At 51.9% G+C, this 57,671-nt stretch carries 35 protein-coding genes and 1 pseudogene (2 of these 36 running past the window's edge); 5 read left to right on the top strand and 31 right to left on the bottom strand.

Features of this window, described 5'->3' with window-relative positions; genetic code table 11:
• Both Q0577_RS07795 and Q0577_RS07790 read right to left on the bottom strand, forming a co-directional pair.
• Nucleotides 1-5,576: the 5' portion of a non-ribosomal peptide synthetase gene (locus Q0577_RS07795; protein WP_298734483.1), read on the bottom strand. The gene continues 7,099 nt to the left of window position 1, outside the view; the window shows 5,576 of its 12,675 coding nt (coding positions 1-5,576); its start codon is at nt 5,574-5,576; its stop codon lies beyond the left edge, outside the window.
• Nucleotides 5,525-7,543 carry an AMP-binding protein gene (locus Q0577_RS07790; RefSeq protein WP_298734482.1) on the bottom strand — a complete coding sequence of 673 codons (2,019 nt, stop codon included), beginning with the start codon at nt 7,541-7,543 and terminating at the stop codon, nt 5,525-5,527. The genes Q0577_RS07795 and Q0577_RS07790 overlap by 52 nt, the downstream gene beginning before the upstream one ends.
• A 1,198-nt stretch (nt 7,544-8,741) precedes the next feature.
• Here Q0577_RS07790 and Q0577_RS07785 point away from each other — a divergent pair.
• Nucleotides 8,742-9,239, top strand: a complete 498-nt coding sequence (locus Q0577_RS07785) for a hypothetical protein (RefSeq protein ID WP_298734480.1) — start codon at nt 8,742-8,744, stop codon at nt 9,237-9,239.
• Between the two features lie 56 nt (nt 9,240-9,295).
• Here the strand turns inward: Q0577_RS07785 and Q0577_RS27205 are convergent.
• Nucleotides 9,296-10,040 (bottom strand): annotated as a pseudogene (locus tag Q0577_RS27205) (SDR family oxidoreductase).
• A 111-nt stretch (nt 10,041-10,151) separates the two neighbouring features.
• The gene (locus tag Q0577_RS07770; RefSeq protein WP_298734474.1) at nt 10,152-12,734 is read right to left on the bottom strand and encodes a hypothetical protein; all 2,583 of its coding nucleotides are present in this window, start codon (nt 12,732-12,734) and stop codon (nt 10,152-10,154) included.
• Between the two features lie 88 nt (nt 12,735-12,822).
• On the opposite strand from Q0577_RS07770, the gene Q0577_RS07765 reads away from it, so the two are divergent.
• Nucleotides 12,823-12,978 carry a hypothetical protein gene (locus Q0577_RS07765; protein ID WP_298734472.1) on the top strand — a complete coding sequence of 52 codons (156 nt, stop codon included), beginning with the start codon at nt 12,823-12,825 and terminating at the stop codon, nt 12,976-12,978.
• A gap of 206 nt (nt 12,979-13,184) precedes the next feature.
• Here Q0577_RS07765 and Q0577_RS07760 read toward each other — a convergent pair whose 3' ends face one another.
• Together Q0577_RS07760 and Q0577_RS07755 are read right to left on the bottom strand one after the other, a co-directional pair.
• Nucleotides 13,185-13,607: a GNAT family N-acetyltransferase gene (locus Q0577_RS07760; RefSeq protein WP_298734470.1), complete on the bottom strand. Its 423-nt coding sequence runs from the start codon at nt 13,605-13,607 to the stop codon at nt 13,185-13,187.
• A gap of 11 nt (nt 13,608-13,618) precedes the next feature.
• Nucleotides 13,619-14,059, bottom strand: a complete 441-nt coding sequence (locus Q0577_RS07755; protein ID WP_298734468.1) for a carboxymuconolactone decarboxylase family protein — start codon at nt 14,057-14,059, stop codon at nt 13,619-13,621.
• Between the two features lie 91 nt (nt 14,060-14,150).
• Here Q0577_RS07755 and Q0577_RS07750 point away from each other — a divergent pair, with 91 nt between their 5' ends.
• Nucleotides 14,151-15,617 (top strand): PLP-dependent aminotransferase family protein, encoded by a 1,467-nt coding sequence (locus Q0577_RS07750; RefSeq protein ID WP_298734464.1) that lies wholly within the window; start codon nt 14,151-14,153, stop codon nt 15,615-15,617.
• Between the two features lie 3 nt (nt 15,618-15,620).
• Here the strand turns inward: Q0577_RS07750 and Q0577_RS07745 are convergent, their stop codons facing one another.
• The 4 genes from Q0577_RS07745 to Q0577_RS07730 form a co-directional block, all read right to left on the bottom strand.
• Nucleotides 15,621-16,733, bottom strand: a complete 1,113-nt coding sequence (locus tag Q0577_RS07745) for a glycosyltransferase family 2 protein (RefSeq protein WP_298734462.1) — start codon at nt 16,731-16,733, stop codon at nt 15,621-15,623.
• Between the two features lie 43 nt (nt 16,734-16,776).
• Nucleotides 16,777-17,526, bottom strand: a complete 750-nt coding sequence (locus tag Q0577_RS07740; protein ID WP_298734459.1) for a glycosyltransferase family 2 protein — start codon at nt 17,524-17,526, stop codon at nt 16,777-16,779.
• A gap of 79 nt (nt 17,527-17,605) precedes the next feature.
• Complete coding sequence (locus Q0577_RS07735) at nt 17,606-18,403, bottom strand: glycosyltransferase family 2 protein (RefSeq protein ID WP_298734456.1); 798 nt, start codon at nt 18,401-18,403, stop codon at nt 17,606-17,608.
• An 87-nt stretch (nt 18,404-18,490) separates the two neighbouring features.
• Nucleotides 18,491-20,314 (bottom strand): ABC transporter ATP-binding protein, encoded by a 1,824-nt coding sequence (locus Q0577_RS07730; protein ID WP_298734454.1) that lies wholly within the window; start codon nt 20,312-20,314, stop codon nt 18,491-18,493.
• 424 nt (nt 20,315-20,738) lie between these two features.
• Here Q0577_RS07730 and Q0577_RS07725 point away from each other — a divergent pair, with 424 nt between their 5' ends.
• Both Q0577_RS07725 and Q0577_RS07720 read left to right on the top strand, forming a co-directional pair.
• Complete coding sequence (locus tag Q0577_RS07725; protein ID WP_298734452.1) at nt 20,739-21,794, top strand: DUF6340 family protein; 1,056 nt, start codon at nt 20,739-20,741, stop codon at nt 21,792-21,794.
• A 35-nt stretch (nt 21,795-21,829) separates the two neighbouring features.
• Nucleotides 21,830-22,432, top strand: a complete 603-nt coding sequence (locus tag Q0577_RS07720; RefSeq protein WP_298734450.1) for a biliverdin-producing heme oxygenase — start codon at nt 21,830-21,832, stop codon at nt 22,430-22,432.
• Here the strand turns inward: Q0577_RS07720 and Q0577_RS07715 are convergent.
• The 21 genes from Q0577_RS07715 to Q0577_RS07615 form a co-directional block, all read right to left on the bottom strand.
• Complete coding sequence (locus Q0577_RS07715) at nt 22,402-22,743, bottom strand: response regulator (RefSeq protein ID WP_298735482.1); 342 nt, start codon at nt 22,741-22,743, stop codon at nt 22,402-22,404. The two genes, Q0577_RS07720 and Q0577_RS07715, sit on opposite strands and share 31 nt — an antisense overlap.
• 100 nt (nt 22,744-22,843) lie before the next feature.
• A complete protein-coding gene (locus tag Q0577_RS07710) occupies nt 22,844-27,409 on the bottom strand; it encodes a chemotaxis protein CheB (RefSeq protein ID WP_298734448.1) in 4,566 nt (1,521 codons plus the stop codon).
• Between the two features lie 5 nt (nt 27,410-27,414).
• A complete protein-coding gene (locus tag Q0577_RS07705) occupies nt 27,415-28,944 on the bottom strand; it encodes a GAF domain-containing protein (RefSeq protein ID WP_298734446.1) in 1,530 nt (509 codons plus the stop codon).
• Between the two features lie 232 nt (nt 28,945-29,176).
• Nucleotides 29,177-29,509, bottom strand: a complete 333-nt coding sequence (locus Q0577_RS07700; protein WP_298734444.1) for a hypothetical protein — start codon at nt 29,507-29,509, stop codon at nt 29,177-29,179.
• Between the two features lie 2 nt (nt 29,510-29,511).
• Nucleotides 29,512-30,411 carry an AraC family transcriptional regulator gene (locus tag Q0577_RS07695; RefSeq protein ID WP_298734442.1) on the bottom strand — a complete coding sequence of 300 codons (900 nt, stop codon included), beginning with the start codon at nt 30,409-30,411 and terminating at the stop codon, nt 29,512-29,514.
• 87 nt (nt 30,412-30,498) lie between these two features.
• Nucleotides 30,499-32,778 carry a GAF domain-containing protein gene (locus Q0577_RS07690; protein ID WP_298734439.1) on the bottom strand — a complete coding sequence of 760 codons (2,280 nt, stop codon included), beginning with the start codon at nt 32,776-32,778 and terminating at the stop codon, nt 30,499-30,501.
• A 164-nt stretch (nt 32,779-32,942) separates the two neighbouring features.
• Complete coding sequence (locus Q0577_RS07685) at nt 32,943-33,704, bottom strand: class I SAM-dependent methyltransferase (protein ID WP_298734436.1); 762 nt, start codon at nt 33,702-33,704, stop codon at nt 32,943-32,945.
• A 24-nt stretch (nt 33,705-33,728) separates the two neighbouring features.
• On the bottom strand, nt 33,729-35,765 hold the full coding sequence (locus Q0577_RS07680; protein WP_298734433.1) for a DUF4157 domain-containing protein: 2,037 nt from the start codon (nt 35,763-35,765) through the stop codon (nt 33,729-33,731).
• Between the two features lie 18 nt (nt 35,766-35,783).
• Nucleotides 35,784-37,385 carry a DUF4157 domain-containing protein gene (locus Q0577_RS07675; RefSeq protein WP_298734430.1) on the bottom strand — a complete coding sequence of 534 codons (1,602 nt, stop codon included), beginning with the start codon at nt 37,383-37,385 and terminating at the stop codon, nt 35,784-35,786.
• Between the two features lie 10 nt (nt 37,386-37,395).
• Nucleotides 37,396-38,715 (bottom strand): hypothetical protein, encoded by a 1,320-nt coding sequence (locus Q0577_RS07670; protein WP_298734428.1) that lies wholly within the window; start codon nt 38,713-38,715, stop codon nt 37,396-37,398.
• Between the two features lie 10 nt (nt 38,716-38,725).
• Nucleotides 38,726-41,596: a DUF4157 domain-containing protein gene (locus tag Q0577_RS07665; protein ID WP_298734426.1), complete on the bottom strand. Its 2,871-nt coding sequence runs from the start codon at nt 41,594-41,596 to the stop codon at nt 38,726-38,728.
• A gap of 22 nt (nt 41,597-41,618) precedes the next feature.
• Entirely contained in the window at nt 41,619-42,383 is a 765-nt protein-coding gene (locus Q0577_RS07660) for a glycosyltransferase family 2 protein (protein WP_298734424.1), read from the bottom strand.
• A gap of 14 nt (nt 42,384-42,397) precedes the next feature.
• The gene (locus Q0577_RS07655) at nt 42,398-44,617 is read right to left on the bottom strand and encodes a glycosyltransferase (protein ID WP_298734422.1); all 2,220 of its coding nucleotides are present in this window, start codon (nt 44,615-44,617) and stop codon (nt 42,398-42,400) included.
• A gap of 232 nt (nt 44,618-44,849) precedes the next feature.
• Entirely contained in the window at nt 44,850-47,762 is a 2,913-nt protein-coding gene (locus tag Q0577_RS07650; protein ID WP_298734418.1) for a DUF6519 domain-containing protein, read from the bottom strand.
• Between the two features lie 30 nt (nt 47,763-47,792).
• Nucleotides 47,793-49,880, bottom strand: coding sequence for a hypothetical protein (locus tag Q0577_RS07645; protein ID WP_298734416.1), 2,088 nt, complete (start codon nt 49,878-49,880; stop codon nt 47,793-47,795).
• A complete protein-coding gene (locus Q0577_RS07640; protein WP_298734413.1) occupies nt 49,877-52,654 on the bottom strand; it encodes a putative baseplate assembly protein in 2,778 nt (925 codons plus the stop codon). The genes Q0577_RS07645 and Q0577_RS07640 overlap by 4 nt, the downstream gene beginning before the upstream one ends.
• Before the next feature lie 20 nt (nt 52,655-52,674).
• Nucleotides 52,675-55,182: a baseplate J/gp47 family protein gene (locus Q0577_RS07635; RefSeq protein ID WP_298734410.1), complete on the bottom strand. Its 2,508-nt coding sequence runs from the start codon at nt 55,180-55,182 to the stop codon at nt 52,675-52,677.
• A 129-nt stretch (nt 55,183-55,311) separates the two neighbouring features.
• The gene (locus tag Q0577_RS07630) at nt 55,312-55,662 is read right to left on the bottom strand and encodes a GPW/gp25 family protein (protein WP_298734407.1); all 351 of its coding nucleotides are present in this window, start codon (nt 55,660-55,662) and stop codon (nt 55,312-55,314) included.
• An 85-nt stretch (nt 55,663-55,747) separates the two neighbouring features.
• Nucleotides 55,748-56,068, bottom strand: coding sequence for a hypothetical protein (locus Q0577_RS07625; protein ID WP_298734406.1), 321 nt, complete (start codon nt 56,066-56,068; stop codon nt 55,748-55,750).
• Nucleotides 56,069-56,328: 260 nt separating this feature from the next.
• The gene (locus Q0577_RS07620) at nt 56,329-56,850 is read right to left on the bottom strand and encodes a phage baseplate assembly protein V (RefSeq protein WP_298734403.1); all 522 of its coding nucleotides are present in this window, start codon (nt 56,848-56,850) and stop codon (nt 56,329-56,331) included.
• A gap of 15 nt (nt 56,851-56,865) precedes the next feature.
• A protein-coding gene (locus tag Q0577_RS07615; RefSeq protein WP_298734400.1) for a hypothetical protein crosses the window boundary here: on the bottom strand, nt 56,866-57,671 show its 3' portion. The gene runs 322 nt beyond the window's last position; 806 of the gene's 1,128 nt are visible here — the last part of the coding sequence; the start codon falls outside the window, past its right edge — the gene reads right to left on this strand; the stop codon is at nt 56,866-56,868.

Here is a 57,671-nt window from a genome sequence, read left to right as displayed (position 1 = left end):
TTCTGCAGCAGTGAAGGCGGACAAGGTTCTCCTGCAGACACCACCCGTTTCAATGATGTTGCCTGGCTGTAATCAATGTGCTGCAAAAGCGTGGGTACGGTATGCAGGTGGGTGATACCATGGCCTGCTATGTAAGCGCTCAACGCGGCCGTATCGGTGATCAGCTCCTGGCGGGGCACATAGAGGCAGGCGCCATGTAACATGCTGAGCATGATCTGTTCTACCGCTGCATCAAAAGCAAAGTTGGATAGCTGCAGTATGCGCTCGTTCGCTGAAATGCCATAAGCTTTACCAATGGTGCTGATGTAATGATACAATGCAGCATGCGGTATCATTACTCCTTTGGGACGGCCGGTAGAGCCGGAGGTATAGATCACGTAACAGCAATCTTCCGGTGTGTTGCGTTCTGCGGGTGTTGGATGGATGTTGTCGCGCTGCGCCCTGAACCTCATCAGCGCTTCCTGGTCAAACACCAGGCGGCATCCGCTGTCGGCGATCATATAATCAATGCGCTCCTTAGGGTATGCCGGATCAACAGGTACAAAAGCAGCGCCGGATTTCAGTACGCCCCAGAGTGCAATGATCATCCATTCGCTCCGCTCCAGTTGTATGGCTACGAGGTCGCCTGCACGAAGCTGACAGCCAGCCAGCAGATAGCCTGCCAGCTGATCGGACGCCTGGTCCAGTTCATGGTAGCTGATCTGTGTTTGCTCAAATACCAAGGCAGTGGCATCAGGATGTTGCGCTACCGTTTGTTTAAAAGCAGCCACCAGGGTAGCAGGCGGCGGGGCGCTATGATGGTGATTAAAGTTCAGGATGGTTTGCTGTTCCGCCTTATCCAGGTAGGTTAAAGCCGAAATGGGCCTTGCGGGATCAGCTGTTACTGCAGCCAGCAGTTGTTCCAGGTGACGGGCCAGGCGGGATATCGTGCTGCTGTAATAGAGATCTGTGTTGTAAATGATATGCAGCTGCAGCTGAGATCCTGATTCAATAAAACTGAACTGCAGGTCAAACTTACTATCCTGCCGCAGGCCATCATATTCCCTCACCTCCAGGCCTGCAAAACCTTCCTGCACCAGGGAAGCAGTTGTTCCGTGCTGTAATGCCACCAGCACATCGAACAAAGCATTGCGGCTCAGATCACGTTGCAGGTCCAACGCTTCCACCAGTGCATCGAAGGGGTAAGCCTGATGCCGGTAGGCATCCAGGGTGGTTTGTCTTACATGTGATAACAGTTGCAGGTAGCTGTCCCTTCCGCTGAAGCGGGTTCTTAATGGCAGGGTGTTCACATAAAAACCGATCTGGTCTTCCAGGTCGCTGTGCTCCCTGCCTGCTACGGGACTGCCGATGATCATATCTTCCTGGCCCGTATAACGGTATAATAAGGCCTTTACAAGTGCCAGCAGACCGGTGAATAAGGTACTGTCTGCAGACCTGCATAAGGCGCTGAATGCTTTCGCAGCTGAAGGCGCTATCCGGCGGATCAACCTGGCGCCATGATAGGTCTTTATCGCCGGACGGGCTTTGTCTGCAGGCAGTTCCAATACAGGCAATGAACCCTCCAGCTGCTGCAGCCACCATGCTTTATGCGATGCTGATGCTGCAGTACCCAGCTGCCCCTGCTGCCAGGCGGCATAGTCTTTATACTGGATGCGTAAAGGCGGCAGCGGGTTGGGAAGGCCCTGCGTATAGGCGTGATACAGTTGCAACAGTTCCCTGATCAGCACTTCCATCGACCAGCCGTCACTGATAATGTGGTGCATCACATAGGTGAACAACCACCTGCCGGCGGCCAGCTGGTAAAGCGCAGCGCGTAGCAGGTAACCGCTGCCCAGGTCAAATGGCTGGAAAAGGCTGCCTTGTATCCTCTCTTTTATGGTGCGCTCATTCTCCCGGCTCAGATCATGATAGCTGATCTGAAAGCTGCCGGATGCTGCGGGTAATATGTATTGCCTGATGGTTCCATCCGGCGCTTCGCGGAAAGCAGTACGCAAACTTTCATGTCTTTCTATCAGCGTATCAAATGCGGCGGAGAGGGCATCCAGGTTCAGTATACCTTCCAGCTCAAACACCGCAGGCATGTTATAGGCAACGCTGCTTTCTTCCAGCTGGCTTAAGATCCATAAGCGCTGCTGGGACGATGAAAGGGCGTAAGATAGCTGTTCTTCAACAGCCGGTATGGCAGCAAAGGCGTCTGACTGAGTGGCGCTTAGCAGCCTCGCCTGGTCTTCCAGTACGGGATGATCAAACAGGTCTGTTAACGGAATGCTGACGCCGAGTTGCCTGTTTAGCTGGCTGGCTAAGCGGGTGGCTTTCAGGCTATGGCCGCCCAGTTCAAAGAAATTGTCCTTGCGGCCTATCTGCACCTTCCCGAGTATCTGTTGCCAGATCGCAGCCAGCTGTTGTTCTGCCTGGCTTCGGGGCGCTTCATAAGCGCTGCGGCGCAGCTCAGGTAATGGCAGGCGTTTCTTATCTGCCTTACCGCTGGAAGTCAGCGGCAGCTCATCCAGCTGCATGTAATAGCCGGGTATCATGTAATCCGGCAAACGGGTTTTGAGGTACACTTTCAGTGCGGGAACATCCAGCGGCGTGCTGCCGGTGAAATAGGCCACCAGGGCCTTCTCTCCCTGCAGTTCCCTGACCGCAGCCACACCGGAGCGGATGCCTGGAAATGCGCATAAGGCATTTTCCACTTCACCCAGCTCTATACGGTTGCCCCGGATCTTTACCTGGTTGTCTTTGCGTCCCAGGTATTGAATGGCGCCATCGGGTAACCACTTGGCAATGTCGCCCGTGCGGTACACGCGGTTACCCGGCGAAAAGGGATCGGGTATGAAACGGGCTGCCGTCAGCTCTTCCAGGTGGAGATAACCATTGGCCACCTGTACCCCGGAGATCAGCAATTCGCCGGGAATGCCCGGCGGTTGCAGCTGCAGGGAATCATTCACGATGTAGATCCTTGTATTGGCGATGGGGTAACCAATGCTGACGCCGTGCTGCAATACGTCTGCATCCGTAAGATCAATGGCGGTTACATCGATGGCTGCCTCCGTTGGGCCATACAGGTTATGAATACGGGTATTGACCAGTTTACGGCGGACATCCACTACCATCTGCGCAGGAAGTTCTTCGCCGCTGCAGATGATGTGCTGCAGGGAAGCGCATTTCGCTGCGTTAACATCCGGCAGGAAGGCGCCTAACATGGAAGGTACAAAATGCGCAATGGTAACCCCGTGTCTTGCAATTACCTCCTGCAGATAGGCAGGGTCTTTATGCTGACCGGGATCCGCCATCACCAGCACGCTGCCGGTGATAAAAGGCAGCAGCAGCTCCCACACGGAAACGTCAAATGTGTAGGGCGTTTTCTGCAGGAAAACATCGTTCCCGTCTACATGCAGATAGTCGCCCATCCAGCGCAGGCGGTTATAGAGCCCGGCGTGACTGTTCAGCACACCCTTGGGCGTGCCGGTAGATCCGGAGGTATAGATACAATAGGCCAGACCGTTCTGCGTAGGTTTGACTGACAGCCGCTCTGTTGAATAGCGGTGTTGTGCAGAGAAAAACTTTGACAGTTCATCCTCATTGATCAATACTTTCAATGCAGCATCTTTCACTATATAGGCCACCCGTTCTGCCGGGTAATCAGTACCGATAGGCACATAGGCTGCGCCTGCCTTTAAAACGGCGAGGATGGACAGCGGCATCCGCTCGCTTCTTTCCAGTTGTATACCTACCAGCTCGCCGGCAGTAATGCCGTAAGTAGTTACAAGGTAAGCCGCCAGCTGGTTGGACAACTGATCCACTTCACGGTAGGTATATAGCCGGGATCCATACCGGAGGGCCGGCCGTTCGGGTGTGCGTTGTACCTGTTCTTCAAACAGGTCAATAACCGTTTTACCGGGCGCATAGGGCACTGCTGTATCGTTGAAGCTTTCCAGCAGGCGGCGTTGCGCTTCCTGGTCAGCCAGCTCAATGGATTGTACAGGTATACCCGGATTGGCCAGTACCTGGGCAATAATGTGCTGGTAGGCTTTATATAACGAAATGATGCTTTCTTTAGTGAACAGGCGTGTGGAATATGCTATCTCCATATAGAACCTGTTATTGGGATCATTCCCGAGGTCGAAGGAGAGATCGAATTTTGAAGGGGCGCTGCTGTGTACTACTGCTGCAGATCCATACAGGTAAGTATCCAGCCGGTCTATTGCAAAACCGGCCTGCTGATCAAAGCCTACTCTCCCATCGCCAATAGCCGTATCCTGTAATACCAGCATTACATCGAACAATGGATTCCTGGCGCTGTCCCATTTTACAGCCAGTTGCTCTGCTATTCGCGCAAAGGGATAGTGCTGGTGCTCAAAGGCTGCAATGGTATCACCCGCAATACGTTGCAGCATAGCTGCGAAGCTGTCTGCCGCCTGCACCCTGGCCGTAAGCGGCAATGTATTTACAAAGAGCCCGATCTGCTGGTGCAGTGCACCATGTGTACGTCCGGCCGCAGGCGTACCAATTACGATGGTATCCTGACCGGATAGTTTGTACAGTAAGATGGAAAGGGTGCTGAGAAAAAAGTTAAACGGCGTTGTGCTATGCTGCCGGCAATATTGAACGATAGCGGGATACAATGAAGCGTCTGTATAGAACCGGGCAATGGCGCCTTCAAAAGACCTGGTACCGGGCCGCGGCAGATCAGCCGGCAGATCCAGCGGATCGGGTATGGTTGACAGGCGTTCCTTCCAGAATGCTTGTGCATGCTTACCTGCCTCTCCGCTGAGCTGTTGCAGCAACCAGGCCGCGTAGTCTTTATACTGAATCTCCGGCAAAGCAATTGCCGGCTGTGCGCCTTTACGTAGCAGGCTGTAAAAGTGCATCATTTCCTGCAAGAGGAGCCTTACCGACCAGCCATCACTGATAATGTGATGTATGGCCAATATGAGCGCATATTCCTGTGCTGCTAATTTCAGCAGCTGTACTTCCAGGAGCGGACCTTTTTCCAGGTCAAAGCGCCGGTAAGTAAGCCTTTTTACTTCCGCAGTAACGTGATCATGTATGGTTCCTTCTGCGCTGATATCACGGAAGGCTACTGTAAAATCAGTATTGTCTGTGATCACCTGCCTGAGCTTTCCATCCGCTTCCCTGAATACCGTGCGTAAACTTTCATGCCGCATGAGGGAGCACTGAAAGGCCCTCTTCAATATATCAGCAGACACCTCGCCTTTCAGATGCAGGCTGGTGATGATATTGTACGCGCCGCCGGTTTTATCCAGCTGATGTAATACCCAGATACTTTGCTGGGCATCTGTAGCGGGATAATCCTCCTGCCTGCCAAGGGGCCGAATGACATTTTCGGTGACGGGCGCCGTTGCATTCCGCAGCAGGGAGATCAGCGCTTCCTTACGGGATTTAACCATTTCCAGCAATTCCGGCGGCAGGCTGCCGGTTTCACCGGACAGCTTCAGCTGATCGCCGTCCAGCCGCAGCAATACATTGTGTGACTTCAATGCGGAAATGATCGCTATCGTGTTCATATCGTTATCTCTTTTCCGGAACTTTGCGCCGGCTCCATTTTCAACCATAAAAGGGCTTCAACAGTATTACATAGCGCCAGCAGCGTATTGTGCTGATAGATCTTCGCAGCATCCAGGCTGATTCCTAATTCCTGGTTGATGGTATTGATGATCTCCATGGCGCGGAGTGAATCAACACCCAGGGCCATCAGGTCTGTTTCATCTTTTAATGCGGCGGGAAGCGGGCTGCCGGTCTTCACTTCAATGAGGTCTGCCACATAAGCTTTGATAGCCGCAAAGCCCGGGCTTTCCATCAGCTGTGGCAGGAGCAACGCATTCCTTTCTCTTCCCTGCTGTAGCGCGGCCAACGCTGCTTTTGAAGCAATTATCTTAAAAGTATTTTCGAGGTAGTGTGTTCTGCATTTAATGCGCTGCAGCTTACCGCTGGTAGTGCGGGGAATACCCAGCGGGGTGGTAAGTATAATGTTGCGGGGATCTATCCCGAACTGCCCGCTGACGGCGCTGTTGATGGCGGCAATGATCGCTTCCGGGTCACCGATATGTACATGTGATCTTCTTAATTCTGCCACCACTACAATGGCATCGTCATCGTCAAGGGCAAATACGGCTACGCCGTTGGTTTCAATGGCCTCATGAGCACTGGCAATGGCTTGTTCAATATCATAAGGATAATAGTTCTTACCACGTACAATGAGCATTTCCTTTACTCTGCCATGAACAAAAAGCTCACCCTGGTACAGGAAGCCCAGGTCGCCCGTACGGAGGAAGTGTTCCTCTCCAAATACATAGAAGAGTGTATCGTTGTTCTTATTCCAGTATCCGCTGCTGACACTTGCACCGGAGATGCAGATCTCCCCTTCTTCCAGCTCAGCGCATTCCCGCTGATCCTGCAGGGAGACGATCTTTACCTTCATACCGTCTGCTGGTTTACCGGCGCTTACTACTGTTTTGGCGTTCTCATTCTCCTGCGTTGCCGGCAGCAATCTCCCCTGCTCAGCTGCCTGTTTGTCTATATACACCGTTAACGGCCGGAGACTGCTTTTGGCAGACACCAGTAAAGTAGCTTCCGCCAGTCCGTAGCAGGGCGTAAAAGCATTGGCATTGAAACCGGCAGGACTGAAGTGCCGGGAGAAACGTTCAATTGTGCTTGCGTGAACAGGTTCGGATCCATTGTAGGCTACCTTCCAGGACGACAGGTCCAGCGATGTGCATTCCGCTGCCGGGATCCTTTCCACGCAAAGATCAAAGGCGAAGTTGGGGCCTCCGCTATGCGTAACTTTATAGGCAGCAATACCCTCCAGCCAGGCTTTGGGTTGCTGCATGAAACGCAGCGGCGGCATTAACACACAGGTACAGCCTGTATAGATCGTATGCAGTACATTTCCGATCAATCCCATATCATGATGAAAAGGCAGCCAGGAGAAGATCACGGAGTTTTCATCACAACCAAAGGTCTGGCGTATCAGCTGCTGATTGTGCAAAAGATTATGGCCGGTAACCACTACGCCTTTGGGATTTCCTACAGAGCCTGAGGTATACTGGATGAACGCTATTTCCGTTTGCGCCGCCTGCAGGTTTGCATCATCTGCATGCTGCGCAATATCAATATCTGTGGCAATCAGCCGCAGTGCTGCAGGTAAAGCGGCCTGCAATTCATCTACTGTATCCGCGGTACAAAGAATAGTATCTGCATGCGCGTCTGTTATGATACCGTTAATTCTTGCGAGTTGTTTACTGCCTTTTGCGTAGGGAACAGGTACTGGTACAATACCAGCATACTCGCATGCCAGGAAGGCGATGATAAAGGAAAGCATGTCCTGATAAACCAGCAGCACCGCGCGGGTTTCCAGCTGCTTTGTTACCAGATGGATAGCGAGTTGCTTTACGCGGGTCTCCAGCTGACTATAGGTGATCTCATACGGCGGATCTCCCTGCTGCCCTAACACAATAAAGACATGCTTGTGCGGAAAGGCACGTGTATGCTTAATGAGATAACGGATGATATTTGTGTCCATGGTCATTATACCGGGTGCGCTTATGATAAGGCCGATTGATTTTTTTAACAATAAAATGCCCACCAGCAGCTGTTCAATGCTTTTTAGATTGAATGCTGCACATCATGTATATAGCAATCATTGAATTGCCTCAGCCTGTAACTATAAGCTATATGTTTTTCATATCGCTTTCTACAACGTCTTTGGGGTTAATAATTACGAACAGTTACAATGCTACGAACCGCTCCAGGCAAGGCGCCCGGAAGGAAAGCATATTTTGTCCGACATATAGGTTGCGCGCTGCTACCGCCAACGCCCGCAGAAGATGAGCCGCACACTATCCTTTCACCGGGTTACGAAAAAAGAAGCTCATCTCATGCAATTGAAGGTCAATAGCATGATGCACTATTTATGATTATTTGATCCTTAGCAAGCGGGGCGCCGATGTAGGGTAACTCATATTCCATCAGACTATGGTCAGTCTGTAACAAACGAGAATATGAATTACAGGGAATTTGACTCTTTAGTTTTCCAGCTCGCGGTTAACCGTTCGGGTTCTCGGCATATGGATCTTTGTAGAGAGATGAAAAAAACTAAAAGCTCTTGTGCTACTTTAGAATATTTCGATCTCCGCTCTTGTGATTAACAATCCAAATTGGGGCCCCATCCTTTCACTACTAACTATTGTGTCTTTATCTCACCAATTTTACTGCGGTCAAATATAGAAGCTTTGATCTAATCTGCAAAATAAAATTGACATCATTAACATAAAAATTAAAATAGCATACCAGGAATGATCACTCATGTTATGATGCGGACTCATGCGCTGATAGTGCATACCATACGCTTTAACCTAAGCCTTCCTGCGCTTTTACTGCGGAGTAAGCGTAAGTTACCTTAAGCATTTGCCCGGGAACTACTAAGGAATCACTAAAGACACATTAAGCCAAACCGTGGGATCTGCTAAGCCTACATGTGGATATGATGAGGTGAAGTTGCGATACGCACAAGGAGCAACAGCGATGGTTACTGCCATATAATAGCAGCTGCATGTCCCTTTTGTATGCTTTTGTATATAAATGATATAAAATGTCACAAAACGGTATAAAGTGATATAATGATACTTTACAGGTTATTTCAGGCGCTGTTTTTTGCGCAGTATGATGGGGGGGACTACCTTCGTTCTGACAACTCTCTTTTTCATTTTAAACAGTATTCTATGAGCAAGCAAAGAAGACCTGTTTATATCACAGGCACCGTGAACGGCATCTGTTATTACAAAATGAACGGCCGTTATTATGCAAGACGTAAAAGCTCGCTTAGCAGGAAGCGGGTAAAACGCGATCCCGCATTCAGGCTTACGCGAAAATATGCCGGGCTGCTGGGGCAGGCATCACGTATAGCCGTTGGAGTATATCGTCTGCTGCCAAGGCATCAAAAAAAGATTGCCTTGTACAGGGCAATGACCGGCAAGGCAATGGCGCTGCTGAAACAGGGCGCAGATGAAGCCAGTATACGTGAACACCTGCAGCGGGAAGCTAACCTATTGAAGACTGCAGACACGCGGCAGTCAGCTGTATGTATACGGGAAAGACCGGGCACTGTGCATGTAATTAAAAGCGTATGGCGCAGGAGCGGAAAGGGCATACAACATAGCGCCCCTGCTCCTGCCCCGCATACAGGCGCCGGATCACTATGCCATCATGAAATGGATTAAAAAAGGCTACACGCACGTGTAGCCTTTGCTGATGTAATCAGTATATTAAACTATAGCTAAAACTCCTGTGTCGTCGGCCTGAACACTATTTCATTAATATCTACTTCTTCGGGCTGACTGATAGCATAGGCCACCGCCCTGGCAAAAGACTCAGCGGGGATCGCCTTTTCGTATGCCTTGCTGTAAGCTGCGGCGATGTCGGGCTCTGAAATGGTATTGGTCAGTTCAGTGGCAACAGCGCCGGGGGAGATCACCGTGGTGCGGATGTTATCGGGCTTTACCTCTACACGCAGTCCTTCTGTTAATGCACGAACCGCAAATTTGGTGGCGGAATATACTGCGTTACCGTTAGGTACTTTAAGTCCGGCTACAGAAGCTACGTTGATGATATGCCCGGATCGCCGCTCCTTCATATAAGGTAATACTGCGGCGATGCCGTACAACACGCCTTTGAGGTTTACATCAATCATCGCATCCCATTCTTCAATTTTCAGGCGGCCGATGGGAGCGGCGGGCATCAGGCCGGCGTTATTGATGATGACGTCTACCTTTTCCGAAAGTTTGCACAGTGGTATCTGCCAGTTGTTTCAGCTGTTCGTGTTTTGTGACGTCTGTGGCAATTGCGAGTGCCTTAGCGCCTTTCTGTTGCAGTTCTTCCGCCAGCTGCTGAATGCGGTCTGCCCGGCGGGCGGCTAACACCAGGGTAGCGCCCTGTGCAGACAGCAAGCGGGCGGCGGCTTCGCCGAGGCCGCTGCTGGCGCCGGTGATAATGATAACCTTGCCTTCGATGTTATTGCTCATGGTTTCCGTTTATTTTGAAGATAAAATTACGGTGCAACCTGGTTTGGAGGATAGCGATTATCAAACAAAACATTGATGAATTTAAACAATGAGCGCTTCAAATCCGGCATTTTACTGACCCATTTGCAACTGGCTTTTATCCACCCTTTTGTCGATAATACTTCCCAGCAGCTCGTAGTTTTTACAAATAGTTTCATATTCTTCGCTGGTTGCAGGCAAGTTGTTCTTTTTGACTTTGGTTAGATAGTTTCCTATTTTATCCATAAGATCCCTGAGCAGCCTTTCTTGTAACATGGCCTTCAGTAATATTATCCCGTCTTCGTCTTCTTTCCCGGGTCTTTCTTTTACTTCTAAAGATGCTTTTACTTTTGCATGCCACCTATCTATGCCTTCCAGGCATCCTTCTCCCAGGTGATCTTTCAGTATACGTCTCGTATCACTGACGACTTGTTCATTTTCTTCTTCTTTTGAGCGGCTCAGGCCAACGCTAAAGACAACATTAAGTTTTTCCTGCTTGATGATCAGGCGAACATCTTCAATATACTTTAAAAGATTATCCGGGTCTCCTGCCTCCTCTGCCTCTTCTCCCTCCTCTGCCTCCTTCACGTGCTTACCTACACCCATTTCTTTCGGCAGCTTAGTTATATCAGACCAAATCTGTTGCAATATTGTTGTAATGTATGCGTTGACGGAGGGGATTGTTTCAAACATCTTTGGAGTAATGAACGGTTCGTCATCGTTTTTCCCCAGCCATTTTGTTACTTCGTTTTTAATGCTCGTGAGCCTGTCTATATGTTCTTCGGTATAAGTTGTTGATTTACGTATGTCCAATATTTCCCCTTTTATTTTACCGGCATTTACCCGCATTTTTGCTGAGTATGAATTTTCACCTTTGGCATTAAGTATCTGGCTGAGTTTATTTAACACTTGTAAGCACAGCAGATCAAAGTGGTTTACACTGTGCCTGTCATTATTAAAATACTTTTCATTGGAAGGAAATACTTTTTCAACCCTTTCGTCATTCTCCCTGGCAGACACTACTAACATCACCGGAAGATGGTCGCTGAAACTGAACCAACGTTTTGAAATATTATTATCCTCACTTTCCATACGGTGCGGCAAACCGGTAGCGGGATCAATCACTCCAGCCTGGGATGTTAGTGAGCTTGTGGTATCTACAACAAAATAGTCAGCACTTTGCAGGCCAGTCGTATTTCTATTGGTACCGGTCAAAGACCTCACATCCTGCAGTGATTTCCCCTCCAGTATTTTTGTATAGTTATACGGTTCATCAGATGAAGGATGCCTAAGGTTCCTTACCTCATTCATGGTGCCAGTCGAAACTACCCTGGTATTTCCTGACCTGCCCCTTGAAACGTTGGACCCCTCTACCGTGGAAGGCTTCTGTACCAGCGCCTCTTCTGCAATGTAGTAATCTCCACCAATAATCAGCTGTGCCCCGGATTCACGGGCTAAAGACTTTAGCTTCTGTAAAGGACCTTCCAATTGCTGCGTGTAAATTTCCCTTTTATCAAATTCTTTTCCTTTTGGACTGGTATGCACCATGCCATACCAGATTTCCCTTCCGGCAGGCTTCCCTTCTGCATTCTTTCTTTTCAGTTTGTGTACAACGACTGGCCGGAATTTTATATACTGCCTGTACCTAGCGTTCTTGGTCCAGTATATTTCGCCGCCTGTATGCAGTTCTCCATCGCTACTTACGGCCATGTAACCCATGTAATAATATTTATCTTCATTAAAGGCAATTGGGTAGTATTCAATTTGTGACTTGCGGGTGGAGAAGGCTTGTAATTTGGGTCCTTTTCTAAAGGTAGTCCCTTTAATTTTCTGCTTCAGATCGCCCTTGTCTTTTTCCTCCTCAGGATTTCCTTGCAGGTACCATTCCATAAAGTCCACCCCTTGTCCTACTTCGTTGTAACTCACAATAAGGTTGGGATGCACCTGTAGCATATGCTGCGTGTGCGCCATCACATAATACTTCTTTAAATTGCCTGCAATAGCCCGTAAAAGATTGTACTTTCTGACATAGAAGGAATCCGTCTTTTTCTTTCTCCTGTCGTCCTCTCCCAGCGCCTTAAACATAATATTGAGTCCCTTTACAGCATCCATTAGCAGGTATACCTCGGCGATTTGACTATAAGCCGGAAGTTTAACACTAGCGGAGGCTAAGACCTTCAGACAGTCGTATACTTCTTCTTGGGAATAGCCTATTAAATTTCCCTTCCATTCAGACATACTTTGAATCTGGTTGATCGTAGCCTGCGGGTTCAAAAGTTTGATACTTTCGGAAACTTTTCCATCATGCAGATTTTCTACTTTTCCAAACTGATGGACGTTCCACGCCATAAACTTTAATGGCTCATCAGGCAGTGATTCTTCTGTCCCTTCATCCATATCATTTGCAGAAGCGGGATGACCTGCCCTTTCCTTTTCTTTTCCCTTATCCCGAACACTTACAGGAGCAGGCTCTTCCTCTTCCTCTTCTTCTTCATCCTCTCCTTCCTCATCTTCCCTATCCGAACTACTTGTATAAGTCGCATGTTCCTGCATTTCATTTTCTCCTTCACCCTCTCCCTCATCCATCACTGTCGTTGTAGTGGTCAGGTCTTCCTCTTCATCCTCATCCTCCGACTCCTCCCGCTCATTATCATTCGATTGCGGGATGTTCACCATTCGTTTGGGTCTCTTATTTGGACGGCCAGGATCATCTTCCTGGTCCGGATTCTTCCGGCCTCGATTGTTTTGGACCTGGCGGGTTCTTTTGCGACACAGCTGCACCACATCCCCCGCCGGCTGCAACTGGAAAGGCACTATCTCTTCTGCCGGCGCAACTTCTCCGCTTACTACCATGGGTTCTTCCGGCTCTTCCAACGGATGCCGGACAGCCGCATGCGATATCCCGGAAGAGGAAGGCTGATGTGCTACCGCACGGGAAGGAACATTCACTGACGACTCTTTGCTGTGTTCGTTTGCCATGGCGTTGAGGGACCCGGATTTGCATTTCTCCTAATTTACAACTAATTGTAAACTTTCGGAACACCCCCGCAAACAGAAAAGGCCGCTCCCAAATGGAAGCAGCCCTTACAGTTCAGAATGGCGGAAAATGGAGAATACTAAAAGTTATTACAGCATCTTTCTGAAATGATGCGCTGACAATACATATCCTTTATTCAGGTACAAACGGTGTGCAGGATGCAGCTGGAAACCACTGTCCAGCACCACAGAGCTCTTTCCTGTTTCTTTTGCAAGCTGGTGAATATAATCCAGCAAAGCGCCTGCATATCCTTTACTGCGAAACTCCGGCAGCGTGCAGAGATCATCCACGTAAATGAACTTACCTGCAAACAGGTTGTACATATTACGGTAACCTGCAAAGGCAGCTACTTTATTATTTCCGGAGAGGTACAGCATATGATAGCCTTCCTGCTGCATTTCTTTTACCTGCTGCAGGTAATCATCTTTTACAAGGTGGGGGCGCAAAGTGCTCACTACTTCCCAGCAATCAATGATCTCCTTTTCACTTTGCGCATATTTGATCTGGTACATAACAGGGTTGTTTATAGTTCAGGTTCCATGCGCAGGGAAACCCCGATACGGGTCCATGCATTGATGGTAATGGCAATCATAATGATCTGTGCAGTCATTTCTTCACCGAAGAGCGACAGTGCTTTCTGGTACAACGTTTCACTCAGGCCATGCTGGTGTATCAGCGTGATCTCCTCTGCTATTTCCAGAATAGTACGTTCTGCTTCATTGAATGCATTGGGCGCTTCTCTCCATACGCCTACGAGGTACATCTTCTTTGGGTCTGCACCCAGTTTCAGCGCATCGTGGGTATGCTCGTTCACGCAATAGGCGCAGCCGTTGATCTGGGCCACCCTCACTTTGATCAGCTCGCGGTGCAGTTTATCTACGGCGGTTGTCTCCACGTATTTATCTAATGCGTCCAATGCTTTGTAGGCGGCGGGCTGTACTTTACCCATTTTGAATCTTGACATGGTGCTATGCATTTGATTTAATTTACAGTGTAAAATTATCACGCACTTGGGCTACCTTTATAGTCCAGTTGTAACAAAACCAGTAGTCCAGATGCTTCCTTTTCAAACCCTACTCACGATCAACAAACAAAGCGGCGCACCGGTGTACCAGCAGATCTCCAACGGACTGATAAACCTCATCCGCGAAGGGGTGATCAAACCTGGCGCTGCACTGCCGGGCAGCCGCGAAATGGCCCTGCTGCTGAAAGTGCACCGCAAGACCATTGTTGCCGCCTACCAGGAGTTGTTCATGCAAGACTGGATAGAAACCATTCCTCGCAAAGGGGTGATCGTATCTCAGCGCCTGCCTGAAATAAAGCCGCGCAGCTTTAAAGCAGCCGCCAGGATCCCCGCTTATGCAGGTAACACCGGCTTTACATTCAATAAAACGCGGGTAATGCTCAGCTCTGCTGCCCGGGCGGCCGATCACCGGCTGATCATCAATGATGGTTTTCCCGATCACCGCCTGGCGCCGATAGACCTGCTGATGCGCGAGTACCGCAGCCTGTACAACAGCCCGGGTATTAAACGCTATGCGGCCTATGGCAGCGCATTGGGACCGCTAAGCCTGCGCACAGCCATGGTGCAGTTCCTGTCTGAGAGCCGGGGGCTCAACATCACACCGGGTAATGTATTGCTGACACACGGCGCACAGATGGCCATCTACATTGCAGCCGGGATGATTCTCCAACCGGGGGATACCGTGCTGGTGGGCGAGCCGAATTATTTCCTGGCGGATGTGATCTTCCAGCAGTTTGGCGCTAAACTGGTACGTATACCGCTGGATGAGAACGGGATAGACGTGGATGCCATTGCAAAGATCTGCAAGCGGCAAAAACCCAGGCTGCTGTACATCATCCCCCATCACCACCATCCTACTACTGTTACGCTCAGCGCAGACCGCCGCATGAAACTGCTGGAGCTGATACGCGAGTATAAACTGCCCGTGATAGAAGATGATTATGACTATGATTTCCATTACAGCAGCAGCCCTATCCTGCCGCTCGCCAGCGCAGATCATGGTGGCAACGTGATCTACATCGGCTCCTTTACCAAAACGATGGCAACGTTTGTCCGGGTGGGTTATATGATCGCGCCGGAAAACTTTATCAGCGAAGCCGCGCTGCAGCGAAGAACAATCGACATCCGGGGGGATAACCTGCTGGAAGAAGCGCTGGCGCTATTGCTTAAGAACGGTGATATGCAGCGGCACCTGAAGAAGTCCGTGAAAGTATACCACGAGCGAAGAGACCTGCTCTGCCAGCTGCTGGAACGCGAGCTGAAAGATGCCGTCACCTTCCGCAAACCTTCCGGCGGCATGGCGGTATGGACGCAGTTCCATGAAAAATACCCGCTGCCTGCTATTGCTGCAAAGGTGTCTGCACAGGGGCTGTTCATGACAGATGGCAGCAATTACAGTTATGGCACCAAAAACCATAACGCGCTGCGCTTTGGCTTTGCATCACTGAATGAAAAGGAAATGCGGGAAGTAGTGGCAATTATTAAACAGGCCTTGTAAACATCAACATGCCCGCAGTACCAGGAATACCAGCAATGGATAGAGGATCCATTTAACGATCTTATAGGTATTGGTACGGTAGAAGTATACTTTATTGATGATCCCATTATCATGGAAACGTTCGCCAATGCCTTTGATCCGGAAGCGTAACAGCTTACCCCACAGCACCCCCGCCTCCTGCGCCAGCCTGAGTGCAATTACATAAAGGAACACGGTGAAATTCGCGGTACGCGCGCGTTTGATGGTCTGGATGCTGCTGGCGATCAGCTCTACGATCACGGCGCCTGCCATGAACAATAATACCGGCATTACCCAGGCAGGTTTTACAAACAGCAGTACCAGCGCCGTCAGCAGCGACAGCAGCAGGGTTTCAGGTGTATTGGGAAAATCGTAATAGGCATACCGGGGATTCAGTTGCGGCAGCCAGCTGTTGCCCTTACCATAGCGGAACGGACGTTTCAGGTCGGTCTGCCCGTTCTTCCACCAGGGATGCACTACCACGGCCTGCGGCAGGGTTTTGAAATCTTTGTACCCGTTGTGCTCACGTATCTTCAGGAAGAAGTCCACATCTTCACCACCGCCTGATTTGGGATATACGGTAGAGAAACGCACATCGCCAATAGCGCTGCGCTTCACCATGATATTGGCCGTTGCCCCCCAGGCAAAAGCGGGTTTATGCTCCGCGATGGAAAATATGTCCAGCGAGCCGCTTGCCTTCAGTGCCGCTGTAAAATCAGTATCCGGTTCAGGCAGCCGCACCATGCCGATGAAGCCGATCTCCTCCGGATGTGCCATCGCTGCATTGGCATAAGTGATCAGCAGGTCTTCACTCACGGCAATATCATCATCCAGCAGCAGCACCCACGCTCCCTTTCCCATATTGATGCCTGCATTGCGTGTAAGACTGGCGCCCATGTTCTGCGGGTTCACCGCCAGGAACACCTGCTCATTATCCACCAGCGATTGAATGGCCGCTGCCGGAACAATAGCCGGGTTATCGGCTACCAGGTAAAATCTGATGTGGGCATTGTCTGGTTTTCGCAGGCGAAGGATAGGCAGAATGTACTTCTCGTCCAGCCGGAAAGAAGGAATAACAACGTCAATACTTACTTTCATGCATTCAATTGGAGCGATAAAGATAGATACATTTTATTAACCGTTAATACTCCCAGAAATCTTTTTCGCCCTGCAGCTTCTTCTTGAAACGCTTGTACAGCATGCGCATATACATGAACCAGCCCATACTTTCGCGGATCAGCTGCAGCTTATCCTGTTTAAAGGGAATATCATTGGTAACGGAGGAGAAGCCCGTCATATCGTACCGTACAATGGTAATGGGAAAGAACAGCTTCTTAAAGCGCTTATCGCCCCATACACGGATGTTGAGTGCATAGTCTGCATATACCTTGTAACGGAGATCATACTGGTAAATACGGAGCGCTTTTACCGGGTAGATGATCACCTGGTGATTCATGCAATGTTTCGCCAGCCGGTACTTACTGAACTTACCGATCAGCAGTAAAGGCGTAGCGCCGCTATCGCCATAAAAAGGCACACTGTTGCCATAGTATACGGCATCCTCATCCTGCAGCTTTGCCGCCAGCTCACTGAAGCCGGGCAACAGGCGGTCATCTGCTCCCATAAAGTAGCACCATTTGCCGTTTGCACGCGCTATGCCTTTGTTCATGGCGTCGTAAATACCCGCATCCGGACCGCTGGTCCAGGAAACACGGGGATCGGCAACAGCTTTCAGTATATCAATGGTATTATCGGTGCTGCCACCATCTATCACCAGTACTTCCAGGTCTTTAAAGGACTGTTCCAGTATGGAAGCCAGGCATTCCTTTAAATGCAGGCCGGCATTATAGGTGGCAATAATAATACTGATCGTTTTCAACGGGAGAGACATTACACATGTAATACAGGGAGACGGACAGTGCTTTCATAGGTACAGTCAACAGGATATGATTCCCCGGACGCGCTAGCTGCTAAACTTCTGCATAGCCGTCAGGACAAAAAACAAGTTTGTTGATCTTTGTTTCACTGTAGCGCAGGTCGTTCACAACGTACTGCGATTTTGAATTGGCATTATGGTGCAGGTGGAAGCAAACAGCCGCCAGCTTCAGGCGTTTCTTCAATACGCCGGCGTTAATCAGCCTGGCGGCAAACTCGCAGTCTTCAGAGCCCCAGCCAAAGAACTGGTTGTTATACCCGTTAATGGCAATGAAGTCTTCTCTCCAGAAGGCAAGATTGCAGGCTTTGATATTATCTGAGCTGTAAGGATTTGCTTTAACCAGGAATGATAATGCCGGGAAACGCAGGGCGTTGAAACGGCTTTTAATACCCCTGGAGAAGAAACTCAGGCGGGTATCTCCGCTTTTCAGGATGCCCCTGGTGGTGCTCTCCCCGATCATGGTGCGGGCGCCCTGTACAAAGTGGCCGCGCTGCGCATTGCGCACATGATCTTCAATAAAACGGGGATGCGGGATGATGTCGCCGTCTATTTCTATGATGTAGTCCGATGTGGACAGCTTTACTGCTTTATTGAGGACGATCCCCTTCCTGAATCCCTGGTCTTCATGCCAGGCATGTTTCACCGGCATGTTAAAGATCTTCCGGTAGCGGTTGATCAGGTGCTCGGTTTCGTAGCCTGAGCCATCGTCAGCGATCAAAATCTCGTCGGGCAACTGCGTTTGCTGCAATATGCTTTCGAAGATGATCTCCAAGGCACGCGGCCAGTTATAAGTTGAGATCAGTATCCCTACTGAAAAATCCCTGTTCGCCATCAATTTGTACTTTTTTTGCTTTAAAATCTGAAGGCCGTCACTACGCACCTCCTAAGTATAACGTACTATACTTTAATTTGTTACTCATCAATTTGCGCTAAAGGTTTGCATTTCTATCAACTTACGGTATAATCCATTCTTTTCTAGAAGTCCGGTATGTGTTCCCTGCTCAACAATTCTGCCATTTTCCAGCACAATGATGAGATCAGCATTCTGTATGGTGCTGAGACGGTGTGCGATCACCAGCGAAGTACGGTTCTTCATCAGGTTATTCAGCGCATCCTGCACCATACGTTCTGATTCCGTATCCAGTGCAGAGGTGGCTTCATCCAGCAGCATAATGGGCGGGTTACGCAGTACGGCGCGTGCGATGCAGATACGCTGACGCTGCCCTCCTGATAATTTAACGCCTTTATCGCCTATATTCGTCTGGTAACCATGCTCGGTTCCCATAATAAAATCATGGGCATTGGCAATTCTGGCCGCCTCCTGCACCTCTTCCAGCGTAGCGCCGGGTTTTCCGAAGGCGATATTATTGAAAACAGTATCATTGAACAGGATAGACTCCTGGTTTACAATACCCATCAGCTCACGCACGGAGTCCATTTTAAAGGACTGGATGCTTTCTCCGTCAATGAGGATCTGGCCCGACTGCGGCTGTATAAAGCGGGGGATCAGGTCCATCAGGGTAGACTTACCGCCGCCGGAAGGCCCTACCAGCGCTACAGACTTTCCCTTGGGGATGACCAGGCTGATGCCATCCAATACCACCCGCTCATTATAGGCAAATTTCACATTGTCAAAACGGATCTCCTTATTAAAATCAGTAATAGGTTTGGCGCCCGGCGCATCCTTGATCAGCGGTTTCTCATCTATCAGGGCCAGTACACGTTCTCCCGCCGCAATACCGGAGTGGATACCGGTGAAGGCCTGGGAAAGCGCCTTGGCAGGACGCATGATCTGCGAGAACAGCGCAATATAGGCGATGAACGCCGCCGCATCCAGGCCGCCGTCCTTCGACAGTACCAGCGAGCCACCATAGAGCACGATACAGGCCACCATCACCACACCCAGGGTTTCTGACACCGGTGAGGCCAGCTGCTGCCGTTTAGACATACTCCTGATAATATTGGAGTACCGCACATTTTCCCTGTTAAAACGGGTCTTGATGAACTCCGTGGCGTTGAAGGCCTTGATGATCTTCACTCCCGCCAGGGCCTCATCCAGGTAACTGATCATATTACCATAAGATTCATGCGAAGCGGCCGCCTGCTCTTTCAAACGGGACACGATCCTCGATATGATAAAGCCGGAAACAGGAATGATCAGCATAGAGGCCAGTGTGAGCTTATAGGAGATCACAAACAGCATCACCAGGTAAGTGATGAGCGTTAAGGGTTCCTTAAAGATCACCTGCAGCGTACCTGTTACGGTGTACTGCACTACCTGCACATCAGAAGCGATCTTCGACATGATATCGCCTTTCCTTTCATTATTGAAATAGCCCAGGTGCAGGTCCATCACATTATTGAACACCGACTTTCTCAGGTTCAGTAAGGTATGTATCCGCAGGGCTTCCATGGTACGTTCGGAAAAATACCTGAAAATATTGCCCAGGAACACAGATACCACGATCACCGAACATGCAAAGAGCAAGGTTTTATATACGCCATACTTCACATATACCACAGATGAATAATAGTACATCATCTTAAAAATGTCATAGTAATGGTCAGGCTTTGCCGCTATCTCCTTTGTTGAGTTCTGATCAAATAAAGTAGTCACCAGCGGCGCCAGCAATGCCAGGTTCAACGCACCAAACAACACGGATAAAAGTGTGAATATGATATAGGGAATGGCATATTTTTCAATCGGTTTAGCAAAGGACAAGAGCCGGAAATACGTCTTCATTATTATTACTATAATTATATATATAAAACGGCGAAATTAGCACATATTTATGAAATGCCCCTCACAATCATGGAATTAGGCCGGTCCCTCCGGCTGAAATCGGGACCAGGGCTGTATCTCCATACGCGGTTCGCAACGCGGTAAGGGTTTCCCGTACTAAAGAGCCTGCGGTTTTAGTTCTTAAAAATCGAATAGAACAAGTAATACCAGGGTTATGCGCTTTTGGTTGATAATCCAGATACACTGGTTATATATGACTCAAAATTATAATTTTTATTCTTATTTCCTAATATTTCAGCCGCTTATACTTAGTTTTTTTTCACATGGCCCTGCAGAGCAGCAATAGTTGTATGTAAATTTTATTATATTTATCCCCCGAAAGCGAGCACTAAACCAAGAAGGGTCAATATTTCAACCTATTCCTATGCCTGAAAACAAATATGTGAAAAACCTGGTTTTCATTGCCCTGGCTGCAATGACCTTCATTTCCTGTAAATCTACCGAGCTGGTATACATTCATGTAACCAAACCTGCACCCGTTACGCTACCCGCTTATGTTAAAACGCCCGGTGTAGTGAACCGTACCACCATCGCCGCTCAGCACAAAGCGGTGGATGCGGTGGATAAGGTGTTCAGCCTGGAAGGCGCCGCGCTTGATAAGGAAGGGGCGCAAAGCAGCATCAGCGGACTAACAACCGCACTGCTGCAAAACAACCGGTTTGATGACGTAAAAACACTGGGTGAGCTGGACCTCAGCACCAGCGCCCCGGGACTCTTCTCCGCTCCCCTCTCCTGGGAAACAGTGGATAAAATTTGTCACGACAATCATGTAGACGCGCTGTTCTCGCTGGAGCTCTTTGATACCGATTCAAAGATCAGCTACGCCGCGCAACCCGTATCGCTCAAAACGCCGCTGGGCAACGTACCCGGCATTGAGCACCAGGCCAGTATGCTGACCACCGTGAAGACAGGCTGGCGCATTTACGATCCCGCCGCCAGGAATATAGTGGATGAATTTCCCATGGCGAGAGACATAACCTTTTCTGCCAAAGGCATCAACCCCGCTGCGGCAGCCGCCGCGCTGCTGAACCGCAAAGAAGCGGTTAAACAGGTAGGCGCAGAAGCAGGTCTACAGTATGCCAATCGGCTGATCCCCTACCGCATACGGGTAACCAGGGATTATTACGTAAAGGGCACAGATAATTTCAGGACCGCCCGCCGCAAAGCGCAGACAGGCAACTGGGATGGGGCAGCGGCCCTGTGGAAAAAGGAAACCACGAACCCTAACAGTACTGTAGCAGGAAGGGCCTGTTATAACATGGCCATCATCTGTGAGATCAATGGAGAGCTGGACCTGGCTATTAAATGGTCGCAAAAGGCATATGAAGAATATAACAACCGTCTTGCGCTGAACTATATCCGTATCCTGAAAAACAGGCAGGCTGGTAATGAGCTGCTGAAACAGCAGCTGGCGGAATAATATGTTATGTGCTGAAAGCTGCTTATTTTTAATCGATGATAAACGAGACAGCCAGCACTGCAGTACAGATCAGACAGGCCACCGCACAGGCCCACGCCGCAACGGAAAAAGCATTGATCCGGCATATTAAAAGTATCCGCACCCCGCAGGAGTATGCCTCCCTGCTTTATTGCATGTATGGCTTTTTTGCGCCGATGGAAACGCACATAGCGGCGCTAACAGGTACGGCTATACCAGACACACAGCAACGGCGCAAAGCTGACCGCATACTGGCAGACCTGCAGGCGCTGGGTTTTCCGGCGCCGCGTCATATGGTGCAGCAGCTGCCTGTAATACAACATACCGCCGAAGCGCTGGCATGCCAATATGTACTGGAAGGATCTACCCTGGGCGGCGCAGTGATCAAAAAAATGATCAGCGGGCAATGCCCTGCTATTCCTGAAACGGCCTTCTCTTTCTTTTCGGGTTATGGCGAACATAATAAAGAGATGTGGCAGCAGTTCCTCACGAGCTTCAATACCGCCGTTACAACTGATGCAGATACCCGTTTGGCAACAGCGGCTGCCAACGCCTGTTTTACCGCACTGGGCGCATGGATCCATACGTTTTATACAACGCTCAATGGCGGGCTGCAATAGCTCAGCAACTGCCTGACCACCATTCCGAGGCTCTCGTAACTCATGGGTTTAATGATGCACTCCGTGCCGTAGCTCCTTGAAAATTCAATGTCAGGCATACTGGCAGAGGTGGTGAAGATCACCACGGGAATGCCCGCCCATTTGCTCCTGCTGCGTATGGCCATTAATGTTTGCCGCCCGTCCATCCTGGGCATGTTCAGATCCAGGATAATAAGATGGGGATAGGGTTTACCCTGCTGTTCAAGCAGCTGCAGCATGGCAATTCCTTCTTCTCCGCCGGGCGCTTTTAAAACGGTAAGGCCCGGGTACAGGCTTTCGATTGATTCTCCAAAAATTAACAGGTCATCCTCATCATCATGATATAGAGAATACCTGGTGTGTCTGCTGTCATAAAGGTGTAGTAGTGCTTTATTATTGGTTTGCCCTGGTAACTTCTTCGTCTACACGCGGACGGTGTGGCTGGCTGACCGGCAGCACGATCGTGAATTCCGCTCCTTCATGCTCCTTCCCTTTTGCTACTATGAGTCCATGGTGCCGTTCCACGATCTTCTTCGCGATGGCCAGCCCGATACCGGTGCCCTCATATTTTTCCTTGCTGTTCAGGCGCTGGAAAAGTGAAAAGATCTTGCTGGCATACTGTTCATCGAAACCAATTCCCTCATCCCTGATGGTGATCTCAATGAGCTGGCCGCCGGCGTCTTTCAGATCGGGATGATGGCCCACAACATCTGTTCTGGCCGTAACGGAAATAACAGGCGCTTCTCCCGGTTTATTAAACTTCAGGGAGTTGCCGATGATGTTCTGGAACAACTGCCGCATCTGCCCGGGCACTGCCTCGATCACGGGCAGCTTACCGGTGTGGATCCTGGCGCCTTTTTCCTGGATCACCAGTTCAAGGTCCTGCAGTATCTCCTGGAGGATAATGCCCAGGTCTACCTGTTCAAAAAGGTTCTCGCTGGATAAACGGGAATAGGATAACACATCATTAATCAGGTTGGTGGCCCTGGAAGAGGCATTAATGATGCGGTCTATGTATGCATTGAGATGGTGCTCATTATTCTTCCCGCCGGTAAACTGGTCCCTGATCAGCCCACTGAACAGGTGGATCTTACGCAATGGTTCCTTGAGGTCGTGAGAAGCAACGGAGGCAAACTGCATCAGGTCGGTGTTGCTGTCTTCCAGCTTTTTGTTCAGCATGCGCAGTGCGCGGGTGCGTTCCTGTATCCGGTCTTCCAGCACTTTTTCCGCCGCTTTCTGGTCCTGTATATCTGTACAGGTACCGAACCATTTTATAATATCCCCTGCATCATCGCGCATAGGGGTGGCCCGCCCCAGGAACCAGCGGTAAATATCATCAGACCTTTTGAGGCGGTACTCAATCTCATAGGGATAACCGGTTTGCAAAGATCGCTTCCAGAGCTCCAGCGTGCGCACCTTATCATCAGGATGCAAAGCAGCCAGCCAGCCCTCTCCTTTGGATTGCTCCAAACTGAGCCCTGTATAATCATACCATTGCTGGTTATAAAAATCTACATAACCGTCTGTACGGGTGGCCCACACCATCTGGGGCATAAAATTGGTAACGAACTGGAACTGGTTTATCAATGATTGCATTTCTACATTCTTCTGGCGCAGCTGCTGTGTACTGTGCTCCAGCGGCGTCACGTCTACCATCGCGCCGATCATACGGTAAGGCATACCCTGATCGTCCAGCAGCAGCGTGCCCCTGTCCAGTACGTGGGCATATTCACCATCCGCTTTACGGAAACGGTAGGCTACATCAAACTCTTTAGCAACGCCCTGCAGCACGGAGCTGATCGCATCTTTTACCAGTTGCTGATCTTCGGGGTGGATATGCTGTAACCTGAAAGCATGCCGGCGTGTATCCGGGTCTGCCGCATTGAATGCAAACAGCTCATAATAGCTGTCGCTCCACCACAGATCATTACGTGCAAAATCCCAGTCCCATATCACATCATTGGTAAGAGAGGCCACCATCCGGAAGCGTTCCTCGCTGATCTCCAGGTCGCGCGTGCGTTCCTTGATCTTCTGTTCCAGCTGGTCGTTCAGCTCACGCAGCGTTTCCTTGGTGACCAGCAACTCATTATAGTTCTTACGCAGCTTTTCTTCTGATTCTTTACGCTGGGTAATATCTGTGAGCACCAGTACAAAACCATCCTGCTTTTTACTGATCCCTGCCTGGAACCAGTACCGGGCGCCGTTCCTGGTAAAATTGAGCTCCATTGCGCCGGGCTTACCACTGTTCACCACATCAGTATACCGTTTGAAAAGCCCGGGGGTAGCCAGTTCCGGGAAATCATGCTTTAAGCGGAGGCGTTCTTCCTGCGGCTTTTTTCCCAATGCCTGGAAAGCGGCGGTGTTGGCAATGGTGCAGATGAAATCATTCACCTGTCCTTCCCTGCGGTCTGTTTCAAATACGAAGATGGGATGTGCGCTCGCATCAAACACGCTTTTGATAATGCTGTTCAGGTTCTTGGTAGCAGATACGTCTACCATGGTGATCACGAGGCCGTCCCGCATCTTATCCTGCCGTACGTAGGGCAGTATACGTATCAGGTATACGGCACCGCTGTCCAGCTCTATCTCCCGTTCTATCACCGCACCGGTCTTGTTGGCCTTACGGATATCTTCCTGGAAGGTACTGGACCTGATATGATGCGTAATATGATCGATAGGCCTGCCTATATCGCTGTCAATGATATTGATCACCGTGCAGGCGGCTTTATTGAAACGGCGGATACGCAGGTCACGGTCCAGGAAGACCTGGCCAATGAGTGAACTCTGGAGGTAATTGGTAATATCATCATTCAGCTCTACCAGTTCCTTGATCCTGAGCTGGTGCTCTGTATTGAGTGTATGCAGCTCTTCGTTGAGCGACTGCAGTTCTTCATTGGAGCTTTGCAGTTCCTCGTTGGCAGACTGCAGCTCTTCGTTGGAGCTCTGCAGCTCTTCGTTGGCGGTTTCCAGGCCTTCCACGGCCATTTGCAGGTTAGTACGGGTTTCTCTCAGCTCATCTTCCAGCTGCCGTACATACAGGTCTTTCTGCAAAAGGCTGAGGTCCTGCACGGCAATGGGCGCTTTTTCAGCATCCACAATGCTATCCGCCATTACCACCAGCATATAACCGCCATGTGTGGTTTCACCGGGCGGATATACGAAAATATCGATGAGCCTTGACTGATCGCTGATCCGGGCCTTCACATGCTTCAGCTCCTGCGGCTTATTTTCCTTCTGGCACTTGCGCAGTACGGTGCTTAACAGGCCGGAAAGCTCGGAGGGCGCCATCTTCAGCAGGTGCAGGGCGCTCAGCTTATCCGGCAATGAAAGATACTTCCTGAAATTGCCTAAGGCTTCTTTTATTTCGTAATTCTCGTTTACATAGATCGCCGTGTAACCCAGCTTGTCTGCCATTACCTTGCGGAAATCCTCCGCCAGCTGCACATCAGTTCTGGCCTTGAAAACAGGGGGCGCTGGTAGCGGGCCGGAACGGCTTTTTCCCGCTGTTACCCGGCGGCTGAAAGCATTCTGCTCTGACGTGCGTTTATAGATCTTCCATTTTTCATCCACTTCGCTGAAGCCCCTTCTTAAAGGAGAAGGGTTCTCGCTGGTGCCCAGGAACAGGTAACCGCCCGGGTTTAGGGCAAAGTTCAGGGTAGCCAGCACGTTTTCCTGCAAAGGGTGATTAAGGTAGATCAGCAGGTTACGGCAGGTAACAAGATCGTTCCTGATAAAGGGAGGATCTTTCAGTATGTCATGCGTGGCAAACACCACCTGTTTGCGGATGCGCGGTATCACGCTCATCCCCTCTTCCGTTTCAGTAAAATATTCTTTCAGCACCTTCTTCTCAAGGCCCAGCAGCTGGTTGTACTGGTACCTTGCCCTGGAAGCTGTTTCGATGGACGTTTTATCAATGTCCGTAGCAAAGATCTTTACATCCAGCACCTTGTTCAGCTGCTGCATGGCCATATCTATAAGTATGGAAACGGTATAGGCTTCCTGCCCGGTACTGCAGGCGGTTACCCACACCTTCAGCTGTTCATAATCTTCCTTGCTTTCCACCAGTTTGAGGATCACCTCGCGGTAAAGCGTGGTAAAAGCATCCTTATCGCGGAAGAAGCTGGTCACCCCAATGAAGAATTCTTTCGCCAGCAGCGCCGGTTCCTCCTCCGTCTTTTTTACGTACTGCTCATAATCATTCATCCCGTCTATCTTCACCGTCTGCATGCGGCGTGCAATTCGGCGTAATATAGTAGGCTGCTTATACTGGATAAAATCATAACCGGTGCGTTTGTACACCGTGGTAAGAATGCTCTGGATGCACTCATTGTGCTGTTTTGACTGCGGCGTTTCCTGCGGCAGCACGCCATCAATATAGTTGCACACCTGGTTGAACATATCTGCGGGCGGCACTACCAGGTCAGCATATCCCGATGCAATGGCGCTTTTGGGCATGCCGTCAAACTTGGCCGTTTTAGGGTCCTGCACCAGTACAAAACCGCCATAGCTTTTAATGGCCTCTATCCCGCGGGTGCCGTCTGTACCTGTGCCGCTTAGCAATACGCTTACGGCATATTGCCGCTGGTCCCTGGCCAGTGACTGGAAGAAAGTATCAATAGCGGTATTGGGGCCTTTATCAAACTCTTTTTCCGCCAGCATCAGCAAACCGTTCTGGATGGTAAGCTCTTTATTATTGGGAATAACATATACCTTACCTCCTTCTACCGGCTGTTTGTGCCGGGCCTCCTCTACGGGCATATAAGTATGTTTGGCCAGCAGTTCTACCAGCAGGCTTTTATAATCAGATGAAAGATGTTGTACAACGATGAAAGCAACATGATCGCTGTCTGATACATGATCAAACAGGTCATTGATAGCTTCCAGGCCGCCTGCCGAGGCGCCGATCCCTACTACGTAGCTATCGTTATGTTGCAGCGCGTTGTTCTTAACCAAAAACATAGATCTTAGTTTAGCCTGTTAAGCGTATGCTGTACCAGGAAACCGCGAAACTGTTCTGCGGCGGCTATTTCCTCCTGGTGCCAGCTCTTTGCTGTGTGATGCACGGTTTGCTGCCATACCTGGAAAGAATGCCGGGGATGGTAGACCGTGGAATTTGGTTCAAACTGAACGGCTTCATTGGGATTGCCGCCCCAGGAAATAGTACGTATCATTTCAGGGCGGAAAGCTATCAGGTAATTACCCCTGTCTGGCTGAATAGGCAATGCCAGGATACCACTGGCGCTGTCTGCATAGGCTTTGCTTTCTTCAAACACCAGCGGCAGCTGCGGCTGGTGAAAGATCTGTTGCCGTGCTTTCTGCCGCAGCCAGAACACCAGCGTTTCTATATCGCCTGTTTCCGGCGTGCTGCCTTCCGTTTCTATCTGTCCCTCCCAGCACAAAGCAATACCGCTGGCATGCAAAAATTCCTTTAACAGGCCCGCATGCTGCATAAACGCTTCCACCATGCCTGTACTATCTATCATGTTCTCCACAATGGCAGCAAAACGGCTGTTCAGCTCCTGCCGCAAACGTACCGCCTCCGCGTTTTCCAGGGAAGCGATCTTCTGGCTCAGTATACTGGAGATCATCTCCACCACCGCACATTCTTCAAATGAAAGGTACCTGGCCGTACGGTGATGACAGGCAATCAGGCCCCAGAGGCGGTCCTGGAAAAGGATACGGGCAGACATAGACGCCATTACGTTCATGTTCTTCAGGTACTCCACATGTACGGAGGCCACGCTGCGCAGGTCTGCATTCAGCAGGTTGGTAAAGCCGTTGCTGAGCGGGTTCAGCAAAGGATATAATTTAACGGGAGTATACTCGCGATTGGGAATAAGCCGGTAGGGATTTTTTTCATACATATCCCTCGCCGGCTTCGGGATATCAGAAGCAGGGAAGGTAAGCCCCAGGTAAGCTTCCATCTGTGGCTCCGCCTCTTCTGCCAGCACCGTTCCGTTCCAGTTCTCATCAAAGCGGTACACCATCACCTTATCAAAACCGGTGATCTTCTTCAGCTCCCTGGCAGTAACCCTGGCCACTTCTTCCAGGTCGCTGCACTGGTTAATGTGCTGCATGGCCTGCCGGATACGCTGGTAGATCTCTATAAAGGTACGTGGAGGCGTACTGTAGAATGTTTTCAGCTCCGCTTCTATGATCAGACCTTCTGCAGCGGTATGCAACAGGCAGAACACCTGTTCTTCCCCATCAGGTAATTTAAATGTCAGCGTAAGGGGCAACTTACCTTCAAACCCCTCCTCCCGGGCGGTACGCAAGGCCTCCCGGGATGCAGCCGTAATATAGCTGGCGGCTTCCGCCCCCGCTACTTCCTGTACCGGGCGTTTCAGCAGTTGCCGAACATTCTCGCTTACCTGTACTATCGTTTCAATATCCTTGTCCAGCAATAGCAGCACGCCATGCGGCTGGATAGAATTGGTCTGATGGATCGGCAGCCTGCCGCAAAAGGTTGCGTCATAATTTTTGTGGTCTGTCACTATGCTTGTTTTAGGAAACCTCTAATGTAAAGAACCTGTCTTTAAAAAACTACTGTTGCGGCTATACGCGAAGCGGGCTTATCCTTTCGAATAAAAACGCATCATTGATAACTGCTGTAATCGCTGCTCCAAAAAACATGCAGGTTCCGGGATGGTTGATTTTACGTAGCAGATTCAACGGCAAAGATGCCTAAACGGGGATTTTAGGTAACAAACTGTGGAGTAGTAATGATCAGTTTGCGGAGGGAGGAGCCTGGTAATGGAGTTTGGTAATATAATGGATCAGCTCTATGATATAGGTGCGCTGCAGATCGTCTGAAAAGACATACCCGGAACCTTTCTCCTCGTTGATCTTCTGCAATATCCTGGCCACGTCCGTATCCTGGCGGTCATCCAGGTAAAAAACGGAGCGGCCGGCTTCAGGCAGTACCGGGAATAAATGATATTGGGATCCCTGCTGGCCGTCAAGAAAATCTTTCCGGAAAGAACAGACATAACGGGCCATTTGCCGGCGGGGAAAATGTGCGATCACATACAGGTCCCTCGTATTGATTACAACGATCATGGCTAATGTCTGAAAGCGGAAGGCGTTACGCTGGTCTGCTTCTTAAAGAAATGATTAAAATGCGCGGGTTCCTCAAAGCCCAGGCAATAGCTGATCTCCGATATATTCCAGTCCGTATGCCTCAGCAGGGCCTTTGCTTCGGCAGTCAGCCTTTCAAAGATGTGCTCTGTAGTGGTTTTACCGGTGGTAATGCGGATGGCGCGGTTAAGGTGGTTCACATGAACGGCCAGCTGGTCGGCAAAGGCCCTGGCAGAACGCAATGTAAAACGCTGGCGGGGTGATTCTATCGGGAACTGCCGTTCCAGCAGCTCTGTGAAGATGGTGGTGAGCCTGGTATTGGCATCGGCATGCTGGTAGAGTCTTTCCGTTGGCTGGATCTTCAGTGCATAATGGATGATCTCCATGATGTAGTTACGGATCAGGTCATATTTGTAGATGTAATCCGAACGGATCTCTTCAAGCATTTTTTCAAATACCTGGTTAACATACTGTTCCTGCGCCGCATTCAGGGAATAGCTGGGTTTGGCTCCGGGGCTGAACATCGGCAGTTCTTTAATGCTGCCTTTCAGCTGCTCTGTAAAGAAAGCTTCCTTAAATATGCAGAAGTAACCGGTAGGCTCCTCTGAAAGTACCTCGTAGGTATATGGCACCATTGGATTGAAGAACATCAGGGTAGGTCCCTCCGCTTCCAGGCTTTTGTCTGCGTAGTGATACACTGTCTTTCCGCTGCCGACGCCTATTTTGTAGAAATCGCGGCGGGTGTATTGCACCGGGGTTTTACCCGGGCCTACACAGTCTTCCATGCGGAATACGTTAAAATGCCCGATATCCTGTTTCAGGTTTTCCGGCAGCCAGTTCAGTTTCTGCCGGTAAAAATCTTCCAGTGTCTCTGTTTTTGCCATAAAAATGAATTTCTATTCAAAATTACGGCCCAAATGAGGTTACGCAGTTATGAGAATCAAAGAAAAACTTGCAAAATTCAAACATTCCTACACCGCGGTGATCTTAACCCGTAATGCCCTCAGCCCGGACACCCCTTGCAGATCCTCCACTTCCAGGTGCTCCACCCGGCTGTCCAGCTTCCCCCTGGATTGCAGGATACGGACATACTGCAGGTATTCCTCCTCTTCCGCGTGGCTGGAATATACAATGGTCAGGGCCCCGGCCTGTACAATCCGCTCGATGCTGTCTTTCACGTGGGCCTTGTCAATCCGTTTCTTCACGATCTCAAAGCGGGCGTTGTAACTGCCATCCACATCAAAGCGCTTTTCATCCATACGGAAGCGGATGGCGATGGTGGCATGGTATACCAGTATCAGGGCGGTCACGTCCAATGGAATAGGCAGGGCCGCTTTGATGCTGCGGTGGGCCGCGTCCATGGCGCAAAGCACTTCCAGCTGCCAGAGGCGGATGGCCTGTAACTTTTCCAGGTCAAAGCCGCCCCTTGGTGAGATGGAGGCCCCTATATACAGGTTATGCTCTACCCCGTCCGTTTTAAAACGCTCGTAGTAGTGCGGGAAGATACCCTGTGCGGATTTCTGGCGGCGGTCTATCACCGCGGCCAGGTTGCCGTTGATCTCCGAGATGGTCTGTTCAAACTTCCTGCGCTGGGCGTGAAAGGCGCCCTTTTCCTTGTCGGCCTCCCGGAAATATTCATCTACCTGGTGGTCGCCGCTGAAGGGCTTGAGCAGCAGCTGTATATGGTTGTCCAGGTAATGGGTCAGCAGTTGTTCGGTATCTGCGCGCAGTGGTTGGGCCAGCTCCCGCATATGCTCCTCCAGCAATGGCTTTTCCGCCTCCAGCATGCCGGATGGTAATGCTTCCAGCAGGGCACTGACGGCGTGCAGCTGCTTTCTCAGGTCCTTGCGGATGCTGTCGTTACGGGCGTCAGAAGAACCTTTGATATCGATCTGGCCGTAGAGCGGGTATACATCCGGGAACACGATCTCACTCAGCGAAACCTGGCTGCCTTCCTGCAGCGCGGCGATGAGCTTTTTGGCCTCCTGCCTGAATTTCCAGTATACGCTGCGGTGTATGGCGGTGTAACGGTCCTGTATCACCGCCTGTATCTGGTTATGCCATTCGGCCACCAGGCGTTCAATGTTGTCTGTCAGGTAAGGCATCACCACATCCAGCTTGTTGGCATTGATGCTGTTCAGCGCCTTGGGCACAGCGGATACAACTTCCAGCACACCAAACAGCTGCTGGTTTTTGACCACCGGCGCCAGGATAAAACTGTTCACATTCTGCGACAAAAGACGGGTAGCCATGAGGCTGTCAGGGTTGGCGGCCAGGTATTCCGTGGTATCTGCCACGGCAAAATAGCCCCTTTTCTTCAACAGGCAACGGTAGGCATTATTGCACAGCACCTCCGCCGGGGATACATTATTGTCTTCCTGCAGGATGAAGCTCCGCATCCGGCGGCCCAAACCATCCGTGCGCAGGGTGCCCTCCTCCTCGTCCAGCACCGTAAGACCCACCTGGATGTCCGGCATCCGGAAGATGGAACGGAAGATGTTTTCAATGCTGTTCTCCAGGTTATCTGCCTGTACAGACAGCAGTTTTCCCTTCAGGGCAGACACCGCGTTTTCCACCGTGGCATCGTATAATGACATGAGGGTGAAGCCTTTGAGCAACCAGGACTGCGGCGGGAACTTCTCTCTCCACAGGGTGATGTTGTCATAGCTGTTCAGCAGCAGGTCAATATCTTCCCTGGTAAGCACCACAGATCTTTCGGTGGGATAGATATCCATGAAATCCGCATTGTACAGGATGCGGTAGTGTTTGATAATGCCTTCTGCAGTGGGAATATCGTAGAACAGCGGCTGGGTGAAATCCAGGCGCGTGCCGTAAAACTCATTGAGGATGATACAGCAGCTGGCGATGTAGGCCTGGTCTACATCAAGGTCACGGATATTAATGGAGAAACCCGGACCAGCATCACGAAGGATGTTTTTGAACCGCTCTGTATGATTGAAGATGAGAGCCTCATAAGGCAGCGCCACCGCCTTGATCTCGTTTAAGGTCAGCGCAGCCGGGAAGTAATCCGCCAGGAGCCGGCGTATCAGTCCGGCATGCTGTTCCAGCTGGGCCATGTCTGTAATCCCGTTTCTCAGTTCAGGGTAGGGCGCAACATCCTGCAGCAACGCCTGTGCGCGGGCAGCCCCTTCATTCGATGGATCTGCGGCCACCTTTTCCAGGTGCTCGATCACCGTGTAAAAACAAAGCGCTATCTGGAATGGACTGTCCGCAAAACTGTGCAGATTCATGCTGTTTCCTATCATTTTACCAGGGGTAAAAGTAGTAATTTAATTGCGCAGTGGCAATCCGGCATTACATAGCCGCAACAGCATTCCTTTGCACGTACGTGCGTAGCCGTTTGTAAGGGGAAAAGCGGGTAAAGAGCAGGAAGTGAGGAAGTGATCAAACAGGGTTAATCCGGACGGATACATACCCAGTGGAACTTTCTTGGTCTCCGTAATAATCGCTGTAAAAAAGGGTTATTCTTTTGCAGTATGGTGTAGTTAAAGCCATCCAGGTCCTCCAGGCTGAAATGAAAATAATGACGGGCCATTTCAGGAAAGCCCATTTTACCGTAATAGTCCAGGGTACGCTGCCTGGCAGCGGGCAGCTCGCTCTTTTCGTAAAAGAAAGTGTCTACAATATGGATCTCGCCGCCGGGTTGCAGGTGTTGCAGGGCTACCCGGATGATCTCCGGCAGGGAAGGGAAATAAGCCACCGCAGCAGCAAAAATGATTACATCGAAACGCTGGGTGCCCAGCACAAAATCACGTAATTCTCCATACACAAAACGCAGGTTGGAAGCGCTGAAAACAGCTGCGCCCTGCTCCAGCTCCGGCAGGTTTACATCAAGGCCGGTTACCTGTGTATCAGGTACTTTTGCCAGCTGGTTAGACAGCCATCCGTTGCCGCAGCCTACTTCCAGTATTTGCAGTGGCTTTTGTTTTGCAGCTAAAAGGGATTTCAGCTTTTCACAGGAGGCCTTGCGCACCCGCCATTCATGATAATGCGGATGATCTGCGCGTATATCCGGTAAATTTGCCAGCTCTTCGCGGCTGTATACTCTTTTCTCTTTTTCTCTCAGGGCCAGGTAAACCTTTGCAAACGCAGCATCGGGTTCAGCATCGCGGTGAATATAGACATTGTTACGTTTTTCAAGACCAGGATGATTCATAAGTATAAAAAGCTGAACCGCAAGTTAGGCATTATTATACGCCGTTGTGCAATTCGCATCGCTGATAGCCGGAATTTGTGTACCTGCTCCTGTTGCTGTGGCATCCATCAGGGCGGGACCGGGAATATGGCCTGTATTGATCAGGATATGCCCCAGTTCATGCGCCAGGGTGGCCGTATCTGCGGTGTTGGATACGACGATGGTGTTACGGAAAAGCGGGTGCGGAGTTGAACCCGGGTTGCAGGAGTAGGCGGCAGCTGCAATGTTGCTGACGCTGTCCACATAGAAAGCGCGGAACCTGGCGGTAAAACCTGCATTGGCGCTGCCATCCCTGAACAACCTTGTCTCTTCAGGGGATGGCGCCAGGCAATTGTTACCGGAACGCAGGTCTGTATCTCCGCCCAGCATGGCCTGCGTAGTGGGAGCAGGGGGTTGTGGCGCGGGGGCATTCACGCCCTGTACCACCCGTATATTGCATTGTGAGAAGATGGCATTGGCCACCGCAAAATCAGTAGCGATGTTCTTGGTGGAACCCTCCAGTTGCAGGGTGTCTATTGTAACCGTCTTTTCTGCGCGGGTACGCACGGTGGTGGGGGGCGCCAGTGCGGGTGCGGGCGCAGCTGCCGCCAGCATGGCATTGGCCCTGGTAAGGCTTTGCTGCTGGGCTGCAGAAGGTGTTGCCGGCGCCGCAGCCAGCGCGGTACGTATTTCCGTAAGGATGGCGTTACCGTCCCTTTGTGCCGCCAATACGGCTATTTCGTTACTGACGATGTTGTCCATAAAGGCAAGGGCCATATCGAATGCAGCCGGACCGGCAGTCTGCCTGAAAGCTTCGCGGATAAAAGGCAGCTCTGCCTGGGCATTGGTCAGCGCCCTGGCTATCAGTGCCATACCGCGGGACAGTGCAGTGGTCTCTACCGACAGGAAGATGGCTACATCCAGCTGCACCGGGGTGTCGTTTGGTCCGGGGGCCGCGCTGGCAGCAGGCCTGTCCAGCAAAGGTGCATGCTGGGGATCAAAGGTACCTGCCAGGCCTTTTATCTGCAGGGGATGCAAGGTACCAATAGTACCGTTCAGCTCCACCGGCAGCGGGAAACGCAGGCCTTCCCGCCAGTTGGTCATGAAAGGAATGCGCAGGTAAGTATCGTTGTACATCATCAGTCCCTGCGCCAGCTCTTCTTCTGTAATGATATCCAGCGGTAAAGGCGCAGCAGCACCTGCAGGGGTAAACGGCGTTGCAGTGGTCCACAGGGGCAGCAGTATACGCGCCAGGCGGCGCAGGGTCATTCCCCTCCCGATGATCACATGCAGGCGGTTGGCGCCGCCGCTTTGCAGGCCGCCCTGTACTGTTACCGGCCCTACCACGGTATCGGTTACATTTACAGGAAAGAACTGCACTCCGGAACGGGCCACCTGCCCTTCCCGTATGGTGAAGCCCACGGCATCCGGATCTGCGCGGGATACCATTGGCGCAGCGGCGCTTTGGGCGCCGGGACGCCCACCCCTATTACCGGATAATACGGCGGCAGATACCTGCTCGGCTTCCCGTTCATGGGTACTGCCCGGGGAATCAAGCGACAGCCGACCAGGCGCTCCGGCAAAACCCTGCTGCTGGATGGTATGTGTGAGCTCGTGGGCAATCAGCTGCTGTCCTTCCCTGGTGGCAGCACTGTACTGACCATCGGCAAAAACAATATCACGGCCAACCGTATACGCCAATGCATTAACCGCCCTGGCAGACTCCCCTGCCCTGGCGTCTGTATGCACCCGCACGCGGCTGAAATCGTGATCAAAACGCGGCTCCATAAACCGGCGTATCCCCGGATCTAATGAATGGCCGGGTGATTGCAACACATCATATACCACATCCGGCACTTCGTCTGTACGCTTTGCGTTAGCAGGTGCGCGTTGTAGTTGATGGCCGTGTTTTTTCTTACACTCCTCACATTCTCCTTCCCCGGCAGATGTATGCTTACAACCGCATTTGCGGTGTAGTTTCATGTTTTCGTCTTTCGTAACAGCCGGTATCTTAGGCGGCTGTTTGATGGCTTGCTGTTGCATAGGCGGCGGCTTAAAATATCAGAACGGAATGGTAAGCGTTCCGCCGATGAAGGTAGACGGGCGCTTCTTCGGGTCGGGATCGTTCAGGGCAGCATCGCTGGGCGCCAACGGCCCCTGTATACCCAGGTTGAAAGTAGCGCGTGGCACCTGTTTGCAGCTGCCTTTTGCTTTTTCTACTGCGTCGTACATCTCGCCTATCGCGCCGGCAATGTCTGCCAGCTTGAGCAGCCGATCCTCTGATTGGGCCGTTTCCAGTTCTTTCATGGCCTTCTTCAGCTTTTCGCCTGCATCTGTGATCTTTTTCTTCAGTGATTCCGGGCTGGGCGCATTGCAGATGGTCCTGGTAGTGCTGATCTCCAGGCCTGCAGAGCCGCTAGTGCCCTTATCCTTGTCTACTTTCACGCCCACTTTGGCAGATACCTTTACATGTGGTAAACCATTCAGTGCGATCGCAAAGGAAAAGTCCCCCGAGGTCTCTGCCTTCAGCTCAAAGGCCAGCGATCTGGCTGCGCCCAGGGATACCGGCAGTTTTGCCGACACGGATTTAGGTAGTTCTACTGCAAACTCCAGCGGCCCTGCTTTGAACTTGAAAGAAAGCAGGTCGCTCAACGATTTGCCGCCCGCGGGTGCGGGTGCAGGTCCCGGAGCTGGTTGTCCGAGGCCCCCGGCGGGCGATGGCGGCAGCAGTAAGCCGGGCGGTAATGCCCGGGGCGCTTTATAGAGATCGGCGGTGATCACGCCCGCGCCCCGGGTGCTGTAGACAGTGGCAGGCTCTATCTGTATACCGGCAGCAGGAACCCCCAGCAGCACCAGTGCCTGCTGAAAAGCACGCATCCGCTGTTGCAGCTGCCCCTGCTCTTCCTTTGATTTGGCGCTGTTCATTTTGGCCGCTTCACTGAGGTAGGACGATAGTTTAATATAGGCGCCGGGGTTAGTGGCGATCATTGCCTTGAAAGCGGCGGCCAGCTGTACCAGTTTGGGGTTTTCCACACCCGGTGTATCGCCCGCATCCAGTGATACGGAATCTGTTGGCAGATGCAGTGCGGGAAAAGGTGATGGCGGCTCAGGATTTTTTTGCAAAAGGCCAGCGGCTGCATGGCGGCTGCTCACATTTCCTTCGCGGCTGCCAATGCTGTGCGCATTGCTTTCTGCCTCCTGTTCAAAGGCGTCGCCTGCCGCGCCTATGGATATGGGTCCGGCGGGTGAAGGGGCGCCGGATTGCTGTACCACATGCGTCAGTTCATGCGCCAGCAGTTCTTGTCCGCCCGGCTGTCCGGGTGCATAACCGCCCTCCCCGAAAACAATATCGCGGCCAACGGTATAGGCCTGCGCATTCACCGCACGTGCCGATGCGGCTGCACTGTCGCCGGTATGGATCCTTACATGGCCAAAATCATGACCGAAATGCGGTTCCATAACGGCACGGGTACCTGCGTCCAGCGGTTGCCCCGGTGTATTCAGCACCTCATGCACCACCGGCGGGGCGATGCCCGGCGCCGCTTCATGTAATGGCGCACGCTGCAGGCTGCCTTCGCGTTTCTTCCGGCATTCGGGGCATTCGCCTCCGCCGGAGTGGGACTGCCCGCAACCGCATTTCCGTTGTAACATCCCTTTTGCCATAACAAATAATTTAGAGGATCTTTATACGCCCTTTATCGATCTCAAATCCGCTCTTGGTATCCAGGCGCTGTTTAACCGGTCTCAGGTCCAGGTGAATGTGCAGTTTCTTTCCCTGGGGGCCGTGGTTTTCCTTTTGCAGTACCCTGCCGGCGCCAAATTTCTTATTGATCTCGCCGGCCAGCGGTACATCGTTGTAGATAGCTCTCCAGGCAAATTTACCGCTTACCGGGTCATCTTTCTCACATTCGGCGTTCAGGTCGTCAAAGAATTTCCGGACCACTTTGCGGTTCCAGTATTTACCGGAGTAATCGCCGATGTCTTTGACTTCTACAAGACTGGTTGACAGAAAAATGTCTGCCGAGAATTCTCCCCAGGAATGGCCCGGGTAAGTACCGGCTTTCCAGTCGGTATTAACAGCGCTTAACCGGGTAAGCAGGTTGGTTACATCTTCTGCAAACGTATGGAATCCCTGCGCGTTGGTATATGCTTTCTCCGCCTTTGCTATGTTTGCTTCCAGTGCTTTCCGTTTCGCCTGTGCCTTTTCGTCTGTGGCGCCGCTCTTGTCCAGGTCTTCCAGGTCTTTCTTCAGTTGTGCCAGGTTGGTCTCCGCTGTCTTCTCCCGCTTGAACTCAGCCGCGGCACCTGCAGCCATGTTGCCAGGCAGCACGCTGGTGGTTACCACGGGGTCAAGCGGGCTGGGGCGTTGCTGGCGCTTTTCAAATTTATCTTTGAAGTCCGATACGCTTTTTTTGTCCTTATCAAAAGCAGTAAGGTCGGGCAACTGAGTTTTGGGGTCTCTTTTCAGTGTAAAGGAAGCGGGCGTTCCAGATGTGGCAGCAGCCGCACGTTCTATGAAGCCATAGCTCACCAGCAGATCCAGCATCGCGGTAAGGTCTTCCTCTTTCGCGGGCTTTGGCTTGATCTTCTTCACCAGTGCTTTATCCTTCAGTAATTCTTCCGTGGTGAAAGTAAACGCCGGAGGCGCAGTCAACGAAGCGCCGGTGGTATCGGCAACAGGTGCAGGGGCCTTGCTTTTTACCCACGCTGCAATGGCGCTGGCATTGCTGAAGAGGGTGGTTTCATCTGTTAACTGGTTCAGCATTTCCTTACGTGGCGATACATTGGCAACGGGCGCCGTTGTGTTGGCGGTGCCCAGCTGCCGGCGTAATTGTATGCTGCTGTCTGCATGTACACGTACTTTGCTGAAGTCGTGATCAAAACGAGGAGTGCCCGCCATTACGCCGGCGCCAGGTGCAGAACGTGACGGCGGCAATATTCCTCTTGTGGCAGGTGATGATTGTTTTGGCTGTTGTGCTTTTCCGTTCCCCATGATGCATGGTTCAAAGTCCGGGACCAATATCGTTTACCAGCGCCCCAACATCTATTGCGACCAGTGCCGATTCAAAATCAGCAGGCAGGGTCTCTCCTATCGCTTTTGCACGTTTCTCAAATTCAGTTTTGATCTTGTTACGTACATCATCGTCCAGCTTTACTTCCCGGTTGTAGCGTTTGCGCAGGCCTTCAGCAATCGGTGCATAAGAGTAATGCCAGGGCTCTTCACTGTAGCCGCCCTTACGCCCTGCCGTATAGCTTTGGATCAGCCCCACTTTTGGTGCATTGGCCTGCAGCCAGGTATCCAGGTCTGCCAGCGAATCTTTCTTTCCCGGTTTCCAGTCGGCCACTTCCACGGAGTTCAAATCTACCTCTGTCCCCCAGTGATGACGGGAGGTACCGGGCAATGCGGAGAATTTCAGTATAATGTCCAGCCGCTCTTTGGAAGTACTGCCTAACCATTTGGATCTGTCCACGCCCTTTGAACGGTCGCCTTTGTTAAAAAACGCGTTGGGCAGGGTGTCCCAGCCACGTGCCCGGCTGCCGGACAAAAAGAATTTTTCGAAAACGATCTGCGACTGCGATGTGTTTCCGCTGAAGGTATCCGAGAACAATCGTATATCCGACACCGCTTTGATGCGTACCGGCGGCTTCATGGCGTTGAGACTGGCAATAGCGGTGTCTACCCTGAACTTTATCCGTTTCAGGATATCATTTTTATTTGCAGGCTTGATACCGGTAAGAAAAGCCACCCTGTCTGCCGCATCAAATGCGTCAATGTCTTTCAGGATATCACGGTCTGCAGCGGTGGTCAGTTTATCAGGATCATCCAGGAAAGCCCTTAAGGGCCTTACAAAGCCTTCAACGGTGCGCGCCTCATCTCCCCTGCCTTTGCCAAGGTCCTTGAATTTAGGCGCCTCTATAGTGATCACAGGCGTGGTCTCCCCCGGCCTTGCAGCCTTCGGCGCCCATGCACCCAGACTGGTGCCTGCACTGGGCGTTTTCTTACCCCTGTCCAGCGGGTACACTGCGTTGAATTTATCGGGAGCGGTACCCAACTGGTTGGCCGGCCTGTCTGAAGGATTCACGAGCGTTGTGGCCATACCACGCGCCAGTTCAACGGCTTCCTTGCTGTCAGCCGGATCTGCAAAAATGCCCGCGCTGGAGGGAGTGGAAATGGCATGAACAGATACAATGCGGTCAGGTTTAAATTTTTCTATGAGGTTGATGAGGGCTACCGTTTCCGGTTGCCGGGGCGCTTTACCGGTATTGGGGCAGTCCGTATCCTTCCCCTTCGCGCCTGTCGGGAAATCGCGGTTGAGATCTACCCGCTGACGGTTGCAGCGGTTACGCCAGAACTTCACACCATCCAACTCGTCTTTGATAGCACCGGCATTAAAGCGGGGGATCACGATGGTATTGAAAGCCAGGCCCGCGCCAAAATTGTTTCGCATTTCTTCTACCAGCGCATCCGTTGCCTGGAAACCCGGCCGCTCATCTCCATGAAAGCCGCCCACTACCAGTGCCTTTCCTTTAGCAGGCATCACACTGGGAAAAAAGTGCGCTTCCACCGGGATATTGGATAAGGGTACCGGAGAATCGGGGGTGGTCTTCTGCTCAGGACTGATCAGGCGGGAGGTATCCGTTGGCTTTTTGAACGTACTGGGATAATCTGCCGCCATGGTGATCTCTCCCTGTGGAGGATTCAGCCCGAAGTCTGAGAAAAGCCTGGTAACCGGCATCGCGGGCCAGAAAGGATATAAAGGACCTTTAGGATCTATTTCTTTCGCCTTTTCGCTGTTCACGGCTGCTGAGATACCCTCTACATCAAAAGGGGCACGGGCAAGGCTCAACGCAGGTTGAGCGGTGACCGGCGGCAGGCTCCCCTGCTCACCAATAGCATCGGCGATCCGGGAGGCTTCCTGTTCTGCCGCACCGGCGGGAGCGCCCAGTTTCAACGATGCCGCCTGCGGCGTTGCTGCGGCTTGCTGCTGTTGTACCACATGGGTCAGTTCATGCGCCAGTAATCGCCTGCCCGCAGCTGTACCGGGCTGGTACTGCCCCGCACCGAATGTAATCGTACTTCCTACCGTATAGGCGGCTGCATGTACGGCACGCGCCGATGCATGTGCACGCGCATCGTTGTGTACTTTTACATTACTGAAATCATGTCCGAAGCGTTGCCCGAAATAGGCGCGGCTGGTGCTATCCAACGGCTGACCGGCAGACTGCAGGTTTTCATGCACAATGGATGGCACATCATGAGCCGCATGTGCGGCGGCCTTGCATTTGGGACACTCACCGCCGCAATCACATTTACGCTGTATCACCCCTTCTTCTGAAGCGGCAGCGCCTTCGGGTATCAGTTCATCAATGCGGTAGCGGCCATTCCTGTTCTCCGGCAATTGAGAACGCAGGTACTCGCAATGCTGCAGGTAAGTATCCCCTGAATTATCCTGTGCATCCTGCCAATGCATAGTGGCGGGGGCTGCCCTGTCGCGGTAATAGGATTCACCGCAGTAAGGATCCCGCAAGCGGTATCCCCTGGCGGGTATGTTGTGCTCTGCGCGGATCTGGTTCTCCCGTTCCACGGTAGCGCCGTGCCGCAGGTACTGACCCGCAGCTGGCCGGCGTCTTGCGGAAGGATCTCCTTCCTGTATTTCCAGCTGCCCCTGTGCATCGCGTCCTACAAAAGGCGCCCTGTTTTGCCTGGGCTGCGCGGGGGGCGGGCCATAGAGCGACACACGGCCAAAATCATGCGGCGGCCCTTCCGTGGCCAGCATGCTGTTTTCAGCGTGTTCGGTTTTCGGCGCGGTCTTCACAGCTTCGTTTACAGTAGCCTGCTGTGTTTTGGCAACGGCCTGTTGTTCGCTTCCCATATAGTGTTCCGGAGGGAAAAGATCAAATTACATTTCTCCATTTATCAGGTATCCGCTCTACCGATATCGGTGTAGCAGAACAGCTGTCATGATAGAACCACTGCCTGAACTGCCCGGCTTCCGTGATCCTGTTCTGGTAGCCCCAGCGTTCATCAATATCCCGCTGGTTCCAGGGGCGGGAAGAACGCTGGCAATGCCGCTGATAACAGATATCATAATCCATGCGATGCAGGTGAATGAGGTAGAGGGAGCTGTCTGCTGCCGTTCTTCCATCTACCCGGGTATGCAAACCGCCGTGCCATTGCATGGGCACTGTTGCCAGTAAGGGTTTGGAATAAACGGGGTTATGATACCAGTGCGCCCGCTGCTGCAGGATAGGCCGTGAGTGGTCCAGGGGGCTTTCGGTTTCATGCATGTGCAGCACTTCATAACCGCAACAGTTCACAAATTCTCCTTCAAAGCGGTCCAGGTAGTCGCCCAGGTTACCGGTAGCGGGATCAGGCGCTACGATCTCGTCTGCATCTGTGCAAAGCACCATGTCATATTCGTCGATCAGGCGGTGCTGCTGCAGCTGCAGCATATCGCGGTGCCATGCCCAGTCGGTTACGGGGTGAGAAACGGGTACACGTACAAAACCCGGCCCGGAAGTAGATCCGTCTACGGTATCATGGTCGAGGATGTAAATGTCTTCCGGTGCAAAGAATTGGGAGTAGTATTTCCACCAGATAGGTAAGAATACCGCTTCATTCTGCGCCATGGTAACGACGGCGCGGGAACGTTTTTTCATGGTCGTTGGGAGATTTAAACCTTCTGCACCACCATCAAACTATTTGCCTGCTGCACTTTCTTATACGCCCCTGTTCCCAGTAGCTCATTCACAAAAGCCTGCACACCGGGGTAATAATCCGCATAGTCATGAAAAGCAATATACCCGCCCTTTTTCACCCAGCCGGCAAAGTGCCAGAAATCCCTTGCTACATTAGGATAATCATGCAATCCATCAATGAACAATAAAGAGATCGGTGTTTCCCATTTCACGTTAAAGGAGAATTCTTTAATCGTCTCTACCACTGATGATAAACCGGCATTTTCAATATTCTGCCTGAACCTGACCAGGGTAGGCGGCGTTGCCTGCAAACCCTGATCTGCTGCACCCACCACGCCTTCATGCGGGTCTATGGCATACACCTTTCCCTGCGGGAAATAGGTTTTCATCACGCTGCCCAGCAGTACGGTAGATTTACCCTGGTAGCTGCCTATTTCTACAATAACCGGCGGTGCAGGCAGGTCAATACCGGATTTAATGGCACTGGACATCAGCAGGTCGGCTTCCTGGTCGTCCAGCCATCCTTCTATCTGTTTTACCTTATTCAAAAGGTTGGATGCAAGTAACATAGCGGGAGCTGCATTGTTTAGTAAATGGGAGGTGTTATCTACATAATGCCCGAACCTTTTCCGGGCATGTGTTCTGAGCGGATCATTGTACTGCCTGGGCACCGGATGCATCCAGAAAGCATCCGTTCTGCGGAAAGCATGTTCCAGGTCAGATATGCTGTAGGCTACCTTGTATTTTACATAGTCGTAACTGCTGGGGTTCTGCACAATGTTATAACCCAGCAAACGGGTAATGGTAGGCAGTATGATCTCTTCGGTAGCCCAAATCCCGGACGCCTGCATAATGTCCTGCAGCTGCCCGTCTTCTTTGAAGATCTTTACCAGGTCTCGCGCGGCATCGGCAGTAAACACGGTGGAGGGCCAGAAGGTCCAGTGCAGGAATTTGCTTTCTCCATCTTTAAACTTTCTCAGGAAAGGCTGCCATAGCTCGTACTCCCGGAACGCATGGATGGCTGGTGCAATATTGGTATCCCTGTTCACTATTTCCTGCCGGCTTGACAACATGCCTACATCATCTTCCGCAGCGGAAAAGAAACGGCTGATGTAGTCTGTAAAACCGCTGCGTATGGCCAGCTGATCTGAATCTACAATGGTAATGGTATCAAAAGGAAAATGCTCCAGCGCATATTCCATACAATTAAGGGCAAAGCTATGCAGGTATCCCCATCTTGCCGGAACGGGCGATGGATGTATGTATGCGTTGAATGTATGAAAAGGAAAGTGCTGCTTCATCAGGCCGGTTTGCTGGCCACCGTTGTACAACAGGATCACCGCATCAGGGTCAAGGTGATGCAGGTTCCGTACCAGGTCAATAATGCAGTCTTCATTCTCATGCACCAGGCATGCATATACGTTCTGCAACTGCTTATAAGGCTGTATTACGGTCCTGTCGTGCAATACAGGCGTCTGCACAACAGGCTGCGGCACTACAATACCGTTAGTGCTGTACATGGGCCAGTCCGGCCCCATTACTTTTTCTATTTCCTCCACAGGAAAATGATGCCACCAGGTACCATCTGTTTTCTTCGGACTTACATTGCTGTTGTGGATCATGTGCACCGAGAAGGTAGGATCCGGCAACACCGTTACCCGGTCTGACGACATGCTCCATACAAACAGGCCGTCCATCCCTACATCGATCTCCGCAAAGCGGTGCCGGTTCCATGTTTCGCGGGTATAGCAAAGCGAACTCCCCAACAGCCACACCCGCTGGTTGGCAGGATAAATATACTGGTAGGCATTTTGTTTCTGCAGATCATAATACAGCAGGTGATTGATACCACAAACATCTGTCTGCGCCTGCTGCAATGCACTTACCTGGTACTTCAGCCGGCGCACGGCATACCAGTCATCGTCATCCCAGTGGGCAATAATATCTCCGTTGGCATAACCGGCAGCCAGGTTCAGTTTGGCACCCAGCGTGATCTTCTGATCCAGCCGGTAATAGCGGATCATAGGCGCATCCGGCACCAGGTCTGCTATATTGTCTGTGCCATCATCAATTATGATCAGTTCCTTGTTATCGTAGTCCTGTCGCAGGAAATAACGGATGGCATTAGGAATGAACTCCCTGCGGTTGTAGGTGGGCATGATACAGGAAACCATAGGGGCTGTATCGTAAAGCATGGCAGTAAATTTTTGCGGGAAATGTATATGGGGCTAAAAAGAAAAACGAGGGAGACTGATGCCACCCTCGCTAAACTATGTACAACGCCGGGAGTCGAACCCTAGAGACGCATTGCTACAACTCTACCTTACCGAACGGAATCGCGCTGCAGTTATAAAGTTAAACATTAATAACCGTAACACCAATTTTCTGATCAGTTTTTTAGCGGCAACATCAAACTTTTTTTTGCACTTAACCTGCGTTGGTACCTTCCAGCGCAATCGCCCCATTGATCACTACTACCGTGGTATTGACAGAAGGCGCCACATTCCACATCACGATCCATTGCGCAGTGTTAGGCCGCTGCAATATGGGGTTAATATGAATACCGATATTAAAGCTGTTCTTCTGGTTATTGTCTGCACTCAACAGGTGATTCTGCGTCACCATCATCCTTCCGCCCAGCTGCCCCCACACCCGTAGACCATCTATAGCAATGATATTGGTGTTTGCACTCAATCGCCGCAGCTGCACATGATTATTTTCTATCACCAGGCTCTGGGTGTTGCCTGCAAAAATACCGTGGCGGTCCCAGCGCCCGCCATACAGCGGCAGCACTATTGTAATGTTGTTATCTGCTATGGTAACGGCTTCTGCGAGGTCGCGTGAATTATTGGTTACCCGGTGACTTACCCCTACGTGTACTCCCTGCAGAAATCCCTCTACCGTATTCTGATGTACCTTTACTTCTTTGGCGATTTGTCCGCCAACCGTTATACCAGCCCATCCGAATGTTTCATCCGTCCGCACGATCAGGTTAAACAGCGAAGCAAATGCATTGCCTCTTCCGATGTTATTCCTGAAAGTCTCATCCAGCAGTATGCGGTCTACCAGTTTTCTAACATACATCAGGAGCCCCATCGGTGTAACGATCACCTGGTCGGTAGGCGGGTTAGCCTGTAACAAGGCGGCCCAGGCAGCCTGCGTTAACAGGCTGCTGTAGGTTCTGAACTGAATGCGCACATTGGCAAAGGTCAGTATTACAAAACCGGGTCCTGTTTCACCGGGGGTGAGCTGTACATCATACATAAAGATGCTCCTGGCAGCTGCCCGGTATTCCGCTGCTTTCACCAGCTCAGGGAAAGTCAGTACATTGGCAGGTCTTTCGTATACGGTGATCACGTTATGCTCTATGAGCGAACGCAATGCGTTCACCACCAGTATACCCTGCTGCAGGTAACCAACACTGAGGTTACAGTTTTGTATGCGTACCTGTCCCGGACTGGCCGGATCATTACGGGTAGTGATACACGTAGCGTTTTTGGTAAATCCGCTGCCGCATTTCAGGTTCACATATTCTATGTCCACATTGGGGCAGTTCACAAAGGTCAGCGTTCCGTTCAATCGTGCCGGACCAGCGCTGCCGGTTTCCGCATAGATATCACGTACCAGAACCGACTTACAATTATTGAACACCATCGCAGCTTCCGCAGCGGGCGCCAGGATGCGTGTGCCGGGGCCGCAGCCGCTGATCTTGATATGTCCTTTGTTGGTGATCTGCACGGGTTGCGTTACCGGATACGATCCTGCCGGGAAACACACCTGGGCGTCTGTGCCTGCTGGTATCTGGTCAAATACGCTCTCCCATCCCGGGCCCGGCATGGCCGTAAAGGTACAGGCGCCGCTGCGGCTGGCGCAAAGCAGGTCCAGCGCTTCCTGAACGGTGGTGGCCTGCGACAAACAGGTATTGCTGGTGTAGCAGATATCCTCTGCACAGATCTCTGTCAATGAAGGAAACAGCTCACGGCAATCATCTATTTCCGCGCTGCCATTCTGCACCGTGATCAGTGCCAGGCGGCAGTAATAGTGCGGCGTACCGGCGGGCGGCTGTGATACCGGGCTGGTATTGGGAATAGCGTAAGGCGGCCATTCTACTTCACCGGTAGCAGTACGGGCAGGTATCAGCCAATAGTCGCCGGCTTTATAATTACCTTCTGAGAACTGTACCTGTATGCCGTCTTCCAGGTCCAGCCAGTCGCCTGTCATGGGAACACCATCGGCAGTAGCAGCTGCATCAGACTGATCCCATCTGCGCAGTTTCAGGTTAGTGATACCCGCATAGGCAGCGGCTGAACTTTCCAGCGTGATCTCGCGCGTAGCGGGATTGATGCCGTGTATCTTCACCAGCGGATGCGGCGTATTGTTCAGTGTAGCTGTTTCATCTACGATCTCTACCCACTGGCCAATACCGAAACCCAGTATATCATCTTTCCCTACATCGGCAACGGTAAGAATGCTGCCGTTCACTTTCTCAATCCTGGTTTCTACAGATCCGTTGTCTCTTGACCATTTGAAACGCGCATTGGCACGTGTTCCGTTACGCTGCACTTCCACCCGGTACAACTGGTTCTCCAGCCGGCGGAATCCTGCGCTCGGCGGCAGCGAACACGGGTTAGGCGAATCTGCCGCCTTGTTGGTGCGTACATTCATCCTGCCGCTCGGCGGCGCAATGATAGTATCCCATTCGGGAAATACGCTGTCGCATTCCGGTGTTGCATTGCCCGGGTTCACCTTCAGCAGCTTTACCTGCCATACCGTTTGTAAACGGGTGGTAGTGTCTGCTTCGCCAAGGGCTACTTCCTGTATCAGCGGATCATCGTGGTAATTGATCTCCCGCTGCCAGGCTTCCAGGTAGGCAATGTAGGCGCCGTTCTGCAGGTTCAGGGAAATGACCGGTGAGGGCGGGCTTCCCGGCGGACTGGATGGCGGACTCGCAGGCGGACTCGCAGGCGGGCTTCCCGGGGGGCTGGATAATGGGCTGCCGATAAAGTGCTGGATATCCGGGTTAGGATACCAGGGCTGCTGCTTGTAGGTAACCGGCGGCATAGCAGGATCCAGCTCACACAGCAAACCGGATACATACAGGCGGCCCGGGGCGATCAGCAGATCAGTACCGCCCGGCAGTACGCTGATCTTAAAACCGTCTCCTTTTTTGGGCACACCGGAAGAGCCTATCACATCGATACTCTCCGTATGCGTTCTGTATTGCTGAATGTCCAGTTGTTCATTCCAGTCGGCATCCAGTTGTACCCGGCCCTGTTGCATCAGCACTCCGCTGTAGTGCTTTTGCCGGTTGAATATTTTTCGAGAATAATCTCCTGGCATTGTTTTATCCTCCTATAAGTTTAAATGATTTTAAGAAGCGTAAAATATTCCTGCCTCTAATCCAAAGCGGAGATATTCGTTTAACCTTACGCGTAGGTTAGCTTCCCGTTGTGGTTGATAGAGGTTATGAAAAACGCCCATTTCCGCTTCATCGTCTGCGCCCTGCCTGATCTCCGCTGCGCTGTGCCCGCTCAGCTGGCAATAGCCTGCGTCCCCGTAGCGCAGCGAGGTAAATACCGGCCTTACCCTTGCAGCATCTTCCGGTGTTGCAGGCTGGCAACGGTAAGGACGGGGCAGATTATGACCGGGAGGCAGATAAGAAAAACGTACACAGCCCTGCTGCAGGCGTTCTGCCGCCACAGGGTAGGTCCATCCGTCGCCTGCCTGCAGGCTGGCATAGAAGATGGTGTTGGATGCCATCTCCATAATGCGCGTGTAGACCTTCCCGATGATGGTAGTGTTCTCCACATGAAGTACAGCGCCGGGATCCGTTGCGTTAAGCCCTGCATAAGCCACCTCCTGTTCGCCGCCGGCGTCAATGATGCTGTTGCTGATATGGATGGTGGCGCCTTCTGTGGCACGTATTGCGCCGCAGATGGTTTCGCTGATACGCAGGGCAGCCCCGGGCGCTTCCACCACCAGTCTTGGCTGGGAAGGCTGCGCCGCCACATCACCGATAGCTGCGGTGGCGCCTGGCGCCAGCGTACAATGCTGTATATGCAGCAAAGCAAGCTGGTTATTGTTACCACCGGCATTCTGTAAAGGGATATGCAGGTTGCCGCCAATCACCAGCAGGCCATTCAGCGACACTTCCGTGTTGGCTTCACCGGCTATCTCCATATCGCCCGCCAGTACTAATACGGGCCTTGCCTCTTCCCTGCCGCGGATCTCTATTTTGGTGCCGGCGGTTAAACTGATCACCGGCGTTTCTATATAGTAGTTGCTGTCTTCTATTTCTATAACACCACCCGTGGCCGCCAGCTCCAGCAAAGCCTCCTGTATCGTGGCTTTATCGGTAGGCACCCTTACCAGTCCTTCCTGTTCAAGCCCCGTGGCAAAGGTGTTGGTTCTGCCATAGGTACCCCCTCCCATCTCTGCACTGAAACCATAGTAATAATCCACTTTTACACTGACAGGCGGCGCCTGTAAGGCCGGGAATGCGATGCGGCCCAGTACGGGATCAATAGCGATCTTAGATGCTGGCATATTGGCCCAGCCGATCACGTTGCCCCCGGGATCTACCAGGTCGCTGAGATTACAGATGGAAATGTTATCAGGCAATAATACCGGTGAACCATCTACGTAGATCAGCACACTCCTGTTAACGCCGTAGAACGCTGCACGGTCTGCCGCCATACGGCGGCGGCTGAGCGGTATGGGCACATTCTCCGGACCTGCCAGGTGCGTGATCTCATCTTCCGATTCACTGCGGTTATACAAAGGCGTATCCATGCCCAGGGCGTTGAAGGTATAGCGCCTGTCATCCACGCGGAAAGCGGGCGCCTGCAACAAGGGATGACTGGCCAGCCGCCATAGCCAGATGCCGATATCCGGAATATTATAGCGGCCTCTTTTACGTTCAATATTGCGCACATCCGCCGTGCGGGTGGTTCTGTCGAAAGGTGTGTTGATGAACTCCAGCAGGGATCCCTGTTTCAGGCCTGTTACAGACAGGTTTTCCGGCCGGAGGTGATTCAGGTACTGCGTAGTGGCCAGCAGGGTAAAATACTCTACTACGTTGGAGTCCCAGCCGGTTACATCATGCACCAGCTGTTCCAGCACGGCGGCGGTACCTTTACGGCGCCTGTACTGAATGGTGTTCGCTACCTGCGCACGCTGTGTAAAGGGCGCATTGGGAAAAACGATCAGGCCGCGTGCGCCTACCAGGTCGCCGATGTACGGCACTACCCATTCTGCGCAGGTTTCAATGAACTGATCGTCGTACAGCTGTTCAAAGTTCTCTTCCAGCACCGCTATCTGTTCCGCTATCAGCGTGAGCAGTTCTTTAAGCGGACCGGGGCGCTCTTCCCCGGGGAACAGGGCATTGGCTGTTTCCTGGTCGCGTATGCGGTACAGCGATGGCAGCAGCTTATACAGTCTTTCTTTATCGAAGCTCATATGATCACTTTAAGATCGAGATGACGATGGTCCAGCAACAGGAGCTCTGCCGCCGTCACATTGCCGTCTGTGGTTACTGGCATGGATGCAGGGATGGTGTAATGCAATCCGGCGGATGGATCATCTGCGCGGTACAGGCTGTCGATATCCACCGCAATCACTCCTTCCACTGCCTGTATCACCGCGGCTACCTCACTGTAATGTACCGCCTGCCCAAAGTTGCGTGCAGCAAAAGAGAAGGCTTCCTGCAGGCTGGCGCTTACTGCGCCCAGCACCTTATCCGTGAGGTGATCCGGGTGGATCTTGAGATTGGCGGAGAGCCGGAAGAACTGGGGCACATAAGTAGACAGCGTAACGGTAACACGGGGATCGCCGGCTTTGCGGATGGCGTCCAGCAGGTTCTTATACAGTTCACTGTCTGATTTGATAGCGGCACCTTCTGCACCTGCAACGGTGATGAAGATGGTACGCTTCTGTCCCTGCCAGGTCCAGGTGGCCAGTGCTTTTTCCACACCGGTGTATGCACGTGCAAAATCTTCATAGTCCAGCAGCGATACAATACGGTCCAGCGTCAGGATGGTCAGCGGTGCATTGCGGCGTGCATCCGCCAGCTGTTCCGGATCTGCTGCATCAATAGCGGGCACCGGGTTAAGCGCTGATTTAACGCCCAGCGGACGCGACACCAGCTGCGACAGCTGCCTGGCTTTTACTGCGCCGCCCGTGCCAATACCTTTCCGGTATTTGGCCTTTACATTCTCCTGGCCGGTGGGCAGGCGCGCACCGGTGATGCCGTCGCCGAAAGTAACCGTGGTCTTTCCCTCATCATCACGCCGCGTAATATAGATCCGTTCATCCGGCCCCCGGTCTAAAAAGTTGGGCACTTCTTTCCAAAGCAGGTCATTCACGCGTATCTCCAGCGTGGATTGCACGCCACTGGCAGAGGCGCCCCTGGTATAGGTAAGCGGCGGCTGACGCAGGGTGAACTGCTGGAACGCTTTGGCGGCATCGCCGCTGCCCAACACTTCCTGCACCGTTTCGCCATGTGTGGCAGGTGCCACATTTGCGTTCACATTCACGGTGCTGCGTGTATACGTATACGCGAGAGAGGCGGTGAATACCAGCACACTGTAACCACCTTCCACCAGTACTTCCCTGATGGTCATCATCTCACTGGTGGTAGCGCCTTTGAGATCATGACGATCCCCGGTTACGATCACCAGCTGGCCGGTTTTCAGGCCGGGGTAATAACTGTTCAAAGTGATGGTATCGCCAGCTATTACATCTTCAATCGGCAGTTCTGCCAGGGAAAGGCGTACGCTCTGGGCATACACCGTAATATCCCGGAAGACAGACAGTTTGCTGACGGCCGCCTGGTTGGCCACAGCAGCGGCGCCAAAAACCGGGTCGCCGAAACCGGTCAACGGCGCGGGGTAGTGCACCGTGCCGCCTACCACATCCTTCCACTGCATGGGGATGGCGACCTGTGTAGATTTACCGCTGAGCCCATAGGCGGTGCGCGGCCGTATAAAAGTTTGCTGAATTTTAAACACCGGGGCCTGCTCTACATTCTTCCCGTCTTTCTGCAGGCCAATATAACCGGCGGCCAGTACCTCCTCGTAAGCATTGTCGAGGAACACCCTGCCGTCTGCCTCTTCTGCATCCAGGTCCCACTCTGTCCACTGGGAAGGCGGTTTGGGAATGCTGCCGTTATAAGATGGCTCCTTCGGCGCATTATAACCGAAGATGGCGGCCTGTTTGCGAAACACGAAAACATCCTGCGAAGTGATGGCGCCCTGCCGCGCAGCCTGCGCTTTGGCAATGCCGGACACCAGGTCATGTGCAGACCATTTTTTGGTTTGCAACAGTACGGCCAGGTCGTCTTCCTTCCAGTTGCTGGAGATGATCTGTGTAATAACGGATTCGTCCAGCTGTTCCCGGGTGTTAAAGATATTGATATCGCCCGCCGGCTGTACCGGGCGGTTAAACACCGGCAGCTGGTTGCTGGTTGCCGACAGTTCCACGCGGGTGGTCTTAGCGTCGGTGTCTATCGATACGGATAATATTTTCCTCATTCTCAGCTGCTGCACCCCCGAAATGGTTTGCGACAGCAACAGTACATCGCCCTTTTTCAGGTCATTGGCGGCGCCGTCCAGTATAACCAGGCCTTTATCCAGGGTAAGCAGCTGCAGCTGTTTTAAACGCGGCCGGATAGCGTTCCATTGCGGCCTTGCTTCTATCGGCGCAACGGTTTCAAAGAGCTGGGCGGTTTCTCCCGGGCCGGGAATGCTCTGGATCTTTACACCGGCGGCAATGGTAATGGGCGGCAGTCCTTCAACAGGGTTCTGTGAAGTACCGGTGCTCAGCACCGGGCCCAGTGCGCCGGGGGCGTCTTCCAGCGTAAAGGCCAGAAACGTGCCTGCTGCCGCCCCCGGACGCAGTTCATAACCGATCAGGCGGGCCTGCTCAAATACAGAAAAGCGCTCTGTGGCAGTACGCAGGTAAGATTCGTTGGCGATGCGCTCCTGGTAAAAGGTGAGCACCTCTCCCATGGCAGACCATGCGTCCAGTAATGCAATGGTAAAATCATCTTTATTCCTGGCAGTGAGGTGCAGCAGCGCATGCTGATCTGCGCCCGATAAGCGGGCCAGCAGGCTGTCTCTGAAAGTAGCATAAGTACCGGCACGATAAGCAATAGCCTGTAATCCCGGCCGGTTATAGATCTGCAAGGGAGTGCCGGTAAGAAGACCGGTGCAGCAATTACAAGTGTCTTGCATAGTGAATACTTATTAGATAGTTACTTCCCTCCATTCATGATCAGCCTGAACACACCATGCTCAGGGAAGTTAGGATCATTGTCCAGCCTTGCTATTTCCAGGCGTGACAAACTCAGCTCTCCTTTTTCCAGCGCTACCGTATCCGTTCTACCCTGCCGGTTGAATTTTGTGATCTCCACTGCATCTACGCCGGGCGTTTGTTGTGCGGCGGCGTATAAAGGACTGAGGTATACAGTTTGACCAAAGCTGAAATTATCCGGGTGGAAAAGGCCCCTGCCTCCCCGGGGCAGATCGCGGTTGCTGAAGATCTGTAAGAGGGCGGCCTGTACATCGCTTCTGAAATAATGTTCGTTCACACACACTACCATTTCAATTTCCAGCGAGATATATACAGGACTGTTCACTTCAAGGTCGTGCCCCGCCATGCGGTAGCGCTCCAGCTTCTGCCGGATCTGTGTTTCAAAATCGGCAGCGATCGCTTCGCCGCCCAGGCGGTCTACTGTCAGGAAAACCGTTCTCCAGCTGCCTGTCCACCGGAAAGTGGCGGCGCTGCGCTGTACCGTCTGGTCAACGCTCCTGGTCAGCTGCTCATAATCTTCCAGGGTCACGGCGCGTTCCTGTTTGCGGAAAGCGTTGGGGGCTTTCTGCCGTACCATCTGTATGCTCTCCTGTTCCATGGCGCCGATAGCGGGCAAAGGCATGGATACGGCCCTGATCTTTTCATTGGCGCCGGTGATATCCGGATCATCAGACACCAGGTACACTTTGGGTTGTATGCCGATGTTGCCGCTGTCGCCATTACCGATCCTGCAGCGTACCGTGAAGGCGGTCTCCGGAGCCGGCCGTTTGCCCAGCAGATCATCGCCGAAACGCAGGTAAGCAGTACCATCGTTTTCCACTTCCACTACAAAATGGAGATCGGCGGGTTTGCTGTTCAGCAGATCCCGCTGTGGCGTCCAGGTATGCGGCGATCCGGCTTCCAGCAGCTGTATGGCAGGCAGCACGTTGCGCATAGACCATTGGCGTGCGCTCAGCGCGGAATCCGGCTGATAAGGCGCCACCTGCGTAACCGGACCAAACTTAAGTTTGGGATAATATCGTAAGGGAATGTTGGTTGTTTCTGTTACCTCGCAGGGATCGCCGTCGGGCACGCGTACGCTTAAACGCGGCGAAGGCACAGGGTCCAGCGGAAACTCCGCCGTCATGCCATGATCCACCAGCACATTATTGCCCAGCGCAAGACTCACATTGGGAAATTCCCCTCTTTCATTCCTGGTGGAGATACACAAGGGGAAAGGTAGTGCGTCTGCGGCTTCCCATTGTATGATGGTAACCGGCTGGTTGTCCAGCGGATCTTCCGTTACCCGTACATCACTGAGGCGTACGGGGTGACGGTGGTTTGGGTCTGCATCTCCCGGTTCCCCTGTCTGCGGCCCCAGCACTTCTGCCAGTATCAATACCATACCGGGTGTCAGGGCGGCGAAATTGCCTTTCAATGTAGCGCTGGTAGCGCCCTGCGGCAGGCAGCACTGGCTGTCTTTCCAGGTATAGAACGCCATCTGGTTATGCCGGTGATCCAGTATGATATCGTGCATCAGCTCAAACACCAGTGCACCTTCACTCATGGCGCCCTCAAACTCCTTGCTGTCGGACCGGAAGGCGGCCGGTATAGCGCTGGTACGGGTAAGTATCTTCGTGATGCCGTAGGTGTTCTGTTGCTGCAGCAGCAAACCGGTGATGCCTGCTGCTATTTCTATATGCGCCCAGGTACGGGCATTACAGCCATCGTGTACAAAATAATCTATGAGGCGGGCATGACGCCGTACAGACACGCGACGGCGGGCCGTCCCCAGGTACGCTTCGGTGGCAATAGCATCCTGCTGATAGCTCAGGTAATCGCCTGCATACGCCAGTAGCTCAACCAGCGCAATACCTTCGTCTGCAATGTTACGTTCCCTCCACTGGGGTATGAGCAGGTTGAGACGGTCCAGCATCAGCTGGCGGAAAGTGGCGTAATCCTTGGCCAGGTAGTTCAGCTCAGGCGCGGGCGGCGGCACCGGTGCACAGGAAAACTGTGGCTTGCAGTCAAAATCATTACCGCAAAGCACCTTAAAGGAAAAGTCTACCGAAGACAGTACGGGGTCGTATCCCGTGGGGGCGTCACTGTTAGCCGCATCTGCTACCAGGTGGAGAGTGTAGGTAGAAAAATCACCCGCTGCTTCCACCTGCACCACCAGGATCTTCGCCGCATCAGGATCAGGCGGCGAAGGCGGTGGCGAAAGTATCAGTCCTGTAGTGACCGATGTTACCTTAATATCTTTTATACGTTCACCGCCCGCAATCACCACGTTCTTTTCACTCAAACTGCCCGGTACAATATCCTTCAGGAAATGCACATACAGCGTGGTTTGCCGCAGCGGCAACGGATCTGCAGGATTATCCAGCACCTCCAGGAAATCAATGCCATTGATGGTGGGGTGTTCCATTACCTGGTTGCGCCGGGCGTCGTTACAGCAGAAGTATTCCATTATAATTAATAATGAAGAATGAAGAATGAAGAATTGCGGAAGGGGGCCCTGGTATGGTTGTGGTGGTAATTAGTAATTAATAATTAATAACTAAGAATTGCAAAGGGGTAACCCGATTAAGCGTGCATGTCAACGGGAGAATTGAGCAACGTTCTGTTCTCTTGTGCGGCGTATGGTGTATACTACCGTCACCTGCAAAGTGGCGTCGCGGCTCAATACCTGTACATCATTCACTTCTATCAGATCGCCCAGCCATTGCTGGAGTGCGCCCTGCACCAGGAACTGGGTGGTGATGGCCATTTCTTCGCCATTGGGCTCAAATACCAGCTGCAGCAAACCACTTCCAAAATCGGGATGATTTACCCGCTCACCGGGCGCCGTAAAGAGCACCTGCTCAATCAGGTCACGGATGTGGCGATCATTGCTTGTCTCCGCGGTATTACCCTTGTTATCAAACTGGTACGGAAATGCGATGTTCATCCTTTTAATTAATAATTAAAAATGAAGAATTAATGATTATAGAACAGGCGGCCGGCTAAATCCTTAATGTCCGTGCAATGAGTAATTAAGTACCAATCACCCTCGTCTGCGCCGCCAACACCATAAGCGGCGTCCCGTTCGGGGCACAAATGGCCTGGCTGTCCATCAGTAGAACGGGCATACCATTGGAGGTAACACGAACGGCGGCGACTACCCATTGTGCGGTTACACAGGGACTGGGCGCACCGGATACGTTGAAGGGGCAACCGGCTATGGTATAAGGAGCAGGTTGTGTTACAATCGGCATGCCGCCTACCAGCACCCGGGGATTGGGGGATGTAGGCATTGCCTGCCCTGCGTGCGCACATTGCACGGTTGCACCAACATGTAATAAAGGTCCGGGCATAAACTTCAAAATATTTAGGGCATGTTTGAAAGTTGGACGTTTGATAGTTTGAAGATTTAAAAGTTTGAAGGGGTGCTGAAAAGTTGCTGCGCCTTCAAACGCTTAAACTTTTAATCTTTCGATCAGGCGACTACCTCACTGTGATTCCTTCAAACTTTCAAACGCTTAAACGCTCAATCAGGCGGCAACCTCACCGGAACATCTTCAAACTTTCAAACCCACAAACGCTCAAACTTTCAAGCCCCCAAACTTCTAATCCCTCATGTAATTGCCAGCGCCCCATTGTTAATTGTCACAGCAGGGCCCACCATCGTAATGCTGGCGCCTTTACCGTTCTGGATATAGATACCGGTGTCGTTCACAATGATGGAAGCGCCGGTAGTGCTTTTCAGCATGATGCCACCAGTGGGGCCGGGCAGATCGCTGACCACCAGCGTATTCTGCGCCTGTGTCTGGAAAACGATGTTGGGTGAAGCAGGAACACCTGCCAGCGCCAGAGCGGGTATTTCTCCGGCAGAGCCCCAGAAGCATCCGGACCAGATGGGATAGTCTGGATTGCCGCCTTCAAATTCCACCCACACCAGTGAGCCGATGATGGGCACCACAAAAGCACCCATCTGGATACCAGCCAGCGGCACACAGGGCATTGCCCAGCTGGAGATGCCCAGGCCCAGCACATCGGGTACCTGCACCAGCAGCCTCGCTTTCTGCATGGGATCTATATTATTGAGCACTGTACCGCGATGCTTGCCGTAAAACTTTCTTTCTGTTGACTCATTCATAACATATATCATTGATCATGACGGAACCGCAGGTACTGTAGGCAGTAATCCGTTCCGCGTGATGGTAAAGTCCTGTGTGTATTTCCCCCGCTCTATCTTGTGCTTTACCTGCTTTACAAAGTAAAGGCCGTCAAAGGCAAGTCCAGCGCCCCGCACACCCACCAGCGCCCTTGCTTTCAGTATATGACCATACCGCAGCACATTGAGCGACCCGGTACCCGTCACCGCATCTGCAGAGCGGGCCGCTTCCGCCAGTCCTAACGCCACCGCCTGCACGGGATTCAGGCTGGCCGTATCGGGCAGCATGGGGAAATTAACGGGTATGGGCGGTAATGCAGCCAGCGGCGGGTTCAGCGGACCGATATCCGGTATCGGAATAGGGATGGCCGTATGCGCTTCCTCTATCTGTATGAAAACAATCGGCATTGATTTGGAAGCGCCGTTGAAGCTGAAATTGAGCGACTCCACATTCGTATGTGCATCCATGTTAATGTTCAGCGCAGGCTGCGGGATGCCTACTTTTATTTCAGGCCCCCAGTAAGCGATGTTCATACCCGGCGCAGGGCCCGGCTCTATATAGAACACATACCCTACTGCCCGCGCCAGCTCATTGATATATTCAAGGTCTTTTCCCCTGTGTGTGGGTATACGCTGCGTAGGCACAGGTACATCTGTAAACAGGCTGGGGATCACCAGGGGCACCATCCCGAACATGGCATACTTCGCGATGATCAGCGCCACCCTCGCCTCCGGCGGCATACAGGGATAGGGAAACCCGGTGAAGTCAACATAGTTCATTACACTGGTAAGGTCTGATCCGG

Source organism: uncultured Chitinophaga sp. (assembly GCF_937898475.1).
Taxonomy (GTDB): domain Bacteria; phylum Bacteroidota; class Bacteroidia; order Chitinophagales; family Chitinophagaceae; genus Chitinophaga.
Note: the sequence above shows the minus strand (reverse complement) of the source record. Positions and strands in the feature narration are given on the sequence as shown.

Coding starts and splice junctions, on each gene's coding strand:
- Q0577_RS07790 (WP_298734482.1), bottom strand. CDS start 7,543: ATGGACACAAATATCATCCGTTATCTCATTAAGCATACACGTGCCTTT.
- Q0577_RS07785 (WP_298734480.1), top strand. CDS start 8,742: ATGAGCAAGCAAAGAAGACCTGTTTATATCACAGGCACCGTGAACGGC.
- Q0577_RS07770 (WP_298734474.1), bottom strand. CDS start 12,734: ATGGTGAACATCCCGCAATCGAATGATAATGAGCGGGAGGAGTCGGAG.
- Q0577_RS07760 (WP_298734470.1), bottom strand. CDS start 13,607: ATGTACCAGATCAAATATGCGCAAAGTGAAAAGGAGATCATTGATTGC.
- Q0577_RS07755 (WP_298734468.1), bottom strand. CDS start 14,059: ATGTCAAGATTCAAAATGGGTAAAGTACAGCCCGCCGCCTACAAAGCA.
- Q0577_RS07750 (WP_298734464.1), top strand. CDS start 14,151: ATGCTTCCTTTTCAAACCCTACTCACGATCAACAAACAAAGCGGCGCA.
- Q0577_RS07745 (WP_298734462.1), bottom strand. CDS start 16,733: ATGAAAGTAAGTATTGACGTTGTTATTCCTTCTTTCCGGCTGGACGAG.
- Q0577_RS07740 (WP_298734459.1), bottom strand. CDS start 17,526: ATGTCTCTCCCGTTGAAAACGATCAGTATTATTATTGCCACCTATAAT.
- Q0577_RS07735 (WP_298734456.1), bottom strand. CDS start 18,403: ATGGCGAACAGGGATTTTTCAGTAGGGATACTGATCTCAACTTATAAC.
- Q0577_RS07730 (WP_298734454.1), bottom strand. CDS start 20,314: ATGAAGACGTATTTCCGGCTCTTGTCCTTTGCTAAACCGATTGAAAAA.
- Q0577_RS07725 (WP_298734452.1), top strand. CDS start 20,739: ATGCCTGAAAACAAATATGTGAAAAACCTGGTTTTCATTGCCCTGGCT.
- Q0577_RS07720 (WP_298734450.1), top strand. CDS start 21,830: ATGATAAACGAGACAGCCAGCACTGCAGTACAGATCAGACAGGCCACC.
- Q0577_RS07710 (WP_298734448.1), bottom strand. CDS start 27,409: ATGTTTTTGGTTAAGAACAACGCGCTGCAACATAACGATAGCTACGTA.
- Q0577_RS07700 (WP_298734444.1), bottom strand. CDS start 29,509: ATGATCGTTGTAATCAATACGAGGGACCTGTATGTGATCGCACATTTT.
- Q0577_RS07695 (WP_298734442.1), bottom strand. CDS start 30,411: ATGGCAAAAACAGAGACACTGGAAGATTTTTACCGGCAGAAACTGAAC.
- Q0577_RS07690 (WP_298734439.1), bottom strand. CDS start 32,778: ATGAATCTGCACAGTTTTGCGGACAGTCCATTCCAGATAGCGCTTTGT.
- Q0577_RS07685 (WP_298734436.1), bottom strand. CDS start 33,704: ATGAATCATCCTGGTCTTGAAAAACGTAACAATGTCTATATTCACCGC.
- Q0577_RS07680 (WP_298734433.1), bottom strand. CDS start 35,765: ATGCAACAGCAAGCCATCAAACAGCCGCCTAAGATACCGGCTGTTACG.
- Q0577_RS07675 (WP_298734430.1), bottom strand. CDS start 37,385: ATGGCAAAAGGGATGTTACAACGGAAATGCGGTTGCGGGCAGTCCCAC.
- Q0577_RS07670 (WP_298734428.1), bottom strand. CDS start 38,715: ATGGGGAACGGAAAAGCACAACAGCCAAAACAATCATCACCTGCCACA.
- Q0577_RS07665 (WP_298734426.1), bottom strand. CDS start 41,596: ATGGGAAGCGAACAACAGGCCGTTGCCAAAACACAGCAGGCTACTGTA.
- Q0577_RS07660 (WP_298734424.1), bottom strand. CDS start 42,383: ATGAAAAAACGTTCCCGCGCCGTCGTTACCATGGCGCAGAATGAAGCG.
- Q0577_RS07655 (WP_298734422.1), bottom strand. CDS start 44,617: ATGCTTTACGATACAGCCCCTATGGTTTCCTGTATCATGCCCACCTAC.
- Q0577_RS07650 (WP_298734418.1), bottom strand. CDS start 47,762: ATGCCAGGAGATTATTCTCGAAAAATATTCAACCGGCAAAAGCACTAC.
- Q0577_RS07645 (WP_298734416.1), bottom strand. CDS start 49,880: ATGAGCTTCGATAAAGAAAGACTGTATAAGCTGCTGCCATCGCTGTAC.
- Q0577_RS07640 (WP_298734413.1), bottom strand. CDS start 52,654: ATGCAAGACACTTGTAATTGCTGCACCGGTCTTCTTACCGGCACTCCC.
- Q0577_RS07635 (WP_298734410.1), bottom strand. CDS start 55,182: ATGGAATACTTCTGCTGTAACGACGCCCGGCGCAACCAGGTAATGGAA.
- Q0577_RS07630 (WP_298734407.1), bottom strand. CDS start 55,662: ATGAACATCGCATTTCCGTACCAGTTTGATAACAAGGGTAATACCGCG.
- Q0577_RS07625 (WP_298734406.1), bottom strand. CDS start 56,068: ATGCCCGGACCTTTATTACATGTTGGTGCAACCGTGCAATGTGCGCAC.
- Q0577_RS07620 (WP_298734403.1), bottom strand. CDS start 56,850: ATGAATGAGTCAACAGAAAGAAAGTTTTACGGCAAGCATCGCGGTACA.